The sequence below is a fragment of the Variovorax sp. AB1(2024) genome (assembly GCF_037482385.2).
Lineage (GTDB): Bacteria > Pseudomonadota > Gammaproteobacteria > Burkholderiales > Burkholderiaceae_C > Variovorax.
This window is the reverse complement of sequence record NZ_JBBHKP020000002.1, coordinates 455,610-511,516: the sequence shown is the minus strand read 5'-3', so window position 1 is coordinate 511,516 and position 55,907 is coordinate 455,610. Positions and strand designations below refer to the sequence as shown.

The 55,907-nt window shown below is 67.4% G+C and carries 54 protein-coding genes and 1 pseudogene (2 of these 55 cut by a window edge); 32 read left to right on the top strand and 23 right to left on the bottom strand.

All coding sequences use genetic code 11. From position 1 onward, the window contains the following. On the bottom strand, positions 1-1,039 hold the start of the coding sequence (locus WIX39_RS29330) for a bifunctional diguanylate cyclase/phosphodiesterase (protein WP_409196883.1). It extends 2,282 nt beyond the left edge of the window; only the first 1,039 of its 3,321 coding nucleotides appear in the window; it begins with the start codon at positions 1,037-1,039; its stop codon lies off the left edge, out of view. Between the two features lie 260 nt (positions 1,040-1,299). Here WIX39_RS29330 and WIX39_RS29325 point away from each other — a divergent pair, with 260 nt between their 5' ends. Together WIX39_RS29325 and WIX39_RS29320 are read left to right on the top strand one after the other, a co-directional pair. Beyond that, entirely contained in the window at positions 1,300-2,004 is a 705-nt protein-coding gene (locus WIX39_RS29325; RefSeq protein ID WP_409196659.1) for a fumarylacetoacetate hydrolase family protein, read from the top strand. Between the two features lie 77 nt (positions 2,005-2,081). Continuing rightward, positions 2,082-2,996, top strand: coding sequence for a helix-turn-helix transcriptional regulator (locus WIX39_RS29320; protein WP_409196658.1), 915 nt, complete (start codon positions 2,082-2,084; stop codon positions 2,994-2,996). On the opposite strand, the gene WIX39_RS29315 is transcribed toward WIX39_RS29320, so the two are convergent. Next, positions 2,993-4,486, bottom strand: coding sequence for a PLP-dependent aminotransferase family protein (locus tag WIX39_RS29315; protein WP_409196657.1), 1,494 nt, complete (start codon positions 4,484-4,486; stop codon positions 2,993-2,995). The two genes, WIX39_RS29320 and WIX39_RS29315, sit on opposite strands and share 4 nt — an antisense overlap. Positions 4,487-4,585: 99 nt before the next feature. Between WIX39_RS29315 and WIX39_RS29310 the strand changes: the two genes are divergently transcribed. Next, a complete protein-coding gene (locus tag WIX39_RS29310; protein ID WP_285411214.1) occupies positions 4,586-5,299 on the top strand; it encodes a GNAT family N-acetyltransferase in 714 nt (237 codons plus the stop codon). Between the two features lie 24 nt (positions 5,300-5,323). Here WIX39_RS29310 and WIX39_RS29305 read toward each other — a convergent pair whose 3' ends face one another. Further along, complete coding sequence (locus WIX39_RS29305; RefSeq protein ID WP_106938228.1) at positions 5,324-6,169, bottom strand: symmetrical bis(5'-nucleosyl)-tetraphosphatase; 846 nt, start codon at positions 6,167-6,169, stop codon at positions 5,324-5,326. 23 nt (positions 6,170-6,192) lie between these two features. Here WIX39_RS29305 and WIX39_RS29300 point away from each other — a divergent pair, with 23 nt between their 5' ends. From WIX39_RS29300 to WIX39_RS29270, 7 genes are all read left to right on the top strand, one after another. Further along, entirely contained in the window at positions 6,193-7,506 is a 1,314-nt protein-coding gene (locus WIX39_RS29300; RefSeq protein WP_081267562.1) for a hemolysin family protein, read from the top strand. 10 nt (positions 7,507-7,516) lie between these two features. Then, positions 7,517-8,503 (top strand): serine/threonine protein kinase, encoded by a 987-nt coding sequence (locus tag WIX39_RS29295; protein WP_081267563.1) that lies wholly within the window; start codon positions 7,517-7,519, stop codon positions 8,501-8,503. Positions 8,504-8,540: 37 nt separating this feature from the next. After that, positions 8,541-9,521 carry a VWA domain-containing protein gene (locus WIX39_RS29290; protein WP_409196656.1) on the top strand — a complete coding sequence of 327 codons (981 nt, stop codon included), beginning with the start codon at positions 8,541-8,543 and terminating at the stop codon, positions 9,519-9,521. Positions 9,522-9,528: 7 nt separating this feature from the next. Then, entirely contained in the window at positions 9,529-10,872 is a 1,344-nt protein-coding gene (locus WIX39_RS29285; RefSeq protein ID WP_253819826.1) for an adenylosuccinate synthetase, read from the top strand. Positions 10,873-10,891: 19 nt separating this feature from the next. Then, positions 10,892-11,410 (top strand): GGDEF domain-containing protein, encoded by a 519-nt coding sequence (locus WIX39_RS29280; RefSeq protein WP_409196655.1) that lies wholly within the window; start codon positions 10,892-10,894, stop codon positions 11,408-11,410. A gap of 866 nt (positions 11,411-12,276) precedes the next feature. After that, positions 12,277-12,933, top strand: coding sequence for a restriction endonuclease (locus tag WIX39_RS29275; protein ID WP_409196654.1), 657 nt, complete (start codon positions 12,277-12,279; stop codon positions 12,931-12,933). Between the two features lie 84 nt (positions 12,934-13,017). Beyond that, a complete protein-coding gene (locus WIX39_RS29270; protein ID WP_409196653.1) occupies positions 13,018-13,176 on the top strand; it encodes a hypothetical protein in 159 nt (52 codons plus the stop codon). A 94-nt stretch (positions 13,177-13,270) separates the two neighbouring features. Here the strand turns inward: WIX39_RS29270 and WIX39_RS29265 are convergent, their stop codons facing one another. Beyond that, positions 13,271-14,470, bottom strand: a complete 1,200-nt coding sequence (locus tag WIX39_RS29265; RefSeq protein WP_409196652.1) for an amylo-alpha-1,6-glucosidase — start codon at positions 14,468-14,470, stop codon at positions 13,271-13,273. A 268-nt stretch (positions 14,471-14,738) separates the two neighbouring features. On the opposite strand from WIX39_RS29265, the gene WIX39_RS29260 reads away from it, so the two are divergent. Then, on the top strand, positions 14,739-15,086 hold the full coding sequence (locus WIX39_RS29260; RefSeq protein ID WP_409196651.1) for a hypothetical protein: 348 nt from the start codon (positions 14,739-14,741) through the stop codon (positions 15,084-15,086). Positions 15,087-15,098: 12 nt separating this feature from the next. On the opposite strand, the gene WIX39_RS29255 is transcribed toward WIX39_RS29260, so the two are convergent. The 10 genes from WIX39_RS29255 to WIX39_RS29210 all read right to left on the bottom strand — a co-directional run bounded on the left by WIX39_RS29255 (position 15,099) and on the right by WIX39_RS29210 (position 26,028). After that, positions 15,099-15,566 (bottom strand): GNAT family N-acetyltransferase, encoded by a 468-nt coding sequence (locus tag WIX39_RS29255; RefSeq protein ID WP_409196650.1) that lies wholly within the window; start codon positions 15,564-15,566, stop codon positions 15,099-15,101. Between the two features lie 63 nt (positions 15,567-15,629). Beyond that, positions 15,630-16,607, bottom strand: a complete 978-nt coding sequence (locus WIX39_RS29250) for a CobW family GTP-binding protein (protein ID WP_409196649.1) — start codon at positions 16,605-16,607, stop codon at positions 15,630-15,632. 7 nt (positions 16,608-16,614) lie between these two features. Next, positions 16,615-18,294 (bottom strand): amidohydrolase, encoded by a 1,680-nt coding sequence (locus WIX39_RS29245; protein ID WP_409196648.1) that lies wholly within the window; start codon positions 18,292-18,294, stop codon positions 16,615-16,617. Beyond that, positions 18,291-19,328, bottom strand: coding sequence for an ABC transporter ATP-binding protein (locus tag WIX39_RS29240; protein ID WP_409196647.1), 1,038 nt, complete (start codon positions 19,326-19,328; stop codon positions 18,291-18,293). The genes WIX39_RS29245 and WIX39_RS29240 overlap by 4 nt, the downstream gene beginning before the upstream one ends. Next, a complete protein-coding gene (locus WIX39_RS29235; protein WP_409196646.1) occupies positions 19,325-20,374 on the bottom strand; it encodes an ABC transporter ATP-binding protein in 1,050 nt (349 codons plus the stop codon). Before WIX39_RS29235 ends, WIX39_RS29240 begins: the two co-directional genes overlap by 4 nt. Further along, entirely contained in the window at positions 20,374-21,267 is an 894-nt protein-coding gene (locus WIX39_RS29230; RefSeq protein WP_409196882.1) for an ABC transporter permease, read from the bottom strand. Before WIX39_RS29230 ends, WIX39_RS29235 begins: the two co-directional genes overlap by 1 nt. Positions 21,268-21,281: 14 nt before the next feature. Continuing rightward, positions 21,282-22,259: an ABC transporter permease gene (locus tag WIX39_RS29225; RefSeq protein WP_409196881.1), complete on the bottom strand. Its 978-nt coding sequence runs from the start codon at positions 22,257-22,259 to the stop codon at positions 21,282-21,284. A gap of 21 nt (positions 22,260-22,280) precedes the next feature. Further along, positions 22,281-23,894, bottom strand: a complete 1,614-nt coding sequence (locus WIX39_RS29220) for an ABC transporter substrate-binding protein (protein ID WP_409196645.1) — start codon at positions 23,892-23,894, stop codon at positions 22,281-22,283. Positions 23,895-24,098: 204 nt separating this feature from the next. After that, positions 24,099-25,583 carry an NAD(P)/FAD-dependent oxidoreductase gene (locus WIX39_RS29215; protein ID WP_081267579.1) on the bottom strand — a complete coding sequence of 495 codons (1,485 nt, stop codon included), beginning with the start codon at positions 25,581-25,583 and terminating at the stop codon, positions 24,099-24,101. A gap of 31 nt (positions 25,584-25,614) precedes the next feature. After that, positions 25,615-26,028, bottom strand: a complete 414-nt coding sequence (locus tag WIX39_RS29210; protein ID WP_081267580.1) for a nuclear transport factor 2 family protein — start codon at positions 26,026-26,028, stop codon at positions 25,615-25,617. 139 nt (positions 26,029-26,167) lie between these two features. Between WIX39_RS29210 and WIX39_RS29205 the strand changes: the two genes are divergently transcribed. The 4 genes from WIX39_RS29205 to WIX39_RS29190 all read left to right on the top strand — a co-directional run bounded on the left by WIX39_RS29205 (position 26,168) and on the right by WIX39_RS29190 (position 30,850). After that, positions 26,168-27,703, top strand: a complete 1,536-nt coding sequence (locus WIX39_RS29205; RefSeq protein ID WP_409196644.1) for a PLP-dependent aminotransferase family protein — start codon at positions 26,168-26,170, stop codon at positions 27,701-27,703. Between the two features lie 168 nt (positions 27,704-27,871). Then, on the top strand, positions 27,872-28,882 hold the full coding sequence (gene tauA, locus WIX39_RS29200; protein WP_081267582.1) for a taurine ABC transporter substrate-binding protein: 1,011 nt from the start codon (positions 27,872-27,874) through the stop codon (positions 28,880-28,882). A 290-nt stretch (positions 28,883-29,172) separates the two neighbouring features. Beyond that, the gene (locus WIX39_RS29195; protein ID WP_081267583.1) at positions 29,173-29,961 is read left to right on the top strand and encodes a taurine ABC transporter ATP-binding protein; all 789 of its coding nucleotides are present in this window, start codon (positions 29,173-29,175) and stop codon (positions 29,959-29,961) included. Between the two features lie 31 nt (positions 29,962-29,992). Continuing rightward, positions 29,993-30,850 (top strand): ABC transporter permease subunit, encoded by an 858-nt coding sequence (locus WIX39_RS29190; protein WP_285411410.1) that lies wholly within the window; start codon positions 29,993-29,995, stop codon positions 30,848-30,850. On the opposite strand, the gene WIX39_RS29185 is transcribed toward WIX39_RS29190, so the two are convergent. Beyond that, positions 30,768-31,784 (bottom strand): LysR family transcriptional regulator, encoded by a 1,017-nt coding sequence (locus tag WIX39_RS29185; RefSeq protein ID WP_285411411.1) that lies wholly within the window; start codon positions 31,782-31,784, stop codon positions 30,768-30,770. The genes WIX39_RS29190 and WIX39_RS29185 overlap by 83 nt on opposite strands. A 187-nt stretch (positions 31,785-31,971) precedes the next feature. Between WIX39_RS29185 and WIX39_RS29180 the strand changes: the two are divergent. The 4 genes and pseudogenes from WIX39_RS29180 to WIX39_RS29165 all read left to right on the top strand — a co-directional run. Beyond that, positions 31,972-32,409: pseudogene (locus WIX39_RS29180) on the top strand (alpha/beta fold hydrolase); the annotation flags it as partial. Between the two features lie 63 nt (positions 32,410-32,472). Continuing rightward, on the top strand, positions 32,473-33,264 hold the full coding sequence (locus WIX39_RS29175) for an SDR family NAD(P)-dependent oxidoreductase (RefSeq protein WP_081267585.1): 792 nt from the start codon (positions 32,473-32,475) through the stop codon (positions 33,262-33,264). A 163-nt stretch (positions 33,265-33,427) separates the two neighbouring features. Continuing rightward, positions 33,428-34,318, top strand: a complete 891-nt coding sequence (locus WIX39_RS29170) for a hypothetical protein (RefSeq protein ID WP_409196643.1) — start codon at positions 33,428-33,430, stop codon at positions 34,316-34,318. A 145-nt stretch (positions 34,319-34,463) separates the two neighbouring features. After that, entirely contained in the window at positions 34,464-34,820 is a 357-nt protein-coding gene (locus tag WIX39_RS29165; protein ID WP_409196642.1) for a hypothetical protein, read from the top strand. 10 nt (positions 34,821-34,830) lie between these two features. Here WIX39_RS29165 and WIX39_RS29160 read toward each other — a convergent pair whose 3' ends face one another. Together WIX39_RS29160 and WIX39_RS29155 are read right to left on the bottom strand one after the other, a co-directional pair. Beyond that, positions 34,831-35,406 (bottom strand): dihydrofolate reductase family protein, encoded by a 576-nt coding sequence (locus WIX39_RS29160; RefSeq protein WP_409196641.1) that lies wholly within the window; start codon positions 35,404-35,406, stop codon positions 34,831-34,833. Between the two features lie 64 nt (positions 35,407-35,470). Beyond that, positions 35,471-36,361 carry a LysR family transcriptional regulator gene (locus WIX39_RS29155; protein ID WP_081267588.1) on the bottom strand — a complete coding sequence of 297 codons (891 nt, stop codon included), beginning with the start codon at positions 36,359-36,361 and terminating at the stop codon, positions 35,471-35,473. 82 nt (positions 36,362-36,443) lie between these two features. On the opposite strand from WIX39_RS29155, the gene argC reads away from it, so the two are divergent. Next, positions 36,444-37,370, top strand: coding sequence for an N-acetyl-gamma-glutamyl-phosphate reductase (gene argC / locus WIX39_RS29150; protein ID WP_409196640.1), 927 nt, complete (start codon positions 36,444-36,446; stop codon positions 37,368-37,370). Here argC and WIX39_RS29145 read toward each other — a convergent pair. From WIX39_RS29145 to WIX39_RS29130, 4 genes are all read right to left on the bottom strand, one after another. Beyond that, positions 37,354-37,644: a DUF1330 domain-containing protein gene (locus WIX39_RS29145; protein WP_409196639.1), complete on the bottom strand. Its 291-nt coding sequence runs from the start codon at positions 37,642-37,644 to the stop codon at positions 37,354-37,356. The genes argC and WIX39_RS29145 overlap by 17 nt on opposite strands. A 71-nt stretch (positions 37,645-37,715) precedes the next feature. Continuing rightward, on the bottom strand, positions 37,716-38,720 hold the full coding sequence (locus WIX39_RS29140) for a DUF2891 domain-containing protein (protein WP_409196638.1): 1,005 nt from the start codon (positions 38,718-38,720) through the stop codon (positions 37,716-37,718). 107 nt (positions 38,721-38,827) lie between these two features. After that, a complete protein-coding gene (locus WIX39_RS29135) occupies positions 38,828-39,373 on the bottom strand; it encodes a hypothetical protein (RefSeq protein WP_409196637.1) in 546 nt (181 codons plus the stop codon). A gap of 148 nt (positions 39,374-39,521) precedes the next feature. Further along, the gene (locus WIX39_RS29130; RefSeq protein ID WP_409196636.1) at positions 39,522-40,151 is read right to left on the bottom strand and encodes a carbonic anhydrase; all 630 of its coding nucleotides are present in this window, start codon (positions 40,149-40,151) and stop codon (positions 39,522-39,524) included. Between the two features lie 229 nt (positions 40,152-40,380). Between WIX39_RS29130 and WIX39_RS29125 the strand changes: the two genes are divergently transcribed. The 5 genes from WIX39_RS29125 to WIX39_RS29105 all read left to right on the top strand — a co-directional run bounded on the left by WIX39_RS29125 (position 40,381) and on the right by WIX39_RS29105 (position 45,720). Next, positions 40,381-41,325, top strand: coding sequence for a class I SAM-dependent methyltransferase (locus WIX39_RS29125; protein ID WP_409196880.1), 945 nt, complete (start codon positions 40,381-40,383; stop codon positions 41,323-41,325). 236 nt (positions 41,326-41,561) lie between these two features. After that, complete coding sequence (locus WIX39_RS29120) at positions 41,562-42,521, top strand: Bug family tripartite tricarboxylate transporter substrate binding protein (RefSeq protein ID WP_409196635.1); 960 nt, start codon at positions 41,562-41,564, stop codon at positions 42,519-42,521. Continuing rightward, on the top strand, positions 42,522-43,280 hold the full coding sequence (locus tag WIX39_RS29115) for an SDR family NAD(P)-dependent oxidoreductase (protein WP_409196634.1): 759 nt from the start codon (positions 42,522-42,524) through the stop codon (positions 43,278-43,280). It abuts the gene before it with no gap. Positions 43,281-43,303: 23 nt separating this feature from the next. Next, a complete protein-coding gene (locus WIX39_RS29110; protein WP_409196633.1) occupies positions 43,304-44,470 on the top strand; it encodes an acyl-CoA dehydrogenase family protein in 1,167 nt (388 codons plus the stop codon). Between the two features lie 38 nt (positions 44,471-44,508). After that, positions 44,509-45,720, top strand: a complete 1,212-nt coding sequence (locus WIX39_RS29105) for a CaiB/BaiF CoA transferase family protein (protein ID WP_409196632.1) — start codon at positions 44,509-44,511, stop codon at positions 45,718-45,720. Between the two features lie 27 nt (positions 45,721-45,747). Here the strand turns inward: WIX39_RS29105 and WIX39_RS29100 are convergent, their stop codons facing one another. Continuing rightward, positions 45,748-46,710 (bottom strand): Bug family tripartite tricarboxylate transporter substrate binding protein, encoded by a 963-nt coding sequence (locus WIX39_RS29100; RefSeq protein WP_285411245.1) that lies wholly within the window; start codon positions 46,708-46,710, stop codon positions 45,748-45,750. Between the two features lie 138 nt (positions 46,711-46,848). Between WIX39_RS29100 and WIX39_RS29095 the strand changes: the two genes are divergently transcribed. Then, positions 46,849-47,730 (top strand): SMP-30/gluconolactonase/LRE family protein, encoded by an 882-nt coding sequence (locus tag WIX39_RS29095; protein ID WP_409196631.1) that lies wholly within the window; start codon positions 46,849-46,851, stop codon positions 47,728-47,730. Here WIX39_RS29095 and WIX39_RS29090 read toward each other — a convergent pair. Then, positions 47,727-48,662 (bottom strand): LysR family transcriptional regulator, encoded by a 936-nt coding sequence (locus WIX39_RS29090; protein ID WP_234383057.1) that lies wholly within the window; start codon positions 48,660-48,662, stop codon positions 47,727-47,729. The two genes, WIX39_RS29095 and WIX39_RS29090, sit on opposite strands and share 4 nt — an antisense overlap. A 75-nt stretch (positions 48,663-48,737) precedes the next feature. Between WIX39_RS29090 and WIX39_RS29085 the strand changes: the two genes are divergently transcribed. The 6 genes in view from WIX39_RS29085 to WIX39_RS29060 are tightly spaced (at most 28 nt apart) and all read left to right on the top strand, a layout consistent with a single transcriptional unit that may run on beyond the window. Next, a complete protein-coding gene (locus WIX39_RS29085) occupies positions 48,738-49,829 on the top strand; it encodes an LLM class flavin-dependent oxidoreductase (protein WP_081267615.1) in 1,092 nt (363 codons plus the stop codon). A 21-nt stretch (positions 49,830-49,850) separates the two neighbouring features. Beyond that, positions 49,851-50,786, top strand: a complete 936-nt coding sequence (locus tag WIX39_RS29080) for a flavin reductase family protein (protein ID WP_081267616.1) — start codon at positions 49,851-49,853, stop codon at positions 50,784-50,786. 28 nt (positions 50,787-50,814) lie between these two features. Then, positions 50,815-51,975 carry an acyl-CoA dehydrogenase family protein gene (locus WIX39_RS29075; RefSeq protein ID WP_081267617.1) on the top strand — a complete coding sequence of 387 codons (1,161 nt, stop codon included), beginning with the start codon at positions 50,815-50,817 and terminating at the stop codon, positions 51,973-51,975. Positions 51,976-51,978: 3 nt separating this feature from the next. Next, positions 51,979-53,091 carry an acyl-CoA dehydrogenase family protein gene (locus WIX39_RS29070; RefSeq protein WP_409196630.1) on the top strand — a complete coding sequence of 371 codons (1,113 nt, stop codon included), beginning with the start codon at positions 51,979-51,981 and terminating at the stop codon, positions 53,089-53,091. Beyond that, positions 53,088-53,849, top strand: a complete 762-nt coding sequence (locus WIX39_RS29065) for an enoyl-CoA hydratase/isomerase family protein (RefSeq protein WP_081267619.1) — start codon at positions 53,088-53,090, stop codon at positions 53,847-53,849. The genes WIX39_RS29070 and WIX39_RS29065 overlap by 4 nt, the downstream gene beginning before the upstream one ends. A 1-nt stretch (position 53,850) precedes the next feature. After that, a protein-coding gene (locus tag WIX39_RS29060) for an acetate--CoA ligase family protein (protein WP_409196629.1) crosses the window boundary here: on the top strand, positions 53,851-55,907 show its 5' portion. 76 nt of this gene lie beyond the right edge of the window; the window shows 2,057 of its 2,133 coding nt (coding positions 1-2,057); it begins with the start codon at positions 53,851-53,853; its stop codon lies beyond the right edge, outside the window.

The window sequence follows — 55,907 nt, the reverse complement described above, 5'->3', positions numbered from 1 at the left end:
GCATGCTGGTGGCCAGGCCGCCGAGGACGATGAGCCACGGGATGGCCTTGTCGAGCGGGCCGAAGACCTGGGTCTCGTCCTGTTCGACTTCCACCAGCCAGGAGCGGCCGCCCAGCTCGAAGCCGAGCATCCGCTCGAGGCCGTGCTCCGCAGCGGCGGCGGGCTTCGCCGAGGCCGCGCTGTCGAACAGCAGTTGCCGCTCGCCGAACGAGGTCGGCGTCACGAACCGGGTCTCGACGCGCGTTCCGATCGCACCCCGGCCCGGCCCGGCATCGATCAGGCGCAGGCGGGGCGCCCTGGCGGGGTCGGCCCCGGCCACGTCGCCCAGCATGCCCGCGACGCTGAAACCCGCGCCGACCGAACCGGCATAGGCACTGCGCCGCTGCTCGAGCGTGTCGAGCGGTCGTCCTGCGCGATAGACCGGCAGCCGCATCGCCATTCCGATGTCGGACTCGCGGCCCGGGATGCGCACCTTGCGGCCCGACATGACGAGCCCGCCGGTGTCGCGCCCCTGCTCGAGCGCGTCTCCCCTGTCGGGCATCGCACCCAGGTCGTTGCCGAGCAGCTTCTCGTTGCCGGCCTGCGGCTCGATGTAGATCAGCGGGTAGTAGGTGGCGCGCTCTCCGGGCGGCTTGATGGCGAAGCCGGCGGCCACGCCGGCGTCCAGGCTCGCATCGCCGCGGACCTGTTCCTCGAATGACTGCCTTTCGCCGGCCGCGACCAGAGGCGCGTAGTTGACAGCCTGGAAGCCCGGGTAGGCGCGCGCCAGGTTCAATCCCGCGACGTAGTCCCTGAAGTCGCTCCGGGTCACGGGATCGGAGGTATTGAACCGCGCGCGCAGGCCGATCAGGACGGCGATGTAGTCATCGAAGCGGGCTTCGACCTTGCGTGCCAGATCGAGGGCGGCGGCATCGAAGTGCGCCTGCGCGCTGCGCGCGATTTCCTGGCGGGCGGACACGCCGAGGGCGATCGAGAGCGCCGTGCCGACCACGAAGATCGATACCGGCAAACGGATCCTGACCCACACGGACAATGACATCGGACTTGATCCTGTCGTTGACACAGGCCGCTCAGCTCTGCGTGCAGCAGCGTGCATCGTTGGCGCAATGTATCTGGCTGGCGCAAGAGCGTCACGCTATTTGTCTCGGCGCAAGCCGGGCCGTGCACCGGCGGCATATTTGAATGCTTAAGAATTAATTGTGTTGCGCAGACTTGCGTCGAGCGACGAAACGTAGCCAAGTCCAAGACTCGCGTAGATGCGTCCCCCGGGGGCGCGGTGCCGCTGGATAGAGTCGTTGCATGACTTCCGCCACCGACACCCTCTACGCCATCGTCCCCGCGCCCGTCCACTCGCTGCCCATCCAGGGCGAGCGCGCGCGCTTCCCGGTCAACCGCATCTTCTGCGTGGGCCGCAACTACTCCGAACATGCCCGCGAGATGGGCCACAACCCCGACCGCGAGCCGCCGTTCTTCTTCATGAAGCCGGCCAGCGCCATCGTCGCGGACGGCGGCGAGTTCGCCTACCCCACGCTGTCGAAGGACGTGCACCACGAGATCGAACTGGTGGTCGCGCTCAAGACCGGTGGATCGGACATCGCCGCTTCGGACGCGCTCGCCCACGTTTACGGCTATGCCGTCGGCCTCGACATGACCCGCCGCGACCTGCAGTCCGAGGCCAAGAAAATGGGCCGCCCCTGGGACACCGGCAAGGCCTTCGACGGCTCCGCGCCCTGCGGCGAACTGGTGCCCGTGTCCAAGGCCGGCCATCCCGCGGCGGGCGAGATCCGCCTCGAAGTGAACGGCGCCCAGCGCCAGGTCGGCGACCTGGGCGACATGATCTGGAACGTGCCCGACACCATCGCCTACCTGTCGACCCTGTTCACCCTGCAGCCCGGCGACCTGATCTTCACCGGCACGCCCGCCGGCGTGGCGGCCGTGCAGCGCGGCGACCGCATGCGCGGCACCGTGGCTGGCGTCGGCGCGCTGGAGGTCGTGGTCGTCTGAGCTTGAAGACAGCCCGCGCGCCGGGCTGGAAGTTGGCGTACCCTCGCGGCCAGAAGCCTGCCGCCACGCCAGCCCCGATGCGCCCCTCTCATCCCACGTCCGTCCGAACCTACGGCATGCACGAGCGTGCCGACAACCTCGACTTCGACATCCGCTTCCAGGGCGCGCGCAACGAACTCACGCTGCCGCACCGGCATGCCTACTTCCAGATCCAGATCGGCATCGAAGGGCATTCGCAGCAGGCCATCGGCGGCGAGGTGCGCCCCTTCGGTCCGCGCCACCTGAGCTTCGTGCTGCCGTACCGCGTGCACGTGATTCCGCATCCGCCCGAGGCGCTGTACTGCATCGTCAACTTCGACCAGCGCTTCCTGTGGCCCGAGCTCGACGTCGACGCGCTCGACCTCGACGATGTGCCGCTCTCGCGCTACCCCGACCTCGCGCCCTTCCTGTTTCAGGAGTACGTCGACTTCGCCTTCGACGAGGCCGACTTCGCACGCATCCGCGGCTGGCTCGACGAGCTGCATGCGCTGAATGCGGGCCGCAGCTTCGGCGCCAAGATCGCCATGCGCGGCATCGTGCAGCAGATCATCGCGCTGGCCTGCATGCGGCAGGAGCAGGCGCTGATGCGGCTTTCGCTGCAACATGACGGCAAGACCTCGCAGCACGACGCATTGCAGCGCGTGGTGCGCTACGTGCGCGACAACCTCGACAAGCCCCTCTCGCTCACCGATGCGGCCGCGGCGGCATTCCTGTCGCCCAACTACCTGGCCAACCTGCTGCGCAAGGAGACCGACCGCACCTTCACCGACCTGGTGACCGAGCGGCGCATCGAGCGCGCGAAGGAACTGCTGTCGTCCACCTCGCTGCTGGTGCGGGAGATCGCGCACCAGTGCGGCTTCGCGGACGAGGCGTACTTCAACCGGCGCTTCCGGCAGTGGGTGGGCGTCACGCCGCGCAGTTTCCGGCGCGAGCATGTGGTGAACGCGCGCTAGCTGGCTTTCTGGCCGGCGACATCCGCCGCCCGCGCCAGCATCGACAACCGCTTGACCAGCGGTTCGAACAATTCCGCCGGCGTATTGCCATACCCCAGCACCAGCCCGTTGTCCGAAGGCTGCGGCTGCATGGCAAAGGCCGACAGCGGGGAGGGCGCGATGCGGTGCCGCAGCGCCTCGGCGGCGATCCTGCGGTCTTCGAAGCGTGCTGGCAGCCGCACCGTGAGATGCAGGCCGCAGTAGCCGCCCTCGATCTCGTGGGGCACCTGCAGGTGCCTTTGCAGCGCGAGTCGCAGCGCATGCTGCCTGTCGCGGTACAGCCGGCGCATGCGGCCAAGGTGCCGGCTGAACTGTCCGCTCTCGATGAAGTCGGCCATGGCCAGCTGCTCGTGGCGATGGCCGCCGCGCAGCATTTCTTCCATGGACGCCTGCACGGCCGGCATCAGTTGTGTCGGCACGACCAGGAAGCCGAGCCGCAGCGACGGGAACATGGTCTTGCTGAAGGTGCCGACGTAGAGCACGGGCGCCTCTTCCACCAGCCCCTGCATCGCGCCGATCGGCTCGCCGGTGTGGCGGAACTCGCTGTCGTAGTCGTCCTCGATGATCCAGGCGCCGTGCGCGCGTGCCTGCGCAATCAGCGCGAGCCGGCGCGAGATACCGAGCACCGCGCCGCCGGGATACTGGTGCGAAGGCGTGGTGTAGATCAGCCGTGGCGGGTGTCTCAACCAGTCGCGCTCGCTCACGCACAGGCCCTCGGAATCGACCCGCAGCGGCACGATGCGCATGTCGCCCGCGTGCATGGCGGCTTTCACGCCGCGGTAGCCGGGGTCTTCGACCCAGCCGGTCTCGCCGGGGTTCGACAGCAGCCGCACGCACAGCGAGATGGCCTCCTGCGCGCCTTCGCAGATGACCACCTGGTGCGGCTCGCAGCGCACGCCGCGCGCGATCGACAGGTGCCGCGCGATGGCCGCGCGCAGCGGCGGCTCGCCCAGCGGGTCCCCATAGCCCAGGGCCGCGGGGCCGGCGGCGCGGATCGCGCGGTCGAGCGCGCGCCGCCATGCAGCCGCCGGAAAGTGCGACAGCGCGGGCACGCCCGGCCGCAGCGCCATGTCGGCGTCGGCGCGCGAGACGGCAGGCTTGATCTTCGAGAGGCGCAAGGCGGTTCCCGGCACGGCGCCTGCCTTGCCGGCGCGCCTGGGCGGCAGGGCAGGCGAGGAGAGCTCGATCACGCGCGTGCCCTGGCGGTCGGGCTGCACATAGCCTTCGGCGGCAAGGTGCTCGTAGGTCGCGGTAACGGTGTTGCGCGAAATCGCGAGGGACTCGGCCAGGGCGCGCGAGCCGGGCAGCCGGCTGCCGGGTGCGAGGCTGCCGTCGAGGATGGCGCGCTTGAGCCGGTCGTACAGCTGGCGCTGCATCGAACCCGCCTCGCGGCCCTTGGCGAGCGGGGTGTCCAGCAGGGCAGCAGGTGAGAGAGAAGGCCGTGGCACCATGAAATGATAAGAACGTGGAGCTTTTGCTGGAGCCAGCATGCGGGTACTTTACATACCCCGACCCGGTGGTCGTTCCTGTTTTTTTCCGAAAGACGCCTCATGCTTGCCCGCCACAACGACTTCGGCCAGTCCATCGGCCCCGAACTGCCCGGCTGGACGCCACGTCCCCTGCCGCCGCGCCGCGCCCTCGAGGGCCGCTTCTGCACGCTCGAGCCGCTCGATGCCGCCAGGCATGCCGACGACCTGCACGCGGCCTACGCGCTGGCGCCCGACGGCCGCGACTGGACCTACCTGGGCATCGAGCGCCCCGCCGACGTCGGCACCACCCGGGCCTACGTCGAGCGCATTGCCAGCAGCACCGACCCGATGCATTTCGCCGTGATCGACAGGCAAAGCGGCCGTGCCGTCGGTTCGCTGGCGCTGATGCGCATCGACCCCGCCAATGGCGCCATCGAGGTCGGCACGGTCAACTTCTCGCCGTTGCTCAAGAAGACGCCGATGGCCACCGAGGCCCAGTACCTGCTGATGAAGCTCGTCTTCGATGAACTCGGCTATCGGCGCCACGAATGGAAGTGCGACGACTTCAACGAACCCTCGAAGCGCGCGGCCTTGCGGCTGGGCTTCCAGTACGAAGGCCGTTTCCGCCAGGCGGTGGTCTACAAGGGCCGCGGCCGCGACACGGCCTGGTTCTCGATGATCGACAGCGAATGGCCGGCGCTGCGCACCGCGTTCGAGCGCTGGCTTGCGCCCGGGAACTTCGACGCGCAGGGACGCCAGCGCATGTCGCTCGACAGGTTCCGGCTGCCTTCCTGAGGTTCAGGACGCGCAGGCCTGGCGCTACTTGCCCGGCTTTTGCGACTGCTCGCAATCGACCTGGATCAACTCGCGCTCGTCCAGCGTCGCGCCGATGCGCACCGCGCTCAGGCAGCCGCCCCACACGCAGCCGGTGTCGGTCGAGAGCAGATCGGGACGCGAGAGCCAGCCCAGCGTCGACCAGTGGCCGAAGGCGATCGTTGCCCTGGCGGTCTTGCGGCCGGGCACGTCGAACCACGGCATGTAGCCTTCGGGCGCGGTGGCGGCACTGTCCTTGGCCTCGAACTCCATCACGCCGTCGGCCGTGCAGAAGCGCAGCCGCGTCAGCGCATTGACGATGGCGCGCAGGCGGGCGCTGCCGGTGAGCGTGTCTTGCCATTGCGCCGGCTCGTTGCCGTACATCGACAGCAGGAATTCGCCCAGCGCCGGGCCGCGCAGCACCGATTCCACCTCCGCGGCCAGCGCCAGCGTTTCGCCCACTGTCCACTGCGGCAGTACGCCCGCATGCACCATCAGCAGGTCGCCGCCGCCGATGCGCATGTGCAGCGCCATGTGCTGGCGGCGCACCCAGTCGAGCAGCGCTTCGCTGTCGGGTGCCGCCAGCAGTTCGGCCAGGGTGTCCTTGCGGCCGGCCTTGCGCGCACCGTGCGACACGCCCAGCAGATGCAGGTCGTGGTTGCCCAGCAGGCTCAGCGCCGAAGCTCCGTAGCCCTGCACGCGGCGCAGCACGGCGAGCGAGTCGGGCCCCCGGTTCACCAGGTCGCCGAGCAGCACGATGGTGTCGCGGCTAGGGGAGAAATCGATCTTCTGCAGCAGCCGCCCGAGGGGGGCGTCGCAGCCTTGCAGGTCGCCAATCAAGTAAAGTGACATTCCCTCATTCTCCCCCTCAGTTCATGGATGTCTTCCTGCTGGCCTTGCTGACGACGCTCAACGCGGCGTTCGCAATGTCCGAAATGGCCCTTTCCACCAGCCGCCGCGCACGCCTCGCGGCCTTGGCCGAAACGGGAGACGCCGGCGCCGAGGCGGCGCTCAAGCTGATGGAGTCGCCGACGCAGTTCCTGTCCACGGTGCAGATCGGCATCACCTCCATCGGCATGCTGAGCGGTATCGTCGGCGAGGCGGCCTTCGCGGCGCCGCTCGCGGTGTGGATGGAATCGGTCGGCATGGGCGCCGGCACCGCCAGCGTGGTGTCCACCGCCGTGGTCGTCACCTGCATCACCTTCTTCACCATCATCTTCGGCGAGCTGGTGCCCAAGCGCATCGGCCAGCTCTACCCCGAGCCGGTAGCGCGCTTCGTGGCGCGCCCCATGCGCGGGCTGGCCAAGGCGGCCAAGCCCTTCGTGTGGCTGCTGGCCGGCGCTACGGCCGCCACGCTGAGGCTGCTGCGCATCGACGCCAATGCGGCCCGCTCGGTCACCGAGGAAGAAATCTCGGCCAGCCTCGAAGAGGGCGTGGACGCCGGCGTCATCGAGCAGCATGAGCACCAGATGGTGCGCAATGTGTTTCACCTCGATGACAGGCGCCTGTCGTCGCTCATGATTCCGCGCGCCGACATCGAATGGCTCGATGCCTCGTTCACCGTGCGGCAGGCGCTGCAGAAGGTGGCGGACGCGGCTGCGCTCAACCTCGTGCATTCCTGGTATCCGGTGTGCCGCAATTCGCTCGACGACGTGGTGGGCGTGATCAGCGTGGCCCACCTGCTGCGGCTGGGCGCCGCGCACACCGGCGTGCTGGGCCAGGAAGCCACGCCGGCAGTGTTCGTGCCCGAGACCCTCACCGGCATGGAACTGCTCGAGCAGTTCCGCGAGCGCGCCGGGCGCCTCGTGTTCGTGGTCGACGAATACGGCGTGGTGCAGGGCCTCATGACCCCGCGCGATCTGCTCGAAGCCATCACCGGCGAACTGCAGCCCGGCATGCAGACCGACGCATGGGCGCGCGAGCGGCCCGACGGCGTGTGGGAACTCGACGGCCTCATGCCGGTGTCCGAATTGCGTGCGCGCCTTGGCATCCGCGAGCTGCCCGATGAAGAGCGGGGCCGCTACAACACCGTGGCCGGCCTGCTCATGTCCGTGTCCGGCCACCTGCCGGAGGTCGGCGAGCACATCGATTGCGCCGGCTGGTGCTTCCAGATCGTCGCGCTCGAAGGCCGCCGTATCGACCGCGTGCTGGCATCGCCCGATCCGGCGGTGGCGCCCGAGGCCGAGTAGGGCGCGGCTCATGCTGTCGCTGCTTGCTCTCAGCTGTCCGCAATGCTCTGCGCCGCTGCCGCGGGCTGCGCGCTGGCGCACCGTCGATTGCAGCTATTGCGGCGCCACCATCGTGCGCGGCGAGGAAATCGTCGAGCGCGAGAGCTTCCGCGCCGCGTTGCGCAGGGCGAATGCCGATGTGCCCGGCGGGCGCGTCCTTGCATGGCGCGGCGCGCGTTATCGCGTACTGGCCCCGCTGGCCACCGGCGAGCACAGCGAGGTGCTGCTCGCGGAGCGCCTGGGCGCGCTACCCGAACGCGTGACCATGAAGCTGGCCCGCGACAGCGCAGCCAACGGCGTGCTGCTGCGCGAAGCCTCGGTGCTCCAGGCCTTGCAGGACCTGTCGGTTCCGGGCGCCGCCTACTTCACGCGCCGGCTGCCGCAACCGGTGGGCACGGGCATCGCCGAAGGGCTGGGTGACGGCGCCCGCCAGGCGTTGGTGCTGCGCCACCCCACCGGCTTCTGGGGCAGCCTGCAGGACGTGGAACAGGCCAATCCGAAGGGCATCGACCCGCGCCATGCCGTATGGATCTGGCGCCGCATGCTGGAGGTGCTGGCCTTCGTGCATGGCGCCGGCTGGACGCACCGCGGCCTGTCGCCCGCGCATGCGCTCGTGCATCCGCGCGACCACGGCGTGCTGCTCATCGGCTGGTCGCGTGCACAGCATGCCGCCGGTTCGGCCCATGCGGCCGCGGCTGCGCGCGACCTCATGCAGGCCGCGTGGACCGTGCGTGCCTTGCTGCACGGCGGCGAGGGTGATGCGGCCGACGCCCCAGGTTTCGGCGCGCGCACCCCCTCGCCGCTTGCGGCGCTGCTGCGCCAGTGCAGTGACGACTTCACCGCCTGCGAACGGCTCGGCGCGCAAGGCATCGAGCAGGCGCTCTCGGCGGCCTCGCGCGAAGCTTTCGGCGCGCCGCAGTTCGTCCATTTCGACCCCGCGCCGCGCCGCGGCGCCTGACCCCCTTCATCTTCCTTCCGCATCAAGGAGTCACTACATGGGCTACGGAAACTACTCGCATGCCGCCCACACGGCACTCATCGCCGACCGCCCCGCCAAGCCCGGCGCCGAGGTCTTCACCCAGCGCTCCACCCATCCGCTGATGAACCCGCAGGGGCTCAAGGTGCGCGAGTCGCGCGACAACGCCGACCACCCCAACTCGCTGGGCATCGTCTTCGCGCTCGACGTCACCGGTTCCATGGGCGACATCCCGCAGACCCTGGCGCGCAAGGAGCTGCCCACCTTCATGAAGCTGCTCACCGACTGCGGCGTGGCCGACCCCCAGCTCATGTTCATGGCCATCGGCGACGCCACCTCGGACCACGCGCCGCTGCAGGTGGGGCAGTTCGAATCGACCGCCAACCTCATGGACCAGTGGCTCACCTGGAGCTACCTCGAAGGCGGCGGGGGCGGCTCCGGCGAGGAAAGCTACGAGCTGGCCTTCTATGTCATGGCCCAGCACACCGACATGGACTGCTGGGTCAAGCGCAAGAAGCGCGGCTATCTGTTCGTCACCGGCGACGAGCTGCCGTACCCCGCCGTGTCGCGCCATCAGGTGGAAGGGCTGATCGGCGAGAAGCTCGACGAGGACATCCCCATCGAGGAGGTCATTGCCGCAGCGGCCGAGACCACCAACCTGTTCTTTCTGATCCCCGACGCGCAGCGCCGCCGCCGCTGCGAAGGCCGCTGGCGCGAACTGCTGGGCGATCACGTCATCTGCATGGATTCGCCCGACGACGCCTGCGCCGTGGCCGCCGGCATCGTCGCGCTCACCGAGAAGGCCGTCCCCAGCCTCGAGGCACTGGCCGGCGTCATGAGCGGCACCGGCATGGCCAAGGAACGCGTGGGCGGCGTGCTGCACGCACTCGACGGCTACGCCGCGCTGCTCGATCCGGCGGCATCGCGCCGCGCGCCACCGGCCGTGGCCACCGCCGCGGCCGGCCCGCGCTCGTCGTGGTGGAAGCGGCTCTTCGGCTGATCGCAGGGTGAGCGCCGCAGCCTTCATGGCCACGCGCTACGTCTCGCTGCTCGGCCTCGGCTTCGGAGACTGCGGCAAGGGGCTGTTCACCGATCATCTGAGCGGCGCTCTGGGGGCGCACACGGTCGTGCGGTTCAACGGCGGCGCGCAGGCGGGCCACAACGTGGTGCTGGCCGACGGACGCCACCACACCTTCTCCCAGTTCGGCGCCGGCAGCTTTCATGCGGGAGTCGGCACGGTGCTGGCGAGCCCGGTGGTCGTGCACCCGACCGCGCTGCGTGTCGAGGAAGAGGCGCTGCGGCGCGCGGGCGTGAACGACGCCTTCTCGCGCCTGCTGGTCGATGCGCGTTGCCGCGTGACGACGCCGTTCCACCAGGCGGCCGGGCGGTTGCGTGAATGGGCGCGCGGGTCTGACGCGCACGGCAGTTGCGGCGTGGGAGTCGGTGAAACCGTTCGGCATGCGCTGGCCGCGCCGGACGAGGCCTTGCGCTACGGCGACCTGCCGTTCCCGGCCCGCGCGCTCGAAAAGCTGCAGGCCTCGCGCACCGCGCTGCTTCGCGAATTCGCGCACACGGCCTTCTCGCATGCCGGCGCCGCGCAGGAACTGTCTGTGCTGCAGGACGAATCGCTGGCACGGCGCTGGCTCGATGCCGTTGCGCCATGCCTGGCGCAATCGCCCCCCGCCAGCGCGGACCGCATCGCCGAGCGCCTCGCGCGGGCCGGAACCGTGATCTTCGAAGGCGCGCAGGGCGTGCTGCTCGACGAGTGGCGCGGTTTCCATCCGCACACCACGTGGAGCACGATCTCTGCGGCGGCGGTCGAGGCCGTGCTGCGCGACGCGGGCATCGACGCACCGGTGCAGCACCTGGGCGTGCTGCGCAGCTATCTCACGCGGCACGGCCCGGGCCCGCTGCCGACGCACGACCGCGCGCTCGACGCGCGCCTGCGCGAGCCGCACAACGCGGATGAAGGCTGGCAGGGCGTGTTCCGCAGGGGCCATCCCGATGCGGTGCTGCTGCGCTACGCACTCGACGCGGTCGGCGCGCTCGACGGACTGGTGGTGAGCCACCTCGACGCCGTCGATGGTGCCGGACTGCGCTGGTGCGCCGGCTACCGCACGGAGGACGCAGGCCGCCTCACCGCGCTGCCGGCCGGCGGTGTGCGGGACCTTGCGCACCAGCACGCCCTGACGCGGTTGCTGCAGGGCGCCGAACCCATCTACGAAGCGCACCCCATCGCCACGGCGCACGCATGGGTCGCGCATGCCGAGGCGCTGAGCGGCTTGCCCGTGCGCTTCGGCGCTTTCGGCCCGACGCGCGAGACCGTGCGCGACCGCAAGCATCTTCCTTGATCAGAGCCTTCGTGAGCGAGTGGAACATTCCACTTGTCGTCGGTGCCGGTCTGAGCGCCATCGCGGCACTGCTGCTGCCGGACCTGGATCATTCAAGCGGGTCGATGATTTGCATGGCCATCATGGCGGCGACCTGGTGCTGCAGGCTTTTGCAAAGCGAGTGCAGGCGAGGCTGCGATCGGCGGACGTGTTCGCCCGATTGGGCGGCGAGGAATTCGCGGTGCTGCTGCCAGACACCGATGGAATGCGTGCAGATCAGGCGCGCTACCAGGCCAAGTGGCAAGCCGCAATCGGGTGGTGGTATGGGAGAGCGAGACATTGGCACGGGCAGAAGCCGCCGCCGCGTGACCAATTCATGGGAGGCGAAAAGTATTCATTCGACGCAAACTCGCCGCCTCCAGTTTCAAGGTGGCGCACATGCCGAAGTTGTCCGAATACATCCGTGAGAAGTTTCCCGTCGACCTCGTCCTGGGCAAGGTCCGCCATGCGATCCAGTTTGCCGAGGGCGGCGGCATCAAGGCCCTGGGCCTGGACATGACGGCCCAGGAATGCCAGGCGATGGTCGACAAAGTGGTGCTGACCCCCGCCGCCGGCAATCACCGCCATGTGCGCTTCATCGGATTCGACCAGGAGCGCGTCAACGGACTGGGCGCCGGGCTCGACATCGCGCTGCGGATGCTCGAGGAAGCGAAGCGCAACGTCGGCCTTCACACATGGCCAGGCAAGACGCACTTCGAAAGCATCTTCGGCTCGCGTGCATGGCATGGCAGCAGCGCCACCCGCAAGGCGGGGGCGGCCGCCGGCAACGCCAACGCCGAATCCGGGTTCGCGTCGCGCGCGAGCTATGTGCGCGCCAAGATCGACCAGATGATGGACGACCTGCGCGATCCGCGCTGGATTCTGTACAAGAGCAACGAAGCGGGCGATGCCGCGGCCCTGAAGGGCGGCCGGGGCGGCTATCTCATGGCGATCGGCCCGGCATTTCCGCGCGGAGCGGTCGGGCACTTCCATGCCGGCGTGCTGATCCACGAGGTGGGCCACAACCTCGGGCTCGCCGATGTCTGCGGCGAATGCCAGCAGCATCGCCAACTGCTCGACGCCACCCACTATGCGCCGCGGTCGGACGCCAACATCCCGCAGTGCACCGGCAACACCCCTCACGGCGCGATGGCCGCCTCGGGGAAGGGCCACTTCATCGGCTCGAAGCAGGTGAAACGTCTGGCGGACGCGCACAAGAACGCCACCATCTACAACACCGACTCCTACCGCTGGTACTGCTATGCCTTCTTCAAGAACGAGGTGGATGCGGGCATCTCGGCGCACAAGGCGCTGTTGGAGCCGGCTTGAGCCGAGCCTCTGAAGATCTGAGGCATAGAGTTACATTTGTCTCCCAGGAGGCACGACATGACTGGATTCTGGCGTAGGAGCAAGGCTGATTCGGAAGAGGAGAAGCGGGCGATAACTGAAGTACTTGGCAGAGGCGGAGCAAAGCCAGAGCCCCAGGCAAAGTGGTCGCCCGGAGTATTCGACGACATCGAGTGGCGTCGCTTCGAGGCTTTATGTGAAGCTCTATTCGCGCAAGCAGGCGTTCGTACCGAAAGCCAGTCACACGGGGCCGACGGCGGAATCGACATCTGGCTTTATTCGGCCAATAGCCCGAAACCGATGATCGTGCAATGCAAGCACTGGAGAAGCAAGCCCGTGGGTGTGCAGCAGATGCGTGAATTTTTCGGAGTTCTCAAGGCACACGATCTGCAATACGGCACATTCGCGACCAGCTCGACATGTACCTCCGACGCACTGGAATTCGCTAGGAGCAATGGCATAAATGCACAAGACCGCGCGGGGTTGCTGCAACTGATTTCGCGACGCACAGCCGATCAACAAGCTTCACTTCTGAAGGTTGCCTACGATGGCGAGTTCTGGCGACCAACCTGCGTCAAGTGCGGAGTGAAGATGGTGGAACGCCAGCCCAAAGACGGGGGAGTCCCGTTCTGGGGTTGCGCCAACTTCGCAAAGCTGCGCTGCATGAACAGAATGCAAATGGCGGGCAAGCGCTAATTGCCGCTATCCGCGGTTGCCGCGAGCCGCGGCAATCAACCTGCATTTTTTTGCCGCCTGCCCTGCGTTGAGCTGTGACAGCCCATGAATCAACTGACGCCTTATGCCGTGGTGCGCGTCAAATGTCTTGTGGCAACGGGCAATGACTACGACGGCTGGTGCGTGAACAAACGCCCGCCTGCGATAGATGATGTCGGGACATTGCTCGAAGTCCTTGCAGCGCCGGACCTGCCCTATAGATAAGTGGTGGAAAGCTGCGCCGCTGATCGCATGACGGTCTGGCCGGGAGACTTCCTCGCTGAAGAATCGGAGCCTTTCGAAGGTCAGCGGCGCCCCCTCACCAGGCCACCCCATCCCCCAGCAACTCCCGCCGCGCCAGCAGGAACGCGGCCGCATTCCAGCTCTGTCCCGCCATTCCCATCGGCGCCAGCGTGCGCCCGTGAAACCACTCGGTGAATCGCCAGTCGTCCTGCGCGTTGGCCTGTGCCAGCCGCGCGAGTTCGGTCCATGCCTGCTCATGCAGCCCCAGCCGTGCCAGCGCCATCACCCAGAAGCCGCCGACGAACGGCCAGATGCCTCCGTTGTGGTACTGGTGCACGATGTTCTGCTGGTGCCGGCCCATGTATGCCCGCCACAGCTCATGCTGCTGAGACAGCGGATGCAGCACCACGCGCACCGGGTAAGGCTGCGATGCGTTCGCCGCCTCGATGGTCTGCGCGATGCGCTGCGCCATCGCGGCGTCGGCCAGGCCGCTCTGAATGGCCAGCACGTTGCCGAACACGTCGCCTTCATCCCCGACGACCGCCAGATTGACGAAGCTCAGGTACAGGCCCGGATCGCGCCGGCCACGCCGCGCGTAGTGGCGCAGCAACCGCGCGCGGTGGTACTCGGGCAGGTCTCGCTGGAACGGATTGAACAGGTGGTTGAAGTGGTGCCGGGTTTCTTCCGCATGCTGCAGCGCGAAACGGCGCTTGACGTCGAACCACAGCGCGTTGGTGTAGAGCACATAGCCGGAGCGCGGCATGATGTCGGCCCAGTCGCTGGCCTCGTTCTGCTGCAGCAGGCGGAAGTGCTGGTGCTCCTGCGCGAGCAGCCAGTGGATCGCGCGTTCCACCTCGGCCTGCCAATGCGTGGCTTCCACGTTGCCATGCCTGCGCACGTGGTCCACTGCAATGAGCCACCACAGGGTAGCGTCGATGCAGCCCAGGTACCAGAAGTCGGCGTCCTGGCCCTCGGGGTCGACGTACTTGGGAATCTGCCCGTTCGGGGCCTGTTGCGAAGCGAGCGCGTCGAGGCTGGCCACGGCGCCTTGTTCCAGCGCCGGTACGCCGGTGCCGCACATGGCCATGACGCAGATGGCGGCGTCGCGGCCAAAGATGCGCGTGTAGCGCCGCGCCACGGCGGCCTCGGTGCGGCTGGCGGCCAGGATGCCGTGCGGCGTGAGGTTGTCCTGCAGCAGTTCGAGGGACGCCCGTGCGCAGGTGTCGATGAGCGCGAGCGCGGGAGCGTCGAGGTTGTGGGCGGGGGTGGTCGTCATGGGGCTTTCTTTAGCTCAAGGCATTGACGTCACGAAGAAGCGGACAGGTTCAGGTCGTCGACAGTGTGTGCGGGTCAAGTATTGCAGTGTTTGCATTCGCGCTATGGATTTCGGGGGCATCGCTGCCGCTGGCCCTGCAGCAGGGACGCGCTTCGGCGTATGTTCGCCTGCTGGATTCGCCAGGAGAGACTGCAGCCCCGGCCTTTCCGGCCGGCGCCTTTCCTCTCGTCCTACAGACTGGCCGCGAGGCATGGGCCAGCATGCGCGCATGAAGAGCAAACCGATCCTTGCAGGCCTCGCCGTGGCCGTTTGCTTTGCGGCTGGCCTGGCTGCCGCCGAACCCGTGAAGCTGCCCGTGGACAACGACGACAAGGGCACCGTGTATGTGGCGCCCAACGTCAACCCCACCGAAACCTCGGCCTACACCACCGGTGCGACCGTGGGCGTCGAGCGGCGCGACGGCAGCGGCGCCTACATCGGCACCGACACCTCCACCCCCCGGCCGACCTATTCGCTCGGCGCGAGCACCGGCGGCAATGTGTCGCTCACCGGCGGTGTGTCGTCGGACGGCAAGGCCAACAACGGCGTGAAGGCCGGCGTGACCATCAAGTACTGACCGGCAGCAGCCTCAGACAAGCGTGCCGTAGACGATGAACCCGTCGTGCGACGCGACCTTGTCGTACAGCGTGCGGCCTGCGGCGTTCGTCACATGGGTCTGCCAGTACACCCGGTGGCCGCCTGCCTGCTTCACACGTTCATACACGCCTTGAATCAGCTGGCGCCCGACGCCGCGGCCGCGCTCCGATGGCAGCGTGAACAGGTCCTGCAGGTAGCAGGTCGGCTCGATGCGGGTGGTGCTGCGGTGAAACAGGTAGTGCGTGAGGCCGACGAGCTGGCCGTCACGCTCCGCGACCAGCGCATGCACCGGCTCGTAGGCGTCGAAGAAGCGCTGCCACGTCACCTGCGTGATCTCGTCGGCCAGGGCCGTGGGGCCCTCGCGTCCGTAGAAGGCGTTGTAGCCGTCCCACAGTGGCTTCCACGCCGAATGATCTTCCGCCACGGGAGGACGGATCAGGAGAGAAGAAGAGCTTGTCATGAGGCTGCGGCTGCCTTGCCTTGGTGGAAAACGGACAAGCCCGCGATTGAAACATGACTGGGCTCAGGGCAGGAAAAAAGCCTTGAGCAATTCTTCAGGCAACTGGCCGCGCAGGCCGATAGCGACGACTCCCGCGCGCGCTTCGCCGGCCGGTGGCGCGGTCTTGCGCAGCGTGCCGTGGCGGCCGGCGAACTGCACCTCCGACCATTCATCGCCCGCGTCCCCTTGGCCGGTGCGCAGCACGCCCTTCAGGCGCAGCACGCCGGGCGGCATGTCGCGCAGCCAGGCACGCAGCCTGGCGACGGGAATCACCGCTTCGGGCTGTGCATTCCACGTCTGGAACAACCCGCCGTGATCGGGTGCGTCGTGCGCGTGATGATGGTCGTGGCAGCCAGGCCCGCAGGCATGGGGCAGCGTGTGCGCCGCATGCGGCAATCCCGACAGCAGAACCAGCGGCACGGCCGACTCCACGGTCTGGATGCACGGCGTGCCTGGCGCGGTCGCCGCGACCCAGGCATCGGCGCCCGCCAGCGCATCGGCGGATGCGATGTCCGCCTTGTTCACCACCACCAGGTCGGCCGACTTCACCTGCCGTGCCAGCGTGTCCGCCAGCAGCGGGTCGCGAGACTGCTGTGCCGCCGCGCTCGCATCGACCAGCACGATGACGCTTTCGAGGCTCAGCTCCGGCGCCGCCATGCCGATCTGCGCGATGCGCCACGGGTCCGACACGCCGCTGGCCTCGATCACCACCGCGTCGAACGGCGTCTGGGCCTCGATCACTTCCACCAATGCCCGCCCCAGGTCGTCGCCGATCTGGCAGCACACGCAGCCGTTGGTCAGCGCGGTGGTGTCGCCGTGCGTGGCGGCGATGAGATCGGCGTCGATGTTGAGCGCGCCGAAGTCGTTCACCAGCACCGCCAGGCGCAGTCCATTCGCCTCGCGCAGCCAGCGGTTGAGCAGCGTGGTCTTGCCCGCGCCCAGGAAGCCGCCGATGACCGTGAGCGGCAGGCGCTTCCGTCTCGGGTTTGTCGATGCGGTCACGCGGTCTTCAGCCCCGCTGCGCCTGGAACACGCGGCCCGACAGCACGGTGCCCCAGACGCGCGCGTCCTTCAGCGCCATCGGGTCCATCTCCAGCGGGTCGTCTTCCAGCACGCAGAAGTCGGCGCGCTTGCCGCATTCGATGCTGCCGATCTCGCCGTCGAGCTTGAGCGTCCAGGCCGCGCCGAGCGTGATGGCGCGCAGCGCCTGCGGCACGGTGATGCGCTCGGCCTCGCCCAGCAGGCGGCCCTTGGGGGTGATGCGGTTCACGGCGCACCACGCGGTGAACAGCGGGCCCAGCGGCGTGACCGGTGCGTCGGAGTGGATGGCCAGCGGCACGCCCGCGGCGAGCGCGCTGCCGCAGGCATCGAGGCGGTTGGCGCGGTCGGGGCCCATGGTCATTTCATAGTGCTGGTCGCCCCAGTACCAGATGTGGTTGGCGAACAGGTTGGCGCACAGGCCCAGCGAGGCCATGCGGCGGAACAGCGGCGCATCGATCATCTGGCCGTGCTGCAGCGTGTGGCGGTGGTCGGGACGCGGCGCGCGCGTGAGCACGCGGCCGATGGCGTCGATGGCCACTTCGCTGGCCTCGTCGCCGTTGGTGTGCGTGTGGATGGTGAGGCCGGCGCGGTGGTAGGTCTCGAAGTCGGCCTCGTACTGCGCGGGCGCCGTCACCCAGATGCCGTTGGGCGCGCCGTTGAAATGCCCCGGCCAGCGCAGCCGTGCGGAGAAGCCCTGGATCGAGCCGTCCAGCATCATCTTCACCAGGCCGTAGCGCAGGCGGTCGGTGTTGCGCGGCACCAGCGACTTCACATGTTCCGCGCCCTGTGCGGCGCCGTGCGTGCCATGGAAGGCCTGGAATGCGGGCAGGATGCGCACCGCGAAGTCCTCGTCGCGCGTCACTTTCTCGAGCACGCCGCAGTCGTCCGCGGCGAGCTTGTTGACCAGGTCGGTCGCGGTGGTCACGCCCTGCAGGCAGGCCAGCCTGGCGAACGAGCGCACGCCGGCCTCGGTCATCGGCGCGAGCAGGCCGGCGTTGCCGATCTTGCGCAGCACCAGGAACATGGCGGCCGGCTCCTGCAGCTCGCCCGTGGGTTCGCCTTCGTCCGCGCCTTCGGCGAACTTGACCACGCCCTCGACCTCGTTGTCGCGCGTGATCTCGGCGATGCGCAGCATGGCACTGTTGACGTTCATCAGGTGCCCGTTGGCATGGCCGATGACGATGGGCCGCGTGGCGCTCGCGCGGTCGACGTGATGCACCGTCATGCGTTCTCCGCCGAAGTAGATGGGGTCGAAGCCCCAGGCAACCAGCGGCTCGGTGTCGGGCACGCCGTCCGCCGTCATCTTTGCGGCGACTTCCGCCAGGCGCGAGACCACCTCGTCCATCGAGCGCAGGCCGCTCCAGACCTTGCCTTCGGGGTCCCGGCGGTCGAACCAGCCCAGGTACGTCCAGTCCCACATGCTGCCTTCCTTGAGGTGGCAGTGGCCTTCGACGAGGCCGGGCATCAGAACCTTGGCCGCGAAGCGCTCGTCCAGCGCGAAGGCGCCCCATGCCTGCATGTCCGCCAGCGAGCCGACGGCCAGCACGCGGCCGTCGCGCACCGCCACGTGGGTGGCATGCGGCTGCATCGGGTTCATGGTGATGATCTTGCGGGCGGGGTAGACGGTGGTTGTCGTTGCTTGGCTCATGGCGACTCTGGAATCGAAAGAGGAGGGTGCGGCAGGCCGTCGACGACGTCGACACGCCGGCAGCGTACCCAGTGATCGGGCGCGACTTCGCGCAAGGGCGGCAGCTCGGCCGCGCAGGCCGGCTCCGCCACCGGGCAGCGCCCGGCGAAGCGGCAGCCGGCGGGCGGGTTGATGGGGCTCGGCGGATCGCCGCTCAGCTTGATGCGGTGGGCCGCGCGCCGGCGCCCGCCGCTCACCGTGGGCACCGCCGACATCAGCGCCGCGCTGTACGGATGCAACGGCCGCGCGAAGAAGCTGCGCCGCGGCGCGCGCTCGACGATCTGGCCGAGGTACATCACGGCGATGTCGTCGCAGATGTGCTCCACCACCGCCATGTCGTGCGAGATGAAGAGGTAGGTCAGCCCCAGCTCGCGCTGCAGCCGCGACAGCAGGTTCAGTATCTGCGCGCGGATCGCGATGTCCAGCGCCGACACCGGCTCGTCGCACACCACCAGTTCCGGGTTGGTGGCCAGCGCCCGCGCGATGTTGATGCGCTGGCGCTGCCCGCCGGAGAACTGGTGCGGAAACAGGTGCTGCTGCTCGGGCCGCAGGCCGACCGCCTCGAACAGCTCCGCCACGCGGCGCGTGCGCTCGTCAGGCGTGCCGACCCGCATCAGGTCCAGCGGCGCGCGCACCGCGGCGCCCGCGCGCTCGCGCGGGTTCAGCGAGGAAAACGGGTCCTGGAAGATGATCTGCATGCGCGTGCGCGCCTGCCGCAGCGCCTCGCCGCGCAGTGCGGCCAGGTCGGTGTCGCCGAGCTGCATGCGCCCCGAAGTGACGGGCGACAGCCGCATCACCGCGAGCGCGGTCGTGGTCTTGCCGGAACCTGATTCGCCCACCACCGCGAGCGTGGTGCCGCGCCGGATCTCGAAGGACACGCCGTCCACCGCCTTCACCACCTCGGGCGCGCGGCCCCAGCCGGCCTTGCCGCGCGGAAAGTGCACCTTCAGGTCATCGATTGATAGCAGCGTGTCGGTCTTGCCGATGAATGTCATGCGGCCTCCCGTTGGCGCTGGTCGAGGGTCTGCGCATGCAGCCAGCAGGCCGCGCCGTGCGGGATGCCGGGCGCGATGTCGCCGTGCACCGCGAACATGGGCGGCACTTCCGTCGCGCAGCGCGCCAGCGCGCGCGGGCAGCGTTCGCGGAAGGCGCAGCCCGTGCCCAGCTCCCAGATCGACGGCACCACGCCCGCGATCTCGGCCAGGTCCTCGCGTGCGCCGTCGCCGTATGCCGCGCTGCTGCCCAGCTCCGGCAGGCAGTCGATCAGCCCGCGCGTGTAAGGGTGGCCGGGTTCCGACAGCACCTGTTCGGTCGTACCCTGTTCGATGACGCGGCCGGCGTACATCACCATCACGCGGTCGGCCATCTCGGCCACCGCGCCCATGTCGTGGGTGATGAGCATGATGGCCGTGCCCTTGTCGCGCTGCAGCTCGCGCAGCAGGTCGAAGATCTGCGCCTGCACCGTCACGTCGAGCGCTGTCGTTGGCTCGTCGGCAATGAGGATGTCGGGCCGGCAGGCCAGCGCCATCGCGATCATCACGCGCTGGCGCATGCCGCCGGAGAGCTGGTGCGGGTACTCGTCCACGCGCCGCTCCGGCGCCGGAATGCCCACCTGCCGCAGCATCTCGATGGCACGCTCGCGCGCCGCGTGCGCGTTCATGCCCGCGTGCAGCCGCAGCGACTCGCCGATCTGGTCGCCCACGCTGAACACCGGGTTCAGCGAGGTCATAGGCTCCTGGAAGATCATCGAGATGCGGTTGCCCCGCACTTCGCGCATGCGGGCATCGCTGGCCTGCACCAGGTCTTCGCCCTGGAACAGCACCTGCCCGCTGCGGATGCGCCCGGGCGGCGAAGGAATGAGCCGCAGCAGTGCCAGCGCCGTCATGCTCTTGCCGCAGCCCGACTCGCCGACCACGCACAGCGTTTCGCCGGCGCGGATCTCGAAGTCGACCCCGTTGAGCACCAGCGCCTGGCCGCGCCGCGTCTTGAACTCGACGTGCAGGTCCTGCACGCGCAGCAGTGCGTCGTCTTGCGTGGCCATCAGCGTTCCCTCAGCTTGGGGTTGAGGGCGTCGTTCAGGCCGTCGCCAATGAGGCTCACGGCCAGCACGGTGATGAAGATCGCAGCGCCGGGGAAGGCCACGGCCCACCAGCAGGACAGAACATACTGCCGGCTGGAGCCGATCATCAGCCCCCAGCTCATCTGGTTGGGGTCGCCCAATCCGAGGAAGGAAAGGCCCGCCTCGAACAGTATGGCGGCGCCGATCGCCAGCGTGGCCGACACCACCAGCGGCGGCAGCGCGTTGGGAAGAATGACCTTCCAGATGATGCGCGCGTCGCCGGCGCCGATGGCCCTTTCGGCCCGCACGAACTCCAGTCCGCGGTACTTCATGAACTCGGCGCGTGTGAGCCGCGCCGTGCCGGTCCAGCTCACGATGCCGATAGCCAGCGTCACCGTCACCAGCGTGGGCGAGAACAGCGTGACCACCACCATCGCGAACAGCAGCGCGGGCAGCACCTGGAAGAACTCGGTGAGCTTCATCAGCGCTGCATCGATCTTGCCGCCGTAGTAGCCGGCGAAGGCGCCGAGCGTGATGCCGATCAGCACCGACAGCAGCGCGGCCACCGCGCCCACCAGCAGCGTGGCGCGCCCGCCGTAGATCAGCGCGGTGAGCACGTCGCGGCCCAGGTAGTCGCTGCCGAGCCAGGCGTCCTCGCTGAACGGCGGGGTGAGCGGCGCGGCCCTGATCTCGAACGGGTCGGCCGGGTAGAGCCACGGCCCGGCGACGGCCACCACCAGCACGATCAGCAGCATGGCCATGCCGGCAATGGCGGCGGGGTTGCGCAGGAACATGCGCATCGCCTCCATGCCGGGGTGCTCTACGCGCACTGGCGGCGTGGCGGCGGGTTGGGAAGCGGAAGCAACAGGAGGCATCGCGATGACCTTGCTCATGAGGTCTTGATCCGTGGGTCGATGAAGCGGTAGCACAGGTCGGTGAGCTGGTTCATCACCACCACCACGACGGAAGAGAACAGCAGCACGCCCAGGATGGTCGGGTAGTCGCGCCGCAGCACCGACTCGAAGGCCAGCCGGCCGAGGCCCGGCCAGTTGAACACCGTCTCCACCAGGATGGCTCCGGCCAGCACGTTGCCGAACTGCAGCCCCAGCACCGTGACCACCGGCAGCAGCGCATTGCGCAGCGCATGCTTGTAGAGCACCACGCGGTCGGCCAGCCCCTTGGCGCGGGCGGTGCGAATGAAGTCCGAGCCCAGCACGTCGAGCATCGACGAGCGCGCGAGCCGGCTGTACTGCGCGAGATACACCAGGCTCAGCGTGAGCGTGGGCAGCACCAGGTGCTGCGCCACGTCGAGCATGTCCGCGAAGCCGCCGGTGCCCGTCGAGTCGATGGACCGCATGCCCGCCACAGGAAGAATCGGAAACACCGAGGCCAGCAGGATCACCAGCATGATCCCCAGCCAGAACACCGGCGCCGCAAAGCCCACCAGCGACAGCACGGTGATGAACTGCGACAGCCACCCGTTGGGCTTGCGTGACGAAAGCACGCCGAGCGCGGTGCCCGCGAAGAACGCCAGCAGCACCGAACTCAGCACCAGCAGGAGGGTGGCGGGAACGCGCTCGGCGATCATCTGCGTGACCGGCAGGTTGAAGAAGTACGAGTAGCCCAGGTCGCCGCGCGCCACCTTGCCCAGGTACACGGCCAGCTGCACCGGCAGCGACTTGTCGAGCCCGTACTGCGTGCGCAGCTGCGCCATCAGCTCGGGCGACATGCCGCCGCTGGCGCCGGCAATGGTTTCCACCGGGTCGCCCGGCGCGGCGTGCACCAGCACGAAGTTGAGCACCACCACCGCGATCACCAGGCCCAGGGCCTGGAGAAGTCGCGAGGCGGCATGGCGCAGAAACGGCAGCATGCCCATGACCCGTCCGCCTTACTTGAAGTACACCTCGTCCAGCGGCGACAACGGCCCCCAGATGGTGACCGGCACGTTGCCCAACTTCCTGCTGGCGACGGTGTGATACGGCACCTGGTTGATGAATTCGATCGGCAATTCGTCGGTCACGATCTTCTGGAAGGTGGCGTAGTAGGCCTTGCGCTGCGTCGGGTCGATCAGGCCGCCGGCGGTGTTGAGCAACTCGTCGACCTTCGGGTTGGCATACGACTGGGTGTTGGTCCAGACGATGGGCTTGATGTTGGTCGAGAGGTAGGTGCGGTGCACGCCGATGATCGGGTCGCCCCAGTTGAACACCGTGTCCATCGACATGTCGAAGTCGTGCGAGGCCAGCCGCTTGGCCCAGGCCGGGAAGTCGGCCGAGGCGCGCACCTCCACCGTGATGCCCACCTTCTTGAGCTGGCCGCGGATGTACTCGGCCACGTTCTTCTGCTGGTCGTCCACGCCGGGCAGGTAGTCGATGGTGAGCTTGAAGCGCTCGCCGCCCGCGCCCGCCTTGTAGCCCGCGGCGTCGAGCATCTCGCCGGCCTTCTTCAGGTCGAGCGGGTAGCGCACCAGGTCGGGCACGGCGAACGGGCTGCTGGCCACCAGCGGGCCGTCGGACACGGTGGCAAAGCCGCCCATCAGCGCCTTGGTGATGAAGTTCTTGTCGATGGCGGTGGCGATGGCCTTGCGCACCTGCACGTCCGACAGCGGCTTCTTCGCCGTGTTGAATGCCAGCCAGTTGAGCGCGCCGATGCCGTCGTAGCCCTTGGGCGTGAGCGACATCTTCGGGTCATTGGCCAGGCGCTTCAGGTCGGTGGGCAGCGTGGCGAAGGGCACCATCTGGATGTCGCCGCGCTCCAGGCCGAGCATCAGGCTCGCCGAGTCGGGCGTGATGTTGATGATGACCTTGTCGAGGTAGGGACGCCCCGGAATGAAGAACTTGTCGAAGCGTTCCAGCACCACGCGCTGGGCGGGCTTAAACTCGGCCACGCGGAACGGGCCCGAGCCGATCACGTCGGTGGTGTTGCGCGGGTGGTTCTTCAGGTCTTGTCCGTCGCCGTAGATGTGCTTCGGAAGAATCGGGCACAGCGCGGGCGACATCGCCAGCACGATGGCGGGGTGCGGCACGCTCATGCGCACGACGGCGGTGTAGGGGTCGGGCGTGTCCACCTTCTCGACCGGGCCCATCATGGTGGTGAAGGGGTGGTTGGCCTTGATGGCCAGGATGGAGAAGGCCACGTCGGCTGATGTAACGGGCTTGCCGTCGTGGAACAGCGCGTCCTTGCGCAGCTTGAGCGTGAGCGACTTGCCGTCGTCCGCCAGCTTCCATGACTCGGCCAAATAGGGCTGCGGGGCCCACTTGTCGTCGAAGCGCAGCGGGCTGGCAAAGATCTGCGTCGACGGCATGGCGGTGGCGATGCCCGACTGCACCGCGCCGTTCAGGTGCCGGGGCGTCTGCGTGCTGCCGATCACCAGCGTGCCGCCGCGCCTGGGCTCGTCGGCCGCGAAGACGGACAGCGGCAGCAGGGTGCCTGCCGCCGCGAGGCTGGCGGACAGCAGGGTGGCTCGGCGCGAGAAAACTGGAAGCTCGGGAACGGGGATCGGCATGACAGGACCTCAGGGGAGTTCGACACAGGCAATCGGATTCGGCCCCGGTGAAGCGAAGGCCTTGGCGTCGAAGATAGGCGCTCGCCGCGTGGCGGCGAAGAGCCAACGCGGCGCGACTCGCAGGGCCAGAAGGGGCGGGTTTGCCCCGTTGTGCGGCAGGCTGGTGCATCGGCCTGCGCCACTTCGGGGAATGCGCGCCGGCGCCTACTTCTCGTCGCGCAGCCAGTACCACTTGTAGAGCATGCGCTGCCCGATGCGCCGGAACGGCGCGAACGCGCGCGACTCGACCAGCCCCAGCACATTGGGGAAGGGCAGCGGCGAGCGGTAGATGGGCAGCTCGAACACTTCCTTGCCCGTGTCCTTGCCCGCGACGCGCTCGGCCAGCCGCTTGCCGGCCCAGGTCGAGAACGACACGCCGTTGCCGCCGTAGCCCACCGCGTACCAGATCTTCTTGCCGGCGTCGGGCTGCGTGATGCGCGGCATCATGTCGTGGCTCATGTCGACCCAGCCCCACCACGAGTAGTCGATGCGGATGCCCGCCAGCGGCGGGAACTTGCGCGCGATGGCGTCGGTGAGCAGCTTCAGGTGCACCGGGTGTTCGGCGTCGGCGCCGCTCACTGAACTGCGGCTGCCGATCTGCAGCCGGTTGCCCTTGAGCAGGCGGTAGTAGAAGCGCAGCGTGCGCGTGTCGGTCAGGAAGGTCTGCGACCTGAAGTTGGTGGCCTGCAGTTCGGCGTCGGTGAGCGGGCGCGTGACCACCGAGTTCGACAGGATCGGCATGATCCGGTTCTTCAGCATCGGGTTCAGCGCCTGCCCGGTATAGCCGCCGGTGCACACCGCCACGCGGCGCGCGCGCACCACGCCCGCGGGCGTGCGCAGGTGGTGCACGCCGTCGACGGTGTGCCAGCCCTGCACCGGGCTCGAGGTGTGCACCGTCACGCCCAGCGCGCGAGCCCGCTGCATCAGTCCGAAGGTGAACTTCAAGGGGTGGATGCCGATGCCCTCGGCCTCATACATCGCACCGACCGTCTCGCGTTCGTCACAGTAGTCGCGGCGCACTTCCTCGGCGCTCATCATGCGGGTGGCGTAGCCGAACTGCTCGCGCATCAGGCGCGCCTCGGCGTCCAGGATCGGCAGCTTCTCGGGCCGGTGCGCCAGGTAGAGGTGGCCGCCGTCGAAGGCGTCGCAGTCGATCTGCGTGGTGAGATGGCGGAAGTTCTCGAAGCCGCCGCGGATCTCGGCGTCCAGCCGCCTGGCGGTGTCGATGCCCCAGCGCGCGATCCACTGCGAGCGCTTGAGGCGGCCGCTCGCGTTCTGGCCCTGGCCGCCGCTGCGGCTGGAGCAGCCCCACGCGGCCTGGTTGGCTTCGAGCACGGTGGCGCGAATACCGTGCTCCTGTGCCAGGTAGAGCGCGGTCGACATGCCGGTGGCGCCCGAGCCGATGATGGCCACGTCGACATCGATGTCGCGCACCAGCGGGCCGTCGTCTTCGGGCGGCGTGCCGGCGCTGGCCACCCACCAGGTCGGCGCGTAGGCGCGGCCGGCGCCGGGGTCGGGGGCGTGCAGCGGGTCGTACTGCGGGTCGTAGGGGCGAAACGGCGCCTGCGTCGGCTGCTGTTGCTGCTCGGGCGATGCGCCGTCGACGGTGGCGCTGGCGGTGGCGAACTGCGCCGTACCTGTCATGGTCATGAAGGGCTCCAGTAAGAGGAGGAAGGTCGGCTCACTTCGCGGCGGGCAGGTTGGGGCGGGCCTTGCGGAACACGTTCTTCAGGTGGATCTTTCCGTCCCTGAATGTGAAGACGTCGATGCCGTCGGTTTCGATGCGGCTGCCGTCGGCGGCGGTGCCGGTGAAGGTCCACTGCGAGGTGCCGAAGTCGCCGTGCACGAAGTGCTGGCCGTTGATCCATTGCGCGTCGGGCACGGTTGCCCAGGCGGCGGCGAAGGCCTTGCGCACCGCCTCGGTGCCCGTGTGGCGCGTGCCGCAGGCGTCGGGGCCGGCAGCGGTCTGGAAGATGCAGTCGGGCGTCATGAAGCCCATCAGCGCGTCGATGTCGTGTCGGTTCCAGGCGTCGCTGAATGCGGCGAGGGTGTCGGTGGTCACGGGGGAAGAAGAGGAAGAAGGCTGGGCGGTCACGCGGGAACTCCGGAAATTGATGCGGCAAGCGTAGGCAGCCGTCTGGCGCCGCGATAGGGCCAGTTCCGGGGATTCGACCGAGCCAGAACGCCGCCGGGGTGCCGCAAATTGCGGCGGCTGCCCTAAACTGCGGCGCACCATGCCCAACCCGCGAGCCACCCAGTGGGCGCAGCTATTCGCGCTGCCCGACCAGCCGGCATTGCCCCTGCAGGCCCGCTTGCGGGCCGCCGTGGTGCAGGCCATTCTTGAAGAGCACCTGAGCCCCGGCGCGCCGCTGCCGTCGTCGCGCGAGCTGGCCGCGCTGCTGGGGCTGAGCCGCAACACCGTCACGTCGGCGTACCTGCAGCTGATCGACGAAGGCTTTCTGGAAGCGCGTCCGCGCAGCGGCGTGTTCGTGGCGCGCAACGCGCGGCCGCTGTCCGCCGCGCACGCGGAGCCGCTGGTGGGCCGCAGCGGGCAGGCCAGCCAGCCGCCGGACTGGCAGGGGCGCGTGCTGCGCTCGCTGGTCGACAAGCCCACGCTGTCGAAGCCCGACCGCTGGCGCGACTACCCGTATCCCTTCGTCTACGGCAACTACGACCCGCAGCTGTTTCCCACCGAGGACTTCCGCGAATGCTGCGCGCGCAGCCTGGCGCGTTCACAGCTGCCGCACTGGACGCCGGACTTCGAGACCGACGACGTGCCCGACCTCATCGAGCAGATCCGCACGCGACTGTTACCCAAGCGCGGCGTGTTCGCGCTGAAGGAAGAGATCCTGGTGACCATGGGCGCCCAGCATGCCTACTACCTGCTGGCCGAGGCGCTGTTCGACGAGCAGACGCGCGTGGGGCTCGAGGAGCCGGGCCATCCGCATGCGCGCAACAGCTTTTCGTTGCGGCAGCCCAAGTGGGTGGAGGTCGATGTCGACGAGGAGGGGCTGGTCGTCGATGCGCTGCCCGCGGCCGACTACCTTTTCGTCACACCCTCGCACCAGAGCCCGACGACCGCGACCCTGAGCCTGGAGCGGCGCCAGTGGCTGCTGCGAAAGGCGGAGCTGCAGGACTTCGTGATCATCGAGGACGACTACGAGGCGGAGAACCTGTACGAAGGCACGCCGATGCCCGCGCTCAAGAGCCTGGACAAGACCGGACGGGTGATCTACGTGGGCTCTGTGTCCAAGAGCCTGTCGCCCGCGCTGCGGCTGGGGTTCATCGTGGCGCCGCGGGCGCTCATCAAGGAACTGCGGGTGATACGCCATGCGATGGTGCGGCATCCGAGTGCGTTCCTGCAGCATGCGTATGCGCTGTTTCTTTCGCTGGGGCACCACGAGTCGCATGCGCGCCGGGTCAACCAAGCGATGCAGGAGCGGCTCGCTCTGGCTGCCCAGGCGCTGCGCGACCATTTGCCCGACTTCGAGTTCCGGCTGCCTTCGGGTGGAGCCTCGATCTGGGTGCAGGCACCGACCTGGGTGGATGCCACGGAGCTGTCGCTGATGGCGCGCAACCACGGCGTGCTGATCGAGGCCGGCGATGTGTTCTTCGCGCGGCCGCCGTATCCGTGTCCGTTCTTCCGGCTGCGGCTTTCGTCCATTGCGGCCTCGCAGATTCCGGCGGGCATCCGGGCCTTGGGGATGGCCGTGGAGGAACTGGCTCTGGCGCGAGGCGAGAAGAGGCCTGCCGGCGCGCGGACGCACTGAGCCCTTGTCGATGGGGCCCAGGCTCGCGCGCACCGGTGGCGTGCGCGGCGCACCAGAACGAGGGTAAGTCCCGATCCACTGGCTCTATGCCGACTGCCGCGCTGGTACTTCCTGGCGGCGGGCGATCGGTGCAAAGTCCGCTTCGATTCACCTTCAGGAGAAACAGAGATGACCTTGTCCCGACGTCTTTCCCTCCAGTGCGCAGCGGCCCTCGCGACCGCGTTCACGCTCAGCGGCGCGGTGTTCGCGCAAACCAAGGAAGTCACCTTCGCCCACCAGGACATGTTGGTGCCGCTGCGGCTGGTGATGGAATCCGGCGAGGTCGAGAAGGCCACGGGCTACAAGATCAACTGGCGCATGTTCGCGGGCGGCGGCGACGTGATCCGCGCGATGGCTTCGGGCGACGTGCAGATGGGCGAAACCGGCTCCAGCCCGCTCACGGCGGCGGCCAGCCAGGGCCAGGACATCAAGCTGTTCTGGATCTCCGCCGACATCGCGAATGCGGAAGCATTGGTGGCGCGCAACGGCACCAACATCAACAGCATCAAGGACCTGGCCGGCAAGAAGGTGGCCACGCCCTTCGTGTCGACAGCGCACTATCAGCTCATGGCCGGCATGAAGATGGACGGCGTCGACGCCAAGAGCGTGAACGTGATGAACATGCGCCCGCCCGAGATCGCGGCGGCCTGGGAGCGCGGCGACATCGACGCGACCTTCATCTGGGACCCGGTGCTGTCGAAGATCAAGGCCAACGGCAAGACCATCGCCACGTCGGGCAGCATCGGCAAGCGCGGCGCGCCGACCTTCGAGGGCATCGTGGTCAACGCCAAGTGGGCAGCGGCCAACGAGCCTTTCATGGTGGCCTTCGTGAAGGCGCTGAACCGCGCGAACGAGGAGTACAAGGCCACCGGCAAGAGCTGGACGCCCGATTCGCCGCAGACCAAGGCCATGGCCAAGTGGACCAAGGCCGACCCGAAGGATGTGGGGGCTGCGATGGCGCTGTACACCTTCCCGACGATGGCGGAGCAGGTTTCGCCGACCTGGCTGGGCGGCGGTGCCGCGAAGGCGATGGCCAACACGGCGGCTTTCCTGAAGGAACAGGGGCGGGTGCAGGAGGTGAAGCCCGACTACAGCGCGTTCGTGACCACTGCCTATGTCGACAAGGCGATGGGGAAGTAGTTTTTTGGGGCGCGCTCACGCCGACGGGGTACCTTGCTCCGCGAATGTCCCCCGGGGCTTCGCCCCTCCTCCTTTATTTCGCTGCGCAAGGCACCCCATCGGCGTGATCGTTCAGAGTACTTGTTGATCGGCCAGCACAAGAACCGCGTCCATCGTGCACAGGGCACCGGGTGCTCCCCGCAGCGAAATAAAGGAGGAGCCCGAAGGGCGGGGGACATTCGCGGAGGGGAGTACCCGGTGGCCTTTGCACGCACCCCGAAAGAAAGACAGCAACCGCATTGGAGAACTGAATGCCTACGCTAGACATCCGCGACCTCACGGTCAACTACGCCGTCAAGGGCGGCACGCTGCAGGCGCTGGCCCCCGTCAACCTCACGATGCACGACGGCGACTTCGTCGTCGCGCTCGGTGCCTCGGGCTGCGGCAAGACCACGCTGCTCAATAGCATCGCGGGCTTTCTGCCGCCGTCCACCGGCGAGATCCTGCTCGACGGCAAACCCGTGGCCGGCCCCGGTGCCGACCGTGGCGTGGTGTTCCAGAAACATGCGCTGATGCCCTGGCTCAACGTGCGCGACAACGTGGCGCTGGGCCTTCGCCTGAGCGGTGTGGGAAAGGCCGAGCGCGACCGCATCGCCGAAGAAAAACTCGGCCTCGTCGGCCTGCAGAAATACGCCGACCGCGCCGTGTATGAACTGTCGGGCGGCATGCAGCAACGCGTGGGCATTGCGCGTGCACTGGCCAGCGACCCGGCCGTGCTGCTCATGGACGAGCCCATGGGTGCGCTCGATGCGTTCACGCGCGAGCAGGTACAGGAAATTCTTCTGCAGGCCTGGTCCAAGTCGAACAAGATGGTTTTCTTCATCACCCACTCGGTGGAAGAGGCGCTGTTCCTGGCCACGCGGCTCATCGTGATGAGCCCGAGCCCGGGGCGCATCTCGCACGTCTACGACGACGTGCCGTTCTCCCGCCAGTACCTGTCGCACGGCGATTCGCGCAAGGTGAAGTCGGAACCCGAGTTCATCCGCATGCGCGAAGAAGTGCTGTCCATCATCCATCACCGCGAGGCCGCCCATGCATGAGGTCGTCACCGTTGCATCGCCCAGCGCCGTCATGACGCAACCGCCACCGTCCAAGCCTGCCGCGCCGCCCGCTCCCGCGGCAGCAGGCGCCAAGCTCAAGACCAGCGCCTTCAAGGTGCCGGGCGAGGGCTCGAGCGTGACCATCAGCGTGGTCACGGTCGTGGCGCTGGTGGCGCTGTGGTTCATCGTCACCAACATGGGCTGGGTCAAGCCGCTCTTCCTGCCCACGCCGCAGGCCGTGTTCCAGCAGTTCTACGAATACCTCACCGGACAGGCCAACGACAAGCCGCTGTGGCAGCACTTCCTGGCGAGCATGTTCCGCGTGTTCTCGGCCTTCTTCCTGGCCTGCGCCACGGCCATTCCCGTGGGCATCGCGATGGGCATGAGCCGCTTCTGGCGCGGCATCTTCGATCCCCCGCTGGAGTTCTACAGGCCGTTGCCGCCGCTGGCCTACCTGCCGCTCATCATCATCTGGTTCGGCATCGACGAACTGCCGAAGGTGCTGCTGATCTTCCTGAGCTGCTTCGCGCCGCTGGCACTCGCCGCGCGCTCGGGCATGCGCAGCGCCTCGCAGGAGCAGATCAACGCTGCGTACTCGATGGGTGCGAGCTACATGCAGGTCATCCGCCACGTCATCTTGCCCTCGGCGCTGCCCGACATCCTGGTGGGCATGCGCATTGCCATCGGCTTCGGCTGGACGACGCTGGTGGCGGCCGAGATGGTGGCCGCCAACATGGGGCTGGGTCAGATGGTGCTGAACGCGTCGAACTTCCTGCGCACCGACATCGTCATCATGGGCATCATCGTCATCGGCGTGGTGGCCTATCTGTTCGACTTGCTGATGCGGTGGCTCGAGCGACGCCTTGTGCCCTGGAAAGGGCGCATGTAGGCGGCGACACCGGCGACGGCGCGGGCATGGGCGGCAGCACCGGGTCACTGTCTTCGGTGACCATCGACTGTTCGAGGAAATCCAGCATCGCCCGCATCGCCGCGCTGTTGTGGCGGCGCTGCGAATACGCCGCGTACAGCCAGTGATCGCGCGGCATGTGCTCGCGCAGCACCGGCACCAGCGCACCGCGCTCCAGGTGCGACTGCGCCAGCGGCTCCGGCACGTAGGCCACGCCCACGCCGCGCAACGCCAGCTCGATCAGCGCCACAGCATCGTTGGCCTCCATGCGGCTGTGCACCGCCACCTCGTGCGCCTTCCCGTCGGTCTCGAAGGGCAGGTGCGTGGTCGGCATCGAGGCATAGCTCAGCACGTCGTGCCGGCCCATGTCTTCCGGCACCTGGGGAATTCCGCGCTGTGCCCAGTAGGCGGGCGAGGCGCACACCACCATGTCGAACTGCACCAGCCGGCGGACGATGAGGTTCATGTCGTCGATGCGCCCGCCGGTCAAGTGAATGTCGATGCCTTCGCCGATCAGGTCGACCTCGCCGTTGGTGAAGACCAGGCTCACATACACATCGGGGTAGAGCTTGATGAACTCGGCGATCACGTCGGACATCCACCCCGCGATCAGCCCGTGCGGCGCGCTCATGCGCAGCCGTCCGCGCGGATGCGAGCCGTGCGCCTGCAGGTCGTTGAGGGTGTTCTCGGCCATCGTCACCAGTTCGGTGCTGCGGTCGAGCAACACCTGGCCGGCGTCGGTGAGGCTCAGGGAGCGGGTGGAGCGGTTCAGCAGGCGCACGCCGCTGCGGGTTTCGAGTTCCGCGACGTAGCGGCTGACCGTGGCTTTCGACATGCCCAGAGAAATCGCCGCGCGGGAAAAGCTGCGCCGAAACGCAACTTCGCGAAATGTTTTGATGAGATCGAGGCCGTCCATGGTGGGCGGATTGTTCCAGCTTCCTGATCCGGGGTTTTTCGCGGGGGCATCGTCTGGCTGGGGCTCGCGGCGGCGCTTGTCTGCCTGCGGCACGGATGCAACTGCCATGTGCGTCTTGTGGTCCGGAGCTTCCCAGATCGCCGGGGCCGGCGAACTGCCATCGGATGTCGCGCCGTACGTATAGCCCAGGCTGGTGCCCATGGACGCCTTCCTGCCCGGCATCGGCAGATGGCAGAACGTCTGGCTCCTGCGCGATCTCTGGCATTTCCATTTCCACGGCAAGACGCCGCTGGCGCTCGTGAGCGAGCGAGAACGCATCTACTTCGAGCATTTCTGGAACGACTTTGCGGCCGACCCGAATCACTCGGTGCCCGAAGCCGATCGCCGGTTCTATGCCAAGGCCTTCGAGCAGGACGCCGCCGAGTTTGCGGAAATGGGCAAGACGCCGCTGCCCATGCCGATGCTGGTCCTCTCCGGCGAAAAGGCCGGCGGGACTTTTCTTGTCGAACAGGGCAAGATGGTCGCGACCAACGTGCAGGGCGTGATCGTCAAAGGGTCCGGGCACTGGCTCATGGAAGAGGCGCCGGACCAGGTCATACCGGCATTGATCACCTTCCTCGGCTAGCCCGAGGGCTCGAACAGTGGAACTCAACGGGCACAAACGTCGAATCGACAAAGGAGAATCAACATGGACCTTCAACTCAACGGCAAGCTCGCACTGGTGAGCGGCAGCACCGCCGGAATCGGTTACGCCATTGCGCGCACGCTGGCCCAGGAGGGCGCAAGCGTGATCGTGAACGGCAGATCGCAGGCGGCGGTCGACGAAGCGGTGGAGCGCATCCGCTCGGAAACGCAAGGCACGGTGCTCGGCCATGCCGGCGACCTCAGCCGGGCCGACGCCGCCGAGGAGGCGGTGCGCCGTCACCCCGGCATCGGCATCCTCGTGAACAACCTGGGCATCTTCGAGGCCAAGGCCTTCGAAGATATTCCGGATGAAGATTGGCAGCGCTTCTTCGACGTGAACGTGCTGAGCGGCGTGCGCCTTGCACGCCTGGTGCTGCCGGAGATGAAGCGAGCGAACTGGGGAAGGATCATCTTCATCTCGAGCGAGAGCGCAGTGCAGATACCGACCGAGATGATTCACTACGGCATGACCAAGACCGCGCAGCTTGCGGTTTCGCGTGGGCTTGCGGAATCGGTCGCCGGCACGAACATCACGGTCAACAGCGTGCTTCCGGGCCCGACGAAATCGCGCGGCGTCGGCGACTTCGTGGAAGGCATGGCGCGATCGAGCGACAAGAGCTTCGAGCAGGTCGAAGCAGAGTTCTTCGATCACGTCCGCCCGACATCGCTGATCAAGCGCTTCGCTTCGCCGCAGGAGGTGGCCTCGCTGGTGGCCTACGTGGCAAGCCCGCTCGCTTCAGCAACCACGGGCGCGGCGCTTCGCGTCGACGGCGGTGTGGTCAAGAGTGCCTTCTGACCCGAGGCGTTTGCGACGGCGATCGGAAACTGTCCGAGCGCACAGCGCGCAACAAGGAGACTTATTGGGCGTTTCGCGAGTCTGATTCGCAGAGATGAAATGAAATCTTCATAAGAATAAGAGGCCACCATCAATTGGTGGCTTTTTATTAATGGGAGAGATCATGAAAAGAGCAAACGTTAACGATATGCCGCGAACGCGGCTTCTCGCCATCGCAGTCGCCACGGCTGCGATTTCCGCATGTGGAGGGGGCAGCGGCAGTGGGAGCGGTGTAGGCGGACTATCAGCATTGCCGATCTCGGCTGAACAGGCGCCGCCACCCGCCGTGCCTCCAATAACCGTCTCGGAGAATTCGGCTCCGTGCTTCAACGAGGCTGACTTTCGCGAAGGCACGCTCCTGGAATTTGACGCGGCCAAGTTGGGGACTGATCCGGCAACCGCTACTTTCCACAGAAAAAGCGTGACAGAGGGGCGCGAGACGTTCGGCGGAGCAAATCCCATTGCCTTCAATGTCGGCTCGGAGACGGTGACCTCTTCCTACGCCGAGCACACCACCATTCAAAAGGAATACAAGGACCTTGTCGGGGGCAGCATCATGCTCTATGGAAAGTCAACGCTCTCCAAGACCAAGTACGACTCGAAGTGGCTTGCTTCGCTTCCCACCGGTTATCCGAAAGAGCAGGCGATGTCCGACACCCAGGTATTTGCGCCTCCGGTCTCGTTTCCAGTCGATATGAAGCCGGGGCAGGTTGTGAGTCAGCGCACCTCTGTCGCTAAAACCAGTACCTTCAACGGTGTCAGCGGCTCCACGACTTCCGTGCCGGCGAATGCCGAGCTCACGTACCACGGACGGGAGACATTGACAACGCCGCTGGGAACATTCAACGTGTGCAAAATTACGTTGAAGATCACGCTTGGCGCTTCGGGAATCACGAAAGTCAGCACGAAGGAATTCTGGCTGGCTTCCGACGGCCCTTATCGAGGCCAATCGCTCAAGGGAATCGATCCTAAATCGCCGATGGTCGTGACGAAGATGACCTACTCGCCCAAGTAGTATCGGAGGCTGGTCTCCAGCGAGCGCCTGATCTGACCGCAGCCAGGCTTGGCAACAAGCCTGCGCGACAGGCCCCGTGCGCTCGCGGGAGTGTTGCCAATCCGCTCCCCGACGGGAGAGCGTCAGTCATGGCGCAGCCGACGAAATGCGACAAGTCATCTACTACTTGCTGATGCTCCTGCTAGGCTTCTTCTGGTACCGCTATGGGCAGAAGCTTCTTCGCCAGGGGCCTCGAGACGAGAACGACGAACTCGCCAAGGGGCCATTGGGTCCCGTGGGCCTGCTGATGTCCGCCGGCATTGCCTGCACCCTGTTTTTCTTCATGATGCGCGGCTTGATCCGCCGCGAGATCCCGTGTGTTGGAAAAGGCTGCCAGAGCCAGCTTTACACCCTGGCTGCGAATGCGGCCGACTACTGGGCCAACATGTTCTTCCTGCTTTGGATGGTGCTCGGCCTCGGCTATGCGGTGTACGTGACGCTCAGGATCTGGTACCGGTCGTGACGCCTTGCGATCAAGACCTCAGAGGCCCGGCGAGCTTGCAGGTATGGAGGATGACGCCGGACTGCAGTGCTTTCGTGTCGATGAGTTCGAAAGAACGCGGCGGGGTGCCTTCGGCAAAGAGGCGCTTCCCGGTGCCCAGCAGAACCGGGTAGACGATCAGCGTGATTTCATCTGCAAGCCCATGCTCGAACAGCGTTGAGGTCAGCGTGGAACTGCCCCAGAGGATCAGGTTCGGTCCCGCCTGCGACTTGATGCGGCGAATGTCCTCGACGGTGTCCGGTCCAAGTCCTTCGAAGGGGCCCCATGCCAGGCTTTCCGGGCGATGGGTCACGACATATTTGGTGGCCGCATTGAGACTGTCTGCCATGGGACTGGCTGGTGCCTGCGGCCAGAAGCCCGACCACAGGTCGTAGGTGCGCCGGCCGAGCAGCAGATCGAAGCGTCCGCCGTGCGCAGCGAAGACTTCGTCCCGGCCCGCGGGCGTCCGATAAGGCGCGGTCCAGTCACCGTAAGGGAAATGGTCATCGCCGGATGTCTGGATCACGCCGTCCAGCGACATGTGCTCCATGATCTTGAGCTTTCTCATTCGGGTCTCCTTGCGTGCAAGCGTAGCCGTCGGTCCAGTGTTGCGCAACCGCATGGTGCGTGCGTCAGGCGGCCGAACTCCTCGCTGGCAGCAACGCCTCCAGCACGAAACGCGTCGGGCCGCTGGTGTCCCTGTCACTGACTGCCAGGCCCAGTTGCCGCCACAGCGCCGGGCTCAGCGGGCGAACGGCGATGCGCGGATCACGCGCGGGCTCGTGTGATTCCTCGGGCAGCAAGGCCGCCCCGTAGCCGGCGGCGACCAGTGTCCTGATCGCGTCGTTGTAGTTGAGCTCGATGCGCGGGCGGCAGTGGACGCCGGCCGCGGAGAACCATTCCGCGGTCAGGCGGTAGAGGCGGGTGGAGGCGTCGTTCATGATCAGCGGGCGCTGGGCCAGCCACTGCGGTGTCAGCCGCCTGGGTGCTTTCCAATCCGCCGGCAGAAAGGCGACCACGGCCTCGCGCCGCAGAGGCGTGACATGGACACCGCGCACAGGCGGCTGGGGCAGGGCGACGACCGCCAGGTCCAGGCTGCCCGCGGCGAGCCGGGCCATGCTGTCGTTGGAAGTCAGCACCTGCACGTTCACTTCGATGCCCGGATGGTTGCGCGCAAGGCGTTCGAGCGCGGGCGGCAGCAGGTGCGCGATGGCACCGGTCGAAGCGCCTACGCGCACGCGGCCGGTCTGGCCGGCGAGCTGGCGTCGAACGTCTTCCACCGCATCGTCCGCGTCCGCCAGAAGCCTTCGGGCGCGCGCAATGAACCGCTCCCCCAACGCGGTCGCTTGCGCAGGCCCGCGCCCGCGAACGAGCAATTGGCCACCCAGGCGCGACTCCAGCTCCGCGATCTGCACGGTGACGGTGGGGGCCGCCAGGTGCAGTGCGCGGGCGGCATTGGCCAGGGAGCCGAGGTCGGCAATGGCGACCAGGGTGCGCAGATGGTCAAGGCTCAGTTCCCGCATGTTGCAGATTCAACTTTTCTTAATTTGAGGTTGCATATATTTAGCTGGAGCTATCTTGGGCGCATACCTACGATCGCGCTCCATGGACCTCAATATTTTCATCGACGGCGATCAAGGCACCACCGGCCTCGATCTGCAGAACCGGCTGCGGGGTGGGGAATTTCTCATCCGCACACTGCCGACGGACTTGCGCAAGGATGCAGCGGCGCGCAGGGCTGCGCTCAACGAATGCGACATCGCGATCCTCTGCCTGCCCGATGCCGCGGCCCGGGATGCGGTGACGATGATCGACAACCCGGCAGTGCGTGTCATCGACGCCAGCTCGGCGCACCGCACCAGCCCGGGTTGGGTCTACGGCCTTCCGGAGCTCGATGCGGGGCAAGGCGAACGCATCGCGTCGGCATCGCGGGTCACGAATCCGGGCTGCTATCCCACCGCCGCTGTCGCGCTGCTGCGGCCGTTGACGGATGCGGGTCTGCTGCCGGCCGACTATCCGCTCGTCATCCACGCCGTGTCAGGTTATTCGGGCCAGGGGCGGGCGGGCGCGGAAGCGTACGAGGCCGGGACGGGTGCGCATTCGTTGAAGGTCTACGGGCTTGGCTTGGAGCACAAGCATGTGCCGGAGATCGAGACCTATGCCGGCTTGGCGCAGCGGCCCATCTTCGTGCCGGCCTATGGCAGCTACCGGCAGGGCATAGTGCTCACCATCGGACTGCACACGCGGATGCTTGCCGCAGACGCCTCCGGCGCGCGCATCCACGAATGCCTGATGGAGCGATACCGCGATGCGGCGCATGTGCGTGTGGTGCCGATGTCTCCGGAAGCGCCAATGACGGAGCTGGACCCGCAAGTCCACAATGGCACGAACGACATGAGCCTGGCGGTTGCCTGCAATGAACGCACGGGACAGATTGTCTTGAGCGCGGTTCTCGACAACCTGGGCAAGGGCGCGGCAGGCGCGGCCGTGCAGAACCTGCGCCTGATGGCCGGGGTCAGACCCCTTCGATGATCCGCAGATCGCGCTCGGCGCCGTCTCCCAGCGCGTCAAGCGCGGCCTTGTATTCGGGGCTGTCGTGCGTGGCCGTCGCCTGTTCCAGGCTGTCGAACTCGATCAGCACGGTGCGCTCGGACAAGCCGTGTTCGTAGACCTTTGCGGGAAGGCCGCGCGCCAGAAATCGCCCGCCGCCGGCGGAGATCGCCGGACCTGCCAGCTTCGCGTAGGCCGCAAGCTTGTCGGCGTCCTTGACGGCACGGTATGCACTGACCCAATAGGCTTTTGCCATGGTGATTGCTCTTTGGTTGATCAGCAGGAAATATAGCGTGGCGGCGCGGGCGATGCAGGCACAGCCGGTGTTCAGGCCTCCAGCGCCAGCACGGCAAAGCTGGCCAGCCAGTGTTCGCCCATGTAGTCGCCGGCCACATGGGGCAGGCCCAGTGCGAGATGTTCGTCGGCGGCCTGCAGCGCGGCAATGCGGCGCGCATCGCCCTCGGGCAGCGAAGAAGCGATGCTGCGCCAGCACCAGGCGCGGCTGAGGTTCAGGCCGTCGAGGTGTGCGATCTTGCCGTCGGTGCGGTCCGATACCGACGCCGGGTGAAACAGCGTGGCCGGTTCGCGCGATGCGATGCGCGGCAGGAAACGATCGAGCCACGACACGAACTCGTCTGGCGGCAGCAGGCGCCGCATGCATTCGGCTTCGATCAGCGCGGAAGACTGGAAGTCGTCGCCGCTGGGTTCGCCCCAGGCCGGGCAGTCGGTGTCGTCGCCGTACCAGCGGCTGGCGGTGGAAAGCAGCAACTCGGCCAGCGCGGTGTCCGATGTCGCCTGCGCATAGTCGGCTGCCATCCGAAGGCCGAAAGCCGTATTGAAATGGGTGCCGACGCGCACGGGGTAGGTGGCCAGCGGAAGGAAGTCGCGGTAGCGCTGCGCGAAGGCTTCGGCCAGCGGTGCCATCGCGTTCGACCAGCGTGCGTCACTGTGCTGCGCGAGCTCCGACGCCAGCTTGAGCAGCCAGCCCCAACCGTACGGCCGCTTGAAGCCGCGGGCGGTGGGCTGCGCGAGGTAGGCGCATTCGGCGGCGATCTTGGCCGGCACGTAGTGTTCGTCGAAGAGCTGTTCGATCCTCGCGGCCGGCGCGATGCCGGGGAAGCGGCGCAGCAGGTACGCCAGCATCCAGTGGCTGTGCACGCAGGAGTGCCAGTCGTAGCTGCCGTAGAACACCGGATGCAACTCGCTCGGCGTGCGTGCGTCCTGCGGGCCGGCCAGCACGTGGTCGGGCTTGTTGGGGTATTCGCGCGTGACATGGCCCAGTGCGATGTCGGCAAAGCGCGCGGCCAGATCTTCGGTGAGGGTCGGTTGCATCCGCGGATGTTGGCATATCGCTCGTCGCGGACGAAGAAGAAGCCGCGCGCTATGCGGACCGGATGAGCAACAGCTGCCAGTTCAGTCCACAGGCCTGCGGCGGCCGGTCATTGGGGATCGACGACATCGAACTCGAACTGCACCGGCGCGGAGTCTTCTACGTAAGCGGTGATCAGGTAGTGGCCGGCAGGATCGCCCTGGGCCACGTCCCAAGACTTCGAAATGGTGCCGTCGTAGACGTTCAGGGTCACGTCCATCGAGATGGTCTTGCGATCCGCCGACATGCCGTGAGGCTGGCCACCGGTGCCCCATGTCTTCGGGGTTTCCGGCAATGTCATGCGTTCGAGAACGCGGACCTTGCCGGACTTCTGGTTGAGTTTCAGGATCCAGCCGTAGTTCTGGTTGACCGTTCGAGGAACGGTGTTCGAAGCCCTGAATTCCAGCACGTTGTTGTTGGGTGCGAGCTTGAAGAGGCCGAAGACCGCGTCGAGGGGACACGCGCCATTCGTTTTCGGCGCGGCGGCGCAGGCTTTGAACACGGCGGCATTGGATTCGGCCATGGACAAATGCGACGTTGTGCCTATCGTTTGAGCGCCGATGTGTATCGACGTGAGCGCGGCGGAAAGAGCAACAAGGTGGCGGAAATGGTTCATGGCAAATGAGGTCCTTCAAGCGGCTGTCGAACGGTCAAGCCCAAGCGTCCGCTTTCGAGAACGTCTGATGGCCGATTCGGGGCTGGTCTCGTAGGCGGTGCTTCGACCAAAGCTGGCCAACAGCCGTCGTTGGCAAGGCGCTTGCGACTTAGACCGCCGCCGGGTGGTCCTCGAGCGGCACGAAGGAATTGCCGGAGGGTGCCAGGGCCACGATGGAGCCGGACTCGATGTCGTACACCCATCCGTGTAGCGTCAGCTTTCCTTGCGCCAGCGCGAGCGCCACGGAAGGATGGGTGCGCAGGTTGTTCAACTGTGCGATGACGTTCTCACGCACCATGCTGTCGATGCGCGCTCGCTCGGTGTCGTGGTGCTTCGACTCGTTGATCATGCGGGCCGCGTCCGCATACCGAAGCCAGTTCTTCACCGCCGGCATGTGGTCCAGGCACGCGCAGGTGGCAACGGCAGTCATCGCACCGCAGTCGGAGTGGCCGCATATGACGATGTCCGTGACCTTTAAGGCGGCGACCGCGTATTCGACCGTTGCCGACACGCCCCCAGGTTCAGGACCGAAGGAGGGAACGATGTTGCCGGCGTTGCGGATGACGAACAAGTCGCCGGGCTCGCGCTGTGTCACCAGCTCAGGGACCATGCGGCTGTCCGAGCAGGAAATGAACAGCGTCGTCGGCTCCTGCTTGTTTGCGAGCTTCTGGAAGAGTTCTCTGCGAGCGGGAAACACCTCTCGCTGGAACCGCAGGAATCCGTCTACAACGTCACGCATCAAATCTCCAACTGATGATGAATTTTACCAATGAGCGGGTGCGGCCCGGCAAGGCGCTGTTTCAGGGAGACCGGGCAGGCTCCTTCGCGATGAAATCGACTGGTTGGACTTCGTCGCCGGAGCAGGTGTGCCCGTGGCCAGCATGCTTCTCGTGCTTCCGGCCTCTTCCAAGTCTTGGCCTCGGGACCACCGCGCCATCCGGTCAGAATGGGAGACTATGCCGATGCCTATGCAGCCCCTGTTCGACGCAATCGCTTCAATGTCCGCACCGGTGGATGCGCAGCGCATCTTCCACGGCCGCGGCGGGCTTCATCCCGAGTGCGCTCACTTGTCGCTGGACTTCTTCCCGCCGGTTTGGCTGTTGACCAGCTTCAAGCCTGCGACCGACGACGAACTGGCTGCAATCGGCGCCGCGCTGGAGCGCCGCTGGTCGCAGTTGGCACCGGGTGAAACGCTGCAATGGGTGTTTCAGTGCCGGCATGAAGGACAGAGCAGCACGCAACTCATGAGCGGTTCGCTGCCCGACCCGCATTGGGTCACCGAGGAGGGTGTTCGCTATCGCGTCAACGTGGCCCGGGGCCAGAACCACGGGCTGTTTCTCGACATGGCCGAAGGGCGGCGCTGGGTTCGTGCGTTTGTGAAGGCGCGCCCCGACGCCCGGTCGCGCGTCAAGGTGCTCAACCTGTTTGCCTACACCTGCGCGTTCTCGGTGGTCGCATTGCAGGCAGGAGCCCGCCACGTCACCAACCTGGACATGAGCAAGGGCGCACTGGCCGTGGGGCAGCAGAACCACCGCGCCAACGGCGTGCTCGAAGGCGCGAGCTTCCTCCCCCATGACCTTTTCAGTTCGTGGGGAAAAATCACGCGCGCAGGCCCTTACGGGCTGGTCATCGTCGACCCACCGAGCTATCAAAAGGGAAGTTTCATCGCGACCAAGGACTACGCCCGGCTGATCAAGCGCTTGCCTGACCTGCTCGCGCCCGATGGCCATGTCCTGCTATGCCTCAATGCGCCAGAACTGGGACCCAAATTCCTGCAGGAGCAAATGGGCGAACTGGCGTCGGAACTTGATTTCGTGGAGAGACTGGCGAATCCGAGCACCTTTCCCGACGTGTCCGACGAGCGGTCACTGAAGGTGCTGGTGTACCGGGCGCCGCCGGATGTCCGGACCTGAGGTCTGAAGCGACCGGCCTGCTTTTCCTTCCCTTTCTTCCCTCGCTCTTAGTGCCACCTGATGGCGATGAACATGCCCGTGCCGGACATGATCGCGCTGGTGCGAACCGGCGTCGCTGCTCGGCGGTGATGCACTGGAAATTACAAAGCACCTTTTCATGCCTTGATGCATGCCGCGAAGCGTGCGCTCCTAAACTGGGAAAAAAAGCATTCCGCATCCCATTCAGGAGACATCCCATGCCAGTCCGGAAGCGCCTTGGCGGCTTTCTGCTCGGTCTCGTCCTCGCCGTCGGTGGGGCGCAGGCCCAACAACCCTTGCGCATCGTCGTTCCCTTCGCGGCCGGCGGCGGAACCGATCAGTACGCGCGGCTGCTGGCCTCCGAACTCACCAGCCGCGGCACCCAGACGATCGTGGAGAACAAGCCGGGCGCCAGCGGCATCGTGGCGGCGGGCAACGTGGCGCGTTCCAAGCCCGACGGCACCACGTTGCTGATGAGTTCGCTGAGCATCCTGGCCAGCCACACCGTGATGTACGACAAGCTGCCCTACGACCCGGTGACCAGCTTCACGCCGGTCACGCAGATCGCCTACCAGCCGACCATCATCGTGGGGCGCTCGGACCTGCCCTACAAGAACATCAAGGAAATGGTGGCCTATGCCAAGGCGCATCCGGACAAGATCAACCGCGGCTCGCCGGGCGCATCCATCCTGACCAACCTGGCGCCGCTGGCCTTCGAGAGCATGGCGGGCATCCGCACGATGCACATTCCCTTCAATGGTGATTCGCCCGGCCTGCAGGCCATGCTCGGCAGCCAGATCGACATCCAGGGAACCTCCATCACCGGCCCGCTGCAGCATGTCAAGGCGGGCAAGATGCGCGTGCTGGGCGTGATGGACGTCAAGCGTCTGCCCCAGGTGCCCGATGCGCCCACCTTCAAGGAGCAGGGCTACGACATCGAGGCGCTGCTGTGGTACGCGCTTTCCGCACCCGCCGCCACGCCCAAGGACATCGTCGACAAGCTCAACCGCGCGGTCAACCAGGTGCTGGTCGATCCCGCCTTCATCGCGCGCGCGCAGGCCATAGGGATGGAGCCGCGAGGCGGCACGCCGCAGGCGCTGGCCGACTACGTGAAGGCCGAGACGCAGCGCTGGATCCCGCTGCTGCAGCGCCTGGACCTGCCCAAGCAGGGGCACTGAATGAGCCCCTTGTTCGACGACACCGTGGCCCTGGTCAGCGGTGCGAGCCAGGGCATCGGCTTCGCGATTGCCACCCGCCTGCTCGAGGCGGGCTGCCGTGTGGCACTGACAGACCTCGACGCCGACAGCACCCGGGAAGCGGCCCGTCGCACAGGCCACGCGGCGGACCGCGTCCGGCCCTATGCGCTGGACGTGCGCGATGCCGTGCAATGCGAAGCCGTGGTCGCCGATCTGCAGGAAGCCTGGGGCCCCGTGGGCGTGCTCGTGAACAACGCGGGGGTGAGCGGCCGCAGCGCCGTCTTCGAGGCACAGGCACTCTCGCAGGACATCGACCACGTGATGGCGGTGAACGTCAAGGGCGTGCTCAACCTGTCCGTGGCCTGCACACGGGGCCTGCACCGGACCCGTGGCGCCATCGTCAACGTGGCATCCATCACCTCGCTGGTGGCGACCTCGGCGCACATCGCCTACGGCGCCTCCAAGGGGGCCGTCGCCCAGCTGACCAAGTTCCTGGCGCGAGACTTCGGGCCGCACGGCGTGCGCGTCAACGCCGTCGCACCCGGACTGGTGATGACGCCCATGACCGCCCACATCGCGGATGACGCCGAACGCCGCGAGCGGATGGTGCGTCGTACATATCTGCGCCGCGCGGCGGATCCGCAGGACATCGCGGGGCCCGTGGTGTTCCTGGCTTCGGAGCAGGCGCGCTACGTCACCGGCACCATCCTGCCGGTGGATGGCGGCTACACAGCCAACTGATGCCTTCATTGCGGGAAGAACACATGATCCGAGATCCCTCTGCATTCGACGAAACCCTGGCCGCCTTGCGGCGCTATGTGCGGGAGCAGCTGATTCCACGCGAGGCGGAGGTCGAGCAGCGGGACGAGGTTCCGGCCGACCTCGTCGACGACATGGCGGCGCGCGGCTTCTTCGGCTGGTCCATTCCGCAGGAATGGAACGGCGCCGGAATGACGACCGAAGAACTGGTGCTTGCCGCGATGGAGCTGTCCCAGGCCTCGGTCGCGTTCCGGGCGCGGGTGGGCACGAACACCGGCATCGGCTCCGAGGCGCTGGTGGCCGACGGCACGCAGCAGCAGAAGGCCCGCTACCTGCCGCTGCTGGCCAGCGGCGCCTTGACCGGCGCGTTCGCATTGACGGAGCCCGATGCCGGCTCGGATGCGACCGCGCTGAAGACGAGCGCCGCACGCGACGGCGAGCACTACGTGCTCAACGGAACCAAGTGCTTCATCACCAATGCGCCGATCGCGGGGCTGTTCACCGTGCTGGCGCGCACCGATCCGCAGGACCGCTCCGCCCGTGGCATCTCGGCCTTCCTGGTCGAGCGCGGCACGCCCGGGCTTTCGACGGGAGAGGCCTACCGCAAGATGGGGCAGGCCGGATCGCCCGTGTCCGAGGTGCTTCTGAGCGACTGCCGCGTGCCGGCCGACCGCCTCATCGGCGGCGTGGAGGGCATGGGTTTCAAGACGGCGATGAAGGTGCTCAACAAGCAGCGCATCCACCTGGCGGCGCTGTGCACGGGCCCGGCCATCCGCATGCTGGATGAAGCCGTCGCCTGGACCTGCGAGCGCCGCCAGTTCGGCCAGCCGGTGGCCGGCTTCCAGCTGGTGCAGGCCCTGATCGCCGACTGCCAGACCGAAATCCAGGCGGCGCGCGCGCTGATCCTGCAGACCGCGCGCCAGCGCGACGCCGGCGAGGACGTGACCATGCAGGCGTCGATCTGCAAGTACTTCGCCTCGGAGATGTGCGGGCGCGTGGCGGACCGCTGCGTGCAGATGCTGGGCGGCACGGGCTTCATCCAGGGCCATCCGGTCGAGCGCTTCTACCGCGACGTCCGGCTGTTCCGCCTCTACGAAGGCACGAGCCAGATCCATCAACTGAACATTGCCAGGCGCACCATCGCGGCGGCGGGCTACCGCCTGGGCGACTGAGCGAGCGGTATCAAAAAAGCAAGATCCGGGAATATCGAATGAACCACTCTTCTTCCATGCAGCCGCTTGCCGGCGTGCGTGTGCTGGACCTCTCCAGGGTCATGGCGGGCCCGCTGTGCGGCATGGCGCTGGCCGACCTGGGCGCCGACGTGATCAAGGTCGAGCACCCGGAGCGCGGCGACGACACGCGGGACTGGGGCGTGCGCATCGGCAGCCACAACACGTCCTACTTCAACAGCTGCAACCGCAACAAGCGCTCGATCTGCGTGGACCTGCAGGACAAGGACGGGCAGGAACTCGTGCGCAAGCTCGCGGCGCAGTGCGACGTGGTCATCCAGAACTTCAAGTACGGCGGCGCGCAGAAGATGGGGCTGGGCTATGAAGACCTGCGCAGCATCAACCCGGAGATCATCTACTGCTCGATTTCGGGCTATTCGGTGCTGAGCGACGAGAAGGCGCGCCCGGGCTACGACCTCGTGATCCAGGGCGAGACCGGCTTGATGGCCATGAATGGCGAAGAAGGGCAGGGGCCGCTGAAGTTCGGCATTGCCGCGGTTGACATGTTCACCGGCATGTACTCGGCCCAGGCCATCCTGGCCGTGCTGTACGAGCGCACGCGCACCGGCCAAGGCCGCCACATCCAGATGTCGCTGTACGACAGCGGGATGATGATCACGTCCTACTACGGGCTGACCGCCTGGCTCAACCGGGGGGATCCGGCGAAGTTCGGCAACTCGCATCCGTCGATCGTGCCGTACGGCGTGTTCGAGGCCGCGGACGGACCGCTGGTGATAGCGGTCGGAAACAACGGCCAGTTCAAAAAGTTCTGCGACGAGGTGATCTTCTGCCCGGAACTGCCTGTCGATCCGAAGTTCGCCACCAACACCGAACGCTCCAGGCACCGGCACGAACTGCTGCCCATACTGCTCGGCAAGATCGGGCGGTTCTCGCGCGCCGATCTCATCGGCCGCATGAACAAGGCCGGCATTCCCTGCGGCGAGGTGCTCGGCCTCTACGAGGCGTTGCAGTCGGAGCGCACGGCGCAGACGCAGGTCTGGCACAGCTTCGAGGACACGCAGGCGGGAGCGCAGGCCGTCCACGCGCCGCCCTACATCATCGACGGCGCGCGCGCCGGTGTGCGCCATCCGCCGCCGCACCTGGGGGAGCACACGGCCGAAGTGCTGCGCGAGCTGCTCGACATGGGCGAGGCGCAGCTCGAAGCCCTGGGCAGCAGGAGCATCATCAAGTAAGCGGGCAGGGCCCGAGGGCCCTGCCGCTTACTGCGCCTGCTTGGGCAGGTTGAGGCTTTGCAGCAGCGGAACCCAGCGGTCCGCCTCGGCCTTGATGAACTTGCCCAGTTCTTCGGGTGTGCCGCCCTGGGGCTCCATGCCGATCGCATGGGCCCGGGCCACGAACTCGGGGTCGGCGATCACCTTGTTCACGGCCTTGTTCAGGCGGTCGATCGCCGGCTTGGGCGTGCCGGCAGGCACCGAAAGGGAATACCAGAGCCTGGCTTCCATGTCGAAGCCCTGCTCCTTGAAGGTGGGCGCATCGGGCACCTGCGGCAGGCGCTGCGAGTCCATCACGCCCAGCACGCGCAACTTGCCCGACTTCACATAGGGCAGCGATCCGGTGATGGAGGTGCCGTGGATGTCGATCTGGTTGCCCAGCAGGGCCTGGAGCGCAGGGGCGTCGCCGTTGAACGGAATGTGCAGGGTGCTGAAGCCCTGTTCCTTCTCGAAGGCGAGGGGAGCCAGGTTCGTCAGGATCGCCGCCCCCGGCGAACCGCGGTTGATCTTGCCCGGGTTCTGCTTGGCGTAGGCCACCATTTCCTTGATGTTCTTGTACGGCAGGTCGGTGCGGCCCACGACGATGGCGGGTTGGTAGGCGATCTGCGTGACCGGCGAGAAATCCTTCGCGGGGTCGTAGGGCAACTTGTCGTAGAGAACGCTGTTGTTCGCGAGCGTGCCGAGCGAGGACACGAGCACCGTCTGTCCGTCCGGCTTCGCGCGGGCGACGTAGTCGGCCGCGAGGATGCCGCTGGCGCCGGGCTTGTTCTCGATGATGACGTTGAGCCCCTGCTTGTTGAGCTCCTGGGCCAGGATGCGGCAGTACTGGTCGGTGCCGCCGCCGGCTGCGAAGGGCACGACGATGCGGGTCACCTGCTGTGCGAGGGCCAGGGTGGGGGCGATGGCGCAGGCACACAGTGCCAGCCCCATGACGAGTTTGCGATAGCTCATTTTGTCTCCAGCTTCGGTCCGGATCCGGACTCTCGAATCAGTCTAGATGGCCGCCCGGCGTGTTGATCGGCAGGGAATGAAAAGCAGCTTTGCGTGATCCGCAGCCGGGAGCCCCCGGCCCGCCCACACACTTGGCCGATGACCGTGAAGATCACCAGAGTCGGGACGACCAAGGATCAATTGGGCGAGAGCCCCTGCTGGGATGCCGACGCCCAGGCCCTGACCTGGATCGACGCACTGCCCGGCACGCTCTGGAGGCTGCCCCTGGAGGCCGTGCAGGCCGAACGTCACCAGCTGCCCGCGCCCGTGGGCTCGATCGCGCCTTGCCGCAGCGCGGCCGTCGTGGTGGCGCTGCGCAAAAGCTTCGCGCGCTATGACTTCGCCACGCGCAGGCTGGAGCACCTGGCCGGCATTCCCGTGGACCATCCGAAGGTACGCTTCAACGACGGCAAATGCGATGCGGCCGGCAACTTCCTGGCGGGCACCATGCACATCGACCGCCAGGCCGGCGAGCCCGTGCTGGGCGGGCTCTACCGGCTGCGCACCGACTGCCGCGTGGAACAACTGGCCGACGACATCGGCTTTGCCAACGGGCCTTGCTTCAGCCCTGACGGCGCCGTGCTGTACCTGGCCGACAGCCTGGAGCGGATCATCTGGGCCTACGACTACGACCCGGACGGTCCCCTGCGCAACAAGCGCGTCTTTGCTCGCACGCAGGCCTTCGACTCCGGTCCCGACGGCGCAACGACCGATTCGCAAGGGTTTCTCTGGACCGTGCTGACCCGCGCCGCCAGGCTGGCGCGCTATGCGCCGGACGGCGAACTGGACCGCGTGATCGAGCTGCCGGTGAGCTATCCGACGAGCATCTGCTTTGGCGGACCGCGCCTCGAACACCTGTACCTCACGAGCATTTCGCGCAGCACGCGGCTGGAGGGCACGCTGGCGCAGGACGGCGGCCTGTTCCAGCTCGAGGGTCTTCCCGCGGCGGGACGACTGCCCCATCACTTCGGAGATTGCTAGCCGGTCTCGCTTCTCATCGCGTCCGCCACGTAGTCCACGAAGGCCCGCACCTTCAGCGGAAGCACACGGCTTTGCCGGAAGACGGCGAAGATGCCGTTCGAGAAGGCCCGCACCGCGAATCGGTATTCGGGCAGCAGCCGCACCAGGGCGCCTTCGCGCAAGTCGTCCCGAACGGTGGCCTCGGACAGCAGCGCCACGCCCATGCCGCCGATGGCGGCCAGCCGCAGCACCTCGCCGTTGTTGGCGCTCAGCACGCCCTGGATGAGCAGCTCCTGCTGCTCTCCGGCCTGGTCGATGTACTTCCAGGTGGTGATCTCGCGGTCGCGCCGATAGGTGAGGCAGCGCACCTGCGGCAAGTCGGAGGGATGCCGGATGCGGGAGTAGGTCTTCAGGAAGGCCGGGCTGGCCACCAGCACCTCGTCGCTCGACAGCAGCCGCTTGATGACGAATCCCGAATCGTTGGACTCACCGGTGCGGATGTCGACATCGAAGTCCTGGTCCACCAGGTTGATCGGATGCTCCGAGAGTTCCAGCTCGACTCGGATGTCCGGATAGAGCTCCGCGAAACGCGGCAGCAGCGGTGCCAGCACCCGCAGGGCGATGTGTGTCCGGGAGTGCACGCGCAGGCGGCCTTCCGGCCGTTCGCGCGCGCTGTGCACGGCCTGCTCGGCCTCGTTCATGAGCTCCAGCATCGCCTCGGCCCGTTCCAGGAAGGCCTGGCCCGCTTCGGTCACCTTGAGGTTGCGGCTGGTGCGGTCCACCAGCTGCACGCCCAGTTCTTCTTCCATCGCACTGATGCGCCGCGAGATGGTCGCCGGCGAAAGACTGAGGCTGCGGGCCGCGGCCGAGAGGCTCCCCTTGCGCTGGGTGGCGACAAAGATGCGCAGCGAATCGAGCGCTTTCATTTCGAAAGACGCAAAGAAGCTGTGCATGCGCTGGTGATCCAGCGAGGGCTCGTGTTCCTACGATTGGCCTCGATCAGAACCAGCCAACCAGGAGCAACAGCGATGGACTTCGGAATCTTCATTTTGATGCAGCAACGGAACAAGCATAAGACGTCCCACCAGATTCTGCGCGACGCCGTCGAGCAGACGCGCCTGGCGGACGAACTGGGCTTCGGTGCCGCTTGGTACGCCGAGCACCACTTCAGCAACTACGGCATGTGCTCGTCGCCGCTGACCATGATCGCGCACTGCGCCGCGGTCACGCGCAACATCCGCCTGGGGACGGGCATTGTCGTCGCTCCGCTGTACACGCCGGCGCGCCTGATCGCGGACGTGGCGATGGTCGACCAGCTGTCCAACGGCCGCCTGAACCTGGGCATCGGCTCTGGCTACCAGCACTTCGAGTTCGAGCGCTTCGGCGTGTCGCTGGAGTCGGCCAAGGGCCGCACCTTCGAGATGCTCGACATGCTCGAAGCCGGCCTGCGGCAGCCCAAGTTCAGCTATGACGGCGAGTACTACCAGCAGCCCATGAGCGCGATCAGCCAGCGCGCGGTGCAGCGGCCGATGCCGCCGATGTGGATCACCAGCGTCGACCCGGCCTTCCTGTCGCGCGCCGTGAAGTCCGGTCACCACGTGTTCGTCTCCGGCGGCGACGGCGGGCTGGAGAAGCTGGCGAGCACCCGTGGCCTCATCGACAAGGTGGCCGCGGCCGAGGGCAAGGACCCCGCGGGCGTGCAGGTCGGCCTGCTGCGCGCGGCCTTTGCGAGCAACGACAAGGCCGAGGTGGAAAGCTACCTCGAGTGCGCGCGCTACCAGCGCCGCATCGCCGTCAGCCTGAAGCGCCGCACCGCGCAGATCGCCGACGACTACCAGGTCGAGGAAGGCATCGTCGAAGGCGAACCCTCGCTGGACGAGATGCGCGCGCTGCTGCCCGTGGGCGACATCGACACCGTGATCGAACGCGTGGTCAACGAGATCCGCACGCTCAAGCCGGTGCACTACTGCTTCCAGACCCAGATGGGCGACTTCGACCACCCGACCATGCTGCGCCAGCTCGAGGTGTGGGGCAAGGTCATCATTCCGACGGTGCAGCAGGAGATCGCCAACGATCCGCCGCACCGGCCGGCGGCCAAGGCCGAACTCGCAGCGGCCTGAGCCCGCGTGCCTGGAGACGCCATGTCCGAAGCCGCCGAAGGCATCCGCTCCCTCATCGAGCCTGCCCAGTTCCGCCAGCTGCTCGGTTGCTTTCCGACCGGCGTGGCCGTCATCACCACGCGCGCACCCGACGGGCAGCCCGCGGGCCTGACCTGCAACTCGTTCAGCTCGGTGTCGCTGGATCCGCCGCTGGTGCTGTTCAGCCTGCGCAATGCCAGCCGCCTGCTGTCCACCTTCCAGGCTGCGGACGGCTTTGCCATCAACATCCTGTCCGAGCAGCAGGACGCGCTGTCGGGCCGCTTCGCGTCGAGCAAGATCGAGGACAAGTTCGACGGCGTGCCCTGGCGCGCCGGCTCGCTGGGCATGCCGTTGATCGACGACTGCCTGGTGGGCTTCGAGTGCAGCGTGCATGCCGCGCACGAGGCGGGCGACCACACCATCTTCATCGGCGAGGTGCGCCACCTGAGCGCCGGGGCGTCCGAGCAGGCGCTGGTGTTCTACAAGGGCGCCTACATGAAGCTGGCTGAGTCGCTGCGCAAGCTGGTCGTGGAAGGGCGGCTGGGAGACGCCGACATCGACGAGGCCTACCGCACGCTCTACGGCACGCTGCTGCGCCTGGCCAGCGAACGCGCCACCGAGGCCGAGCTGGACGCGGTGCACGAGGCCGCCGACACCATCGAGGCGCACCCCGACGACGCACCGCTGAAGGAGCGCATTGCCTCCGCCAGCGCGTTCTTCGCCTCGATCGCGGCCGCAGGCCACAACGAGGCGCTGACGCTGATGGCGCAGACCATGACCAGCGTGCTGCGCGAGCGCATGACGCACGTGCTCTCGGTGCGTCCGCGACCCGACCTTTTTCCGCTGCGCCGCAAGGTGGCGCACAACCTGCGCCGGCGCGATGCCGACGGCGCCGCGGCCGCCCTGGACGAGCTGATCACGCAGTTGCGCAGGGGCTGAGCCTTTCCGTCATTCCACAGGAGACAAGATGTCCATCGACTACGCCGGCTTCCGGCGCGAACTCGAATCGTTCGCGCGCGATGCCTGCCCACCCGAGATCCGCGCCGTCGTCGCGGCCGGGCAGAAGATCACCAAGCGCGAGTACCAGGCCTGGCAGAAGATCCTCGCCACCCGTGGCTGGGGCGCGCCGAGCTGGCCGGTCGAAGCCGGCGGCACCGGATGGGACATCCGCCAGCGCCTCATCTTCGAGGAGGTGATGGCCGAGAACGACTGTCCGCCTCTCTATCACCACGGGCTGGGCCACATCGGCCCGGTGATCATCCGTTTCGGCACGCCCGAGCAGAAAGCCCGGTTCCTGCCGCGCATCCTCGACGGCTCGGACTGGTGGTGCCAGGGCTATTCGGAGCCGGGCTCGGGCTCCGACCTGGCCTCGCTGTCGACCAGTGCGCGGCTCGACGGCGGCGAGTGGGTCGTCAACGGCCAGAAGATCTGGACCTCGCATGCGCACGAGGCCAGCATGATCTACATGCTGGTTCGCACCTCGAAGGAGGCGAAGAAGCAGGAAGGCATCTCGCTGCTGCTGGTGCCCATGGACAGCCCGGGAATCACCGTGCGCCCCATCAAGACCATCGACGGCTGGCACCACCTGAATGAGGTGTTCTTCGACGAAGTGCGCGTGCGGGCCGACAACCTCGTGGGCGAGGTCGGCAAGGGCTGGACCTGCGCGAAGTTCCTGCTCGAGCGCGAACGCCTGCCGCCGGCCAACGTGGCGCGGCTGGAGCTCATGCGCCGCCAGGTCACGCAACTGGTCGAGGAGGCGAGCCGCGCCGCCGCGGGCCGGCGCGACTTCGGCGGGCTGCACCACAAGCTGTTGCTGTGCGAGGCCGACGTGAAAGGCGCGCGCGTGATGATGGCGCAGGCCACCGACGACCTGATCCACCAGCGCCCGCTGGGCGTGCAGCCCTCCGTCATCAAGATGACCTGCGCCGACGTCGCGCAGCGGCTGACGACCATCGCGCTGGACGCGGTCGGCCCCGATGCGGCCCATCGCTTCCTTGCCGATGCGGGGGATGACGTGCCCGACGCCACCTGGATACAGAACTACATGTTCACGCGCGCCCGCACCATCGCCGGCGGCACCTCCGAGGTGCAGCGCAACGTCGTCGCCAACGAACTGCTGGGAGCCTGAGCCATGTCCACATCCTTCCCATCGCTCTTTCCCGGCATGCTGCTGGATTCGGCGAGCCGCTATGCCCAGGATCACGCGGACCGGGCGCTGCAGGGCGACCCCGTGCGCGAACTGGGCTGGACGGCCACCCTCGTGCCCGAGGAGGCCGGCGGCGTCGGCGGCAGCCTGAGCGATCTCGCGTCCATCGTCGAGGGGCTGGCCACGCATGGCCTGCAGCTTCCGGTGGTCGAGACCTGCGCCGTCGTGCCGCTGCTGCTGCAGGCCGCGGGTGCAGAGACGGCCGGGCGCTGGCTGGAGGCCGTGGCCGAGGGCAGCGCGCAGGTGGCGCCGCTGACCGCGCTGTCCGGCATGCCCGACGACACCGCCCTGGCGGCCCGGCACCTGGACATCGGCTACGAGCTGAGCGGCACGGTGCAGGGCGTCGACGTCACGCTGCCTGCCTCGCACTACCTCGTGCCCGCGCGGGTCGATGGCGAGGACGCCATCTTCCTGGTCGACGCCGAGCGCGTCGGCGCACCGAAGGCCCGCTACAGGACCATGGAGGGCCGCGAGGGCGCGGACTTCGTGCTGCAGGGGCTCGCCGTGCCCGAGGGCGCGTGCATCGCGCGTGGCGCTGCCGCCCGCGAGGCGCTGGAGAAAGCCACCGATGCCGCCTTGCTGCTGACCGCCGCCGACACGGTGGCCGCGATGGCCACGCTCATCCGCCAGACCGTCAGTCACCTGAAGGAGCGGCGCCAGTTCGGCGTGGCGCTTTCCACTTTCCAGGTGCTGCGCCATCGCGTGGCCGACATGTACGTGAAGTACCTGGGCGCCAAGGGCCTGGTGATCCATTGCTTCCACGAACACGAGCAGCACGCGGCCGGCCTGCGCCGCACGCTGCGCCTGGCCAAGGTGTCGCTGGCCGAGTCGGCGCGCGCCTGCGCCGAATCGGCCATCCAGATGCACGGCGGCATGGGCGTGAGCGAGGAGGTGCTGGCCACCCGCACCGCGCAGCGCCTCATCGCCTCGGAGTTCCGCTACGGCGACCGGCTCCTGCATGTCGCCCGGTTGCTGGCGCCGCAGGCGTGCGCCACGCCGACTGCTTCTCTTTCCAACCAAACCGGGAGTGTGCGATGAGCATCAATCTGGAAGTTTCCGACCACATCGCCGTCATCCGGCTAGACAAGCCGCCGGTCAATGCGCTCGACCGCGCCACCCGCCGCCGCCTGATCGAGATCTTCGACGAGGTGTCCGAGCGCGCCGACGTGCGCGTGGCGATCCTCACGGGCACCGGCAAGTTCTTCTGCTCCGGCGCGGACCTCAAGGACCGCCCCGACGCCGGGAAGGCGGGCGACTTTCTCGACCACAACCGCTGGACGCGCGAGACCGGCAACGCCATCCGCGAATGCGCCAAGCCGGTGATCGCCGCGGTCAACGGTCCCGCGCTGGGGGCGGGCTTCGGCCTCATGGCCGCCTGCGACATCTTCCTGGCGAGCGACGACGCCACTTTCGCCATGCCGGAGATCAACGTGGGGCTCGCGGGCGGTGTCTCGATGCTCAGGACCATGTTCGGGCGTTCGTTCACGCGCCGCATGTTCTTCACCGGCATGAAGGTGTCCGCGGCCGAGCTGTACCGCCGTGGCGTGCTCGACGAGGTGGTGCCCGCCGGGGAGCTGATGCCGCTGGCCATGGAGATCGCGCAGGAGATCGCCTCCAAGGCACCGATGGCCGTGGCCTATGCCAAGCAGGCCGCCAACATGATGGACCTGATGCCGCAGCGCGACGGCTACCGCTTCGAGCAGAACATCACCATGGCCCTGTCGCGGACCGAGGATGCGCAGGAGGCCCGCAAGGCCTTCCTGGAGAAGCGCAAGCCTGTCTACAAGGGGCGCTGAGATGCAGGCCGTGGAAGTGGGGCGCGGCATGGACGCGCTGTTCAGCCCGCGCTCGATCGCCATCTTCGGTGCGTCGGACGACGTCACCAAGATCGGCGGCCGTCCGCTGCAGTTCCTGCAGAAGTATGGCTACGCGGGCGGCATCTACCCGATCAACCGCAAGGGCGGCCTGGTGCAGTCCCTGCCGGCCTATGCGAGCGTGGACGACGTGCCTGAAGTACCCGAGCTGGCCGTGGTCGCCGTGCCGCCCGCGGGCGTGCTCGACGTGGTGCGCGGGTGTGCCCGGCGCGGCGTGAAGGCCGCGGTGATCCTGTCCGCCGGATTCTCCGAGATGGGCGACGAGGGCCGCCAACTGCAGGAGCAGATCGGCGAGGTGGCCCGCGCCGCCGGCATGCGCGTGGTCGGCCCGAACTGCCTGGGCGCGATCGGCGTGCCCGACAGGAGCATCGCCACCTTCTCGGTGGCGCTGGAGTCGTCGTTTCCCGTGGCCGGCTCCGTGGGCATCGTCTCGCAGAGCGGCAACCTGGGCAGCTTCACGCTGCGCCTGGCCGGCGAGCGCGGCCTGGGCGTCAGCCGCATGCTGACCACTGGCAACGAATGCGACGTGGACATCGCCGACGCCATCGCGTCTCTGGCGGGCGACCCCGGCACCCGCGTGATCCTGTGCTGCATGGAAACCTGCCGCGACGGCGACAAGCTGATCCGGGCCATGGCCATGGCCCGCGAGGCCGGCAAGCCGCTGGTGGTGCTGAAGGTCGGGGTCTCCGAGGCAGGCAGCGAGGCCGCGGCCTCGCACACCGGCGCGCTGGCCTGCTCCGACGCCGTGTTCGACGCCGTGCTGCGCAAGGGCGGCGCCATTCGCGTGCCCAGCATCGAGCAGTTGCTCGAAGTGGGCCACGCGCTGTCCGTCGTCGGGCCGGCGCATGTGCCGGGCGGCAACCGCGTGGCCGTGCTCACCGCCTCGGGCGGCTTCGGCGTGCTGCTGGCCGATGCGGCCAGCGCGCAGGGCCTGGCTTTGCCCAAGCTGGCCGCGCACACGCAGGAGCGCATCCTGTCGGTGGTGCCCTTCGCCTCGCCCTCCAATCCGGTGGACATGACGGCGCAGGTGTCGAGCCGGCCCGAAGTGCTGGCGCAGATGCTCGATGCCGTGGCGCGGGATGCCAGTTGCGACGCGCTGATCCTGCAGTCGGCCAACGCCTTCCACCTGCCCCGTCTGCGCGATGTGTTTCTTTCCGCGCTGGAGCAGGTGCGCAGGGACCATCCCTCGCGCCTGATCCTGCTGTGTGCCCGCGCGCCCCAGGAGGTGCGGGCCACGCTCAACGGCATGGGCTTCCCCGTGGTGGAGGGCATCGATGCCGCTTGCGCGACTCTGGCTGCGCTGTTGCGCTTCGGCGCGCGAGGCACCACGGAGACCGCCGCGGCGGCCATCGAGCGCATGCCGCTGGCAGCGGAAGCCTTCGCCACAGAGGCAAGCGCCAAGGCCGTCCTGTCGCAGGCCGGCCTGCCCGTGCCGCAGGAGGTGATCGCAGCCAACCGTGACGAGGCGCTGGCCGCGGCTCGTGCGCTGGGCTTTCCCCTGGTGCTGAAGATCGTCTCGCCCGACATCGCCCACAAGACCGAGGTCGGCGGCGTGTTCGTCGGCGTGCGGTCCGAGGCGCAACTGATCGAGGAATACGCGAACCTGCTGGCGCGCGTGGCGCAGAAGGCGCCCGAAGCCCGCATCGCCGGCGTGCTGGTCGCGCAGATGGTGCAGGGGGGTGTCGAGCTGATCCTGGGCACCAAGAAAGACCCGGTGTTCGGTCCGATGGTGATGGTCGGGCTGGGCGGCATCTTCGCCGAGATCTTCAAGGACGTGGCGCTGCAGCCGGCGCCCGTCGACGAGGCGCAGGCCACCGCCATGCTGCGCTCGCTCAAGGCCTTCGCGCTGCTCGACGGCGCGCGCGGGCGGCCCCGGGCCGACGTGCAGTCGGCCGCCAAGGCCGTCGCGGCGCTGTCGCGATTCGCCATGCGCCATGCCCAGGACGTGTCGGAGATCGATATCAACCCCTTGATGGTGCT

Coding starts and splice junctions, on each gene's coding strand:
- WIX39_RS29325 (WP_409196659.1), top strand. CDS start 1,300: ATGACTTCCGCCACCGACACCCTCTACGCCATCGTCCCCGCGCCCGTC.
- WIX39_RS29320 (WP_409196658.1), top strand. CDS start 2,082: ATGCGCCCCTCTCATCCCACGTCCGTCCGAACCTACGGCATGCACGAG.
- WIX39_RS29315 (WP_409196657.1), bottom strand. CDS start 4,486: ATGGTGCCACGGCCTTCTCTCTCACCTGCTGCCCTGCTGGACACCCCG.
- WIX39_RS29310 (WP_285411214.1), top strand. CDS start 4,586: ATGCTTGCCCGCCACAACGACTTCGGCCAGTCCATCGGCCCCGAACTG.
- WIX39_RS29305 (WP_106938228.1), bottom strand. CDS start 6,169: ATGTCACTTTACTTGATTGGCGACCTGCAAGGCTGCGACGCCCCCCTC.
- WIX39_RS29300 (WP_081267562.1), top strand. CDS start 6,193: ATGGATGTCTTCCTGCTGGCCTTGCTGACGACGCTCAACGCGGCGTTC.
- WIX39_RS29295 (WP_081267563.1), top strand. CDS start 7,517: ATGCTGTCGCTGCTTGCTCTCAGCTGTCCGCAATGCTCTGCGCCGCTG.
- WIX39_RS29290 (WP_409196656.1), top strand. CDS start 8,541: ATGGGCTACGGAAACTACTCGCATGCCGCCCACACGGCACTCATCGCC.
- WIX39_RS29275 (WP_409196654.1), top strand. CDS start 12,277: ATGACTGGATTCTGGCGTAGGAGCAAGGCTGATTCGGAAGAGGAGAAG.
- WIX39_RS29270 (WP_409196653.1), top strand. CDS start 13,018: ATGAATCAACTGACGCCTTATGCCGTGGTGCGCGTCAAATGTCTTGTG.
- WIX39_RS29265 (WP_409196652.1), bottom strand. CDS start 14,470: ATGACGACCACCCCCGCCCACAACCTCGACGCTCCCGCGCTCGCGCTC.
- WIX39_RS29260 (WP_409196651.1), top strand. CDS start 14,739: ATGAAGAGCAAACCGATCCTTGCAGGCCTCGCCGTGGCCGTTTGCTTT.
- WIX39_RS29255 (WP_409196650.1), bottom strand. CDS start 15,566: ATGACAAGCTCTTCTTCTCTCCTGATCCGTCCTCCCGTGGCGGAAGAT.
- WIX39_RS29245 (WP_409196648.1), bottom strand. CDS start 18,294: ATGAGCCAAGCAACGACAACCACCGTCTACCCCGCCCGCAAGATCATC.
- WIX39_RS29240 (WP_409196647.1), bottom strand. CDS start 19,328: ATGACATTCATCGGCAAGACCGACACGCTGCTATCAATCGATGACCTG.
- WIX39_RS29235 (WP_409196646.1), bottom strand. CDS start 20,374: ATGGCCACGCAAGACGACGCACTGCTGCGCGTGCAGGACCTGCACGTC.
- WIX39_RS29230 (WP_409196882.1), bottom strand. CDS start 21,267: ATGCCTCCTGTTGCTTCCGCTTCCCAACCCGCCGCCACGCCGCCAGTG.
- WIX39_RS29220 (WP_409196645.1), bottom strand. CDS start 23,894: ATGCCGATCCCCGTTCCCGAGCTTCCAGTTTTCTCGCGCCGAGCCACC.
- WIX39_RS29215 (WP_081267579.1), bottom strand. CDS start 25,583: ATGACCATGACAGGTACGGCGCAGTTCGCCACCGCCAGCGCCACCGTC.
- WIX39_RS29205 (WP_409196644.1), top strand. CDS start 26,168: ATGCCCAACCCGCGAGCCACCCAGTGGGCGCAGCTATTCGCGCTGCCC.
- tauA (WP_081267582.1), top strand. CDS start 27,872: ATGACCTTGTCCCGACGTCTTTCCCTCCAGTGCGCAGCGGCCCTCGCG.
- WIX39_RS29195 (WP_081267583.1), top strand. CDS start 29,173: ATGCCTACGCTAGACATCCGCGACCTCACGGTCAACTACGCCGTCAAG.
- WIX39_RS29190 (WP_285411410.1), top strand. CDS start 29,993: ATGACGCAACCGCCACCGTCCAAGCCTGCCGCGCCGCCCGCTCCCGCG.
- WIX39_RS29185 (WP_285411411.1), bottom strand. CDS start 31,784: ATGGACGGCCTCGATCTCATCAAAACATTTCGCGAAGTTGCGTTTCGG.
- WIX39_RS29175 (WP_081267585.1), top strand. CDS start 32,473: ATGGACCTTCAACTCAACGGCAAGCTCGCACTGGTGAGCGGCAGCACC.
- WIX39_RS29170 (WP_409196643.1), top strand. CDS start 33,428: ATGAAAAGAGCAAACGTTAACGATATGCCGCGAACGCGGCTTCTCGCC.
- WIX39_RS29165 (WP_409196642.1), top strand. CDS start 34,464: ATGCGACAAGTCATCTACTACTTGCTGATGCTCCTGCTAGGCTTCTTC.
- WIX39_RS29160 (WP_409196641.1), bottom strand. CDS start 35,406: ATGAGAAAGCTCAAGATCATGGAGCACATGTCGCTGGACGGCGTGATC.
- WIX39_RS29155 (WP_081267588.1), bottom strand. CDS start 36,361: ATGCGGGAACTGAGCCTTGACCATCTGCGCACCCTGGTCGCCATTGCC.
- argC (WP_409196640.1), top strand. CDS start 36,444: ATGGACCTCAATATTTTCATCGACGGCGATCAAGGCACCACCGGCCTC.
- WIX39_RS29145 (WP_409196639.1), bottom strand. CDS start 37,644: ATGGCAAAAGCCTATTGGGTCAGTGCATACCGTGCCGTCAAGGACGCC.
- WIX39_RS29140 (WP_409196638.1), bottom strand. CDS start 38,720: ATGCAACCGACCCTCACCGAAGATCTGGCCGCGCGCTTTGCCGACATC.
- WIX39_RS29135 (WP_409196637.1), bottom strand. CDS start 39,373: ATGAACCATTTCCGCCACCTTGTTGCTCTTTCCGCCGCGCTCACGTCG.
- WIX39_RS29130 (WP_409196636.1), bottom strand. CDS start 40,151: ATGCGTGACGTTGTAGACGGATTCCTGCGGTTCCAGCGAGAGGTGTTT.
- WIX39_RS29125 (WP_409196880.1), top strand. CDS start 40,381: ATGCAGCCCCTGTTCGACGCAATCGCTTCAATGTCCGCACCGGTGGAT.
- WIX39_RS29120 (WP_409196635.1), top strand. CDS start 41,562: ATGCCAGTCCGGAAGCGCCTTGGCGGCTTTCTGCTCGGTCTCGTCCTC.
- WIX39_RS29115 (WP_409196634.1), top strand. CDS start 42,522: ATGAGCCCCTTGTTCGACGACACCGTGGCCCTGGTCAGCGGTGCGAGC.
- WIX39_RS29110 (WP_409196633.1), top strand. CDS start 43,304: ATGATCCGAGATCCCTCTGCATTCGACGAAACCCTGGCCGCCTTGCGG.
- WIX39_RS29105 (WP_409196632.1), top strand. CDS start 44,509: ATGAACCACTCTTCTTCCATGCAGCCGCTTGCCGGCGTGCGTGTGCTG.
- WIX39_RS29100 (WP_285411245.1), bottom strand. CDS start 46,710: ATGAGCTATCGCAAACTCGTCATGGGGCTGGCACTGTGTGCCTGCGCC.
- WIX39_RS29095 (WP_409196631.1), top strand. CDS start 46,849: ATGACCGTGAAGATCACCAGAGTCGGGACGACCAAGGATCAATTGGGC.
- WIX39_RS29090 (WP_234383057.1), bottom strand. CDS start 48,662: ATGCACAGCTTCTTTGCGTCTTTCGAAATGAAAGCGCTCGATTCGCTG.
- WIX39_RS29085 (WP_081267615.1), top strand. CDS start 48,738: ATGGACTTCGGAATCTTCATTTTGATGCAGCAACGGAACAAGCATAAG.
- WIX39_RS29080 (WP_081267616.1), top strand. CDS start 49,851: ATGTCCGAAGCCGCCGAAGGCATCCGCTCCCTCATCGAGCCTGCCCAG.
- WIX39_RS29075 (WP_081267617.1), top strand. CDS start 50,815: ATGTCCATCGACTACGCCGGCTTCCGGCGCGAACTCGAATCGTTCGCG.
- WIX39_RS29070 (WP_409196630.1), top strand. CDS start 51,979: ATGTCCACATCCTTCCCATCGCTCTTTCCCGGCATGCTGCTGGATTCG.
- WIX39_RS29065 (WP_081267619.1), top strand. CDS start 53,088: ATGAGCATCAATCTGGAAGTTTCCGACCACATCGCCGTCATCCGGCTA.